Here is a 57671-nt window from a genome sequence, read left to right on the forward strand (position 1 = left end):
TTCAACACCAATTAAAGCCAATCGTTTCCCTTCTTTTTCGATGTAACGGTTTTCATTTAATAAGATATCAAAACCCATATCTTTTTGGATGGTAATCAATTCATCTAAATTATCCTTTTTTTCCTTAGCGGAATTCCACTCTACATAATCCCCATAATCATGGTTTCCTAAAACAGAGAACACACCGTCTTTAGCAGACAGTTTAGAAAAGGTATCTTTCCAATCATACATTTCTGAAGCTTTATTATTAACTAAATCTCCAGTAAACAAAATCACATCTCCTTTTTGCTCATTAACCAAATCAACCGCATAATTTATTTTCTCTTTATTATCAAAACTCCCCGCGTGGATATCACTAATATGTGTTAATCGATAACCATCAAAGGTATCTGGCAAATCTTCAAAGTAAAGCGTATAATTTAAAACCTTATAGTTGTAGCGTCCTTTATACATTCCGTAAAGCAAACTAGTAAACGGGATAGCTGCCAAACCTAAGGCCACTTGACTAATAAACTTACGTCTAGATGGTATAGCAAACGTCTCTCGTGTAATAAAAAACCGATCATACAGTCCAATAAAACCACGAATAATATCCTCTCCAATTAGAAGTGGTACAATCACTAAATTTAAAGACAAATAGGCTAACATAAATCCAATAGCATAACCGCGTCCTCCAGAGACTACACGACCGACTCCTGGTGTAGAAAATTGATACACCGTATTAGCTGCTACTAAAAAAGCAATAGTAAAAAACAGGTAATGTATCCAAGGTGATTTAAACACTGTTTTTATAGCTTGATAGCCGTAAACAGTAAATACAATATATATAATGGCAATAATAAGATAACGAATCATAGTCTAATTTAATCTTCAAAACTAACCCTTTCAAAACTTAAATATCTTATTATATTGTTAAACGTTAACTAGCTAAAAACAATCTATTTACTAAAGCTACCTGATAAATCGATTTTACTTTTTGTTATCCAAATAACATTTATAACTATATTTAGCCTAATTAAAACTAACTAAATGAATAACCAAAACAACAAATCTGCTTTAACTACTTTAGTAACGGTCTTCTTTTTCTGGGGATTTATAGCTGCTTCCAACGGAGTCTTTATTCCGTTTTGTAAAACATATTTTAATATTGATCAATTCCAGTCTCAACTAGTAGATTTTGCTTTTTTTGGAGCCTATTATATTGGTGCGCTATTGTTGTTTATAATATCCAATACTTTAAGAAAAGACATCCTTAATAATTGGGGATATAAAAACGGTATTATTTACGGTTTGCTATTATCAGCTATTGGCGCCTTTTTTATGTACCCATCAACATCTGGTGCAGAACAAGGTCAAACTAGTGTGTTTTACTTAATTTTAATAGCCTTATTTATTGTTGGCTTAGGATTTTCGTTACAACAAACTGCTGCAAACCCATTCGCTATTGCTTTAGGTGATCCAAAAACAGGATCGCACAGACTTAATTTAGCAGGAGGAATCAATTCTTTAGGGACTACAATAGGACCAATTGTAGTCAGTTTTATAATATTTGGATCTACACATTGGTCGACGCAAGAGTTAGCTCAAAAAATTAACGATAACGAGATTACATTAATAACCATCCAAATGCTGTATTTGGGCGTTGGACTGTTGTTTTTATTAGCTGCTGCCCTATTTCATTTTTCAAAAAAACTACCCGCTTTAAAATCAGACACTGCTTTTGAGCCTGCTAATAAAGCTAAAAACTTACTAATTGTATTAACCATAATAATCATGGGTTGTTTTGGATACATTTTTAGTACTTATACAGGAGGAGAAACCGCCTCAGAAAGCTTAGAACACACAAGACTAACGTTATTAATCATCGCATTAGCTGCTGTGGTAGGTGCTTTACTGTTTGCTTATTCAAGTTCTTCAAAAAAACCAGAAGGTTGGGGTGCCATGAAGTACCCACAATTAGTATTGGGGATGCTAGCTATATTTACTTACGTAGGTGTAGAAGTTACGGTTGGAAGTAATTTAGGAGAGCTTCTTAAACGTGCAGTGGGCGACACCAATTTAAACACACTAGGCTTACCAACATTAAACGATGCCCAAATTGCGCCTTTTATCTCATTATATTGGGGTGGATTAATGATTGGTCGTTGGGTAGGCGCCATTACAGTATTTAATCCAAGTAAAGGACTAAAAAAATGGCTACTAATTATCGTGCCTTATGTGGCTTTAGCGGTAGTCCTTTCTGCAAATAGACTTGCCGGAACTATATTTTCTACTAACGAGATATTGTTTTTCGCGATCTGTGTAGCGGTACAAATCGGAGGATTCTTTTTAGCAAAAGACAACGCTGTAAAAACACTTAAAATATTCAGTTTACTAGGTGTATTAGCCATGATTATAGGATTATCATCAACTGGTAATGTCGCTTTATTTGCCTTTTTATCTGGTGGTTTATTCTGTTCTATCATGTGGCCATGCATCTTTACATTAAGTATTGCAGGTTTAGGGAAGTATACCTCTCAAGGGTCTGCTTTTTTAATCATGATGATTTTAGGTGGTGCCATCATACCGCCATTACAAGGTAAATTAGCTGATGTTTTTGGCATACAACCGTCTTATATAGTCGCTGCTTTATGCTTTGGATATTTACTATTTTATGCCTTCCGCACAAAAAGTGTATTAGACAAACAAGGCGTGACGTATTAACAACTACAATACAACATATTAAAAAAACACACCTCTTTTTAAAAGGAACAAAAAGCACCGTCTTATTTGTTCCTTTTTTTTATGCTGAGATGTTAATAAATTTTAAAGCAAACCTGCGTTAAGTTTTGTAGTTTTGGTATTCTATCAAAATTCCAATTATGTCAGATAACAAACGTGTATTTCTAGTAGATGCTTTTGCCTTAATTTTTCGTGGCTATTATGCCTTTATAAAAAACCCAAGAATCAATTCTAAAGGCGTCGATACGTCTGCGGTTATGGGATTTATGAATTCACTTTTAGACGTCATTAAACGCGAAAGACCAGATCATTTAGCCGTTTGTTTTGATAAAGGAGGAAGTGCGGACAGAGTCGAAATGTTTGAAGCTTATAAAGCCAATCGTGACGAAACACCGGAAGCCATAAAAATTGCAGTCCCTATTATCCAAGAGATTTTAAAAGCCATGCATATTCCTATTATGGTAAAAGCAGGTTTTGAAGCCGATGATGTTATTGGTACGCTAGCAAAACAAGCCGAAAAAGAAGGTTACCAAACCTTTATGGTCACACCAGATAAAGATTTTGCACAATTAGTAAGCGAAAACATATTTATGTATCGCCCAATGTTTGGTGGCGGATATGAAACTTGGGGAATCCCAGAAGTACAGAAAAAATTTGAAGTTACAGATCCATTACAAGTCATTGACTTTTTAGGAATGATGGGAGATGCCAGTGATAATATTCCGGGTTTACCAGGGGTTGGAGAAAAAACAGCCAAAAAGTTTTTAGCTGCTTACGGTAGTATGGAAAATCTTTTAGATAATACACACGAGCTAAAAGGTAAAATGAAAGAAAAGATTGAAGCCAATAAAGAGCTAGGCTTACTATCTAAAAAACTAGCGACTATTATGCTAGATGTACCCGTGACTTTTAACGCTAAGGATTTTGAGTTAGACCAACCGGACATCCCAAAAGTAGTCGAGATTTTTCAAGAGTTAGAATTTAGAAGACTAATAGATAATTTTACAAAAACATTTACTTCCGGAGCAGAAGCAACAGCTATTGCAAACGGCGAACCTTCAGAGAAAAAGGCACCAAAAGTCACACCTAAAGAAGCAGAAAGTGCTGGAGCAGGTCAATTCAATTTGTTTGGAGGCGACCCAAGTTCCGCGACAGCGACAACAACAGACGATAGCTTTGCACGCAAAACAGCCGCAACCAACAGCCACTTTTACCAAAGCGTCGCACCAGGAATGGCAACCACATTATTTATTAAAAACTTAATGAGCCAAACGTCTGTGTGTTTTGATACCGAAACCACAGGTTTAAACCCATTAATAGCAGAATTGGTTGGGATTGCATTTTCATGGGAAACTGGTAAAGGCTTTTACCTACCGTTTCCTGAGGACCAAACGGAAGCGCAAGCCATAATCGAAACGTTACGACCATTTTTTGAAGACCAAACCATTCAGAAAATAGGACAGAATTTAAAATACGATATTAAAGTACTAGCCAAATATAACCTACAAGTTAGAGGACCATTATTTGACACCATGTTAGCGCATTATTTAATTAATCCGGACATGCGTCACAATATGGATATTTTGGCAGAAACGTACTTAAACTATACGCCAATTTCTATCACAGAATTGATTGGTAAAAAAGGAAAGAATCAATTATCCATGCGCGATGTTCCGTTGGAGAAACAAACAGAATATGCGGTTGAAGATTCTGATATTACCTTACAATTAAAAGAACATTTTGAAAAAGAATTAGGAGAAGCCAACACCAAAAAATTATTCACAGATATTGAAGTGCCATTACTACGCGTATTAGCTGCAATGGAACTGGAAGGTATCAATCTAGATGTAGACTTTTTAAACAGCTTGTCTGAAGATTTAAACACAGACATAGACACCTTAGTTGCTAAAATTTACGACGTTGCTGGCGAAGAATTTAATATTGCCTCTCCAAAACAATTAGGAATCATCCTTTTTGAAAAATTAAAACTGGTAGACAAGCCTAAAAAGACCAAAACAGGGCAATATAAAACGGGAGAAGATATCTTATCTGCTTTAGCAAAAGAGCACGAGATTATTAGAAACATCTTAGAATACCGTGGATTAGCAAAACTAAAAAGTACGTATGTGGATGCTTTACCACTTCAGGTGGAAGAAGCAACAGGTCGTGTACACACAGACTATATGCAAACCGTTGCTGCTACAGGACGTTTAAGTAGTAACAATCCTAACTTACAGAATATCCCGATACGTACAGAACGTGGACGTCAAGTGCGTAAAGCCTTTATACCACGTAATGACGACTACATTTTATTAGCTGCCGATTATAGCCAAATAGAACTGCGTATTATTGCTGCGTTAAGTGAAGAGGAAACCATGATTGAAGCCTTTAAAAACGGAGAAGATATTCACGCCTCTACCGCTTCTAAAGTCTTTAATGTGCCTTTAGAAGAAGTGACCAGAGACCAACGTAGTAATGCCAAAACCGTAAACTTCGGGATTGTATATGGTGTGTCTGCTTTTGGATTAAGTAACCAAACCGATTTATCGCGTGGTGAAGCCAAAGAGCTTATTGACACCTATTACGAAACCTACCCAAAGCTTAAAAAATACATGAGCGCTCAAGTCGAGTTTGCGCGTGATAATGGGTATGTAAAAACCGTTTTAGATCGTAGACGTTATCTCAAAGATATTAATAGTGCTAACGCTATTGTCCGTGGAGCTGCAGAGCGTAATGCGGTTAATGCACCAATACAAGGTAGTGCTGCAGATATTATTAAAATTGCCATGATTAACATCTATAACAAACTAGAAGCTGGTAATTATAAAACCAAAATGCTACTACAAGTACATGATGAATTGGTTTTTGATGTCTTTAAACCTGAATTAGAGGAAATGAAAACATTGATTAAAACCGAAATGGAACAGGCCTTTAAAATGGAAGTGCCTTTGGATGTGGAATTGGATACTGGTTTGAATTGGTTGGAGGCGCATTAGAAATTTAAGCTGATTACGGAAATCCGTAAAAAAAAACTATTTATTTTAAATATCTTTATTGCCTTTAACTAATTTTATGTTTAAACAATTATTTCATAAAATTAATAAATTAAATATTTAAACAACATGAATTGGATTGTACTGTATGAAAAATCTGGAAAAATTGTACTAACATCAAAAAAAAGCTCCAATTCTGGACTTTTACCAAAAGGTAGTTATCTTACTGTAGACATGAGTCTTAATGGAGATTTGGACGATGATAGAAAATTTGTTTTAAGAGTCGAAGAAAGTGAACAAACTGAAATTTATTCTCCTAGCCCTTTACTTGCCGATTTAGATTTAGGTCTACAAGAAGCAGACAGGGAATGTAAGAATAAAATAACTGCGCATAGAATTTATGATATAGTTGAAAGAGAGGATGGCCTTGTTGACTACATAAAACCACAAGCGATAGCAAGACTTTCAAACGAAGAAGAAATTTTAAAAGCTACCGATTCTGAAAATAATAATGGACCGTATATATTTCCAGCAACTATTCATAGCTCAAGATGTCAAAAAATTAATGACGTAGATAAAAAACCTGTAAAAATTAGAATTCCTGAAGATGTTTATTGGCATCAAATTCAAATTACGGGTAAAACAGGTTCCGGTAAAACTGTTGCTACAAAATACTTAGCGCAGCATTTTGTTGAGAACAAAATTACGTCAGATGATATTAACAGATATGGATGTGTACTTGCTATTAATGTAAAAGATGTTGATTTCCTAAAAATGAATCAAGCATCAAATATCAATAGTACTGAGGTAAAAAGAGAATGGGAGGCGTTAGGAAAACAAGCAGAAGGCATTAATAATTATGAAATCCTTTACAGTGCTCATGAAAATATAAAGCAGTTAACAAGCCAAGGAGTTACTGGAAACTGCAAAGCAATTACATTAAATGCAACCAAAATAGACCCTGAAGCCTTATTAGGGATTGTGGAAAACCTTACAGAATTAGCTTCACAGGCTTTACCTGATATATTTAGGTATTGGCAAAAATATTATCCAACAGGAAGATATTCAGGTTTCTTAGACTTATTAGAAACATCAAGAGAACAAGATAATAATTATAACACACTTGATATTGCTGGAAGAGAAGGAACAACAACTCTTAACCCTTCTACATATAATGCAATGATTGGAAGGCTAAAGAGCGCAAATAAATATTTCGAAAATGAAAATGGATCAGAGATTGATGCAAGTGATATTTTACAAGAAGGTAAAATGACCGTTATAGATGTTGCAAGAAGTATAGAATTTGGCTCCATAGTTCTTAGGTACTTATTAAATAGGATAGTAAAAGAAAAAACAGAAAATAATAATGATATTCCTATTCTAATTATCATAGATGAAGTTCATCAGTTTTATAAATCATCAGCATCAAAAAATGCACTAGGTGATTTAGATACAATTTGTAGAGTTGGTAGAAGCAAGAAAATTGGAGTTGTTTTTTCATCACAAAACATTAACGATATTCCAGGCGGCTTAACCTCTGTTATTAACACTAAATTGATGTTTAAAACAGATGAGTTTAATAAAAAAATCAATGGGATTAGCTCAGAAGATATTCAGTCTATGAAAGCTGGCTACTGTGTAACAAACATACATGGCTTACCTCAACTTAAACTTGCTAAATTTCCATTATCTAAATCAGGAGTATTATAATGAATAAAGACAACATTTACAATAAAGAAAACGAATATAAGAAAGAAATTTTCGAATTATTAAATGACGATTTTCATGAGACTACCGATGATAGTACTATTATAAATCTTTTAAAAGATTTATTTTTAGCTGATGTAGAGGACATAAACAATGAAGACATGATAAAAAGCTTACTAACTGATAATATTAGCACTGAGATTGTTGCAAAAAACACTCTAAAAGATGAATAATTTAAAGTATAATTTAGAGATTATAGGTGAAAAAACAAACTATACTCCTCATAAAGAAATTTTAGATCCTATAATAAATTCTGATAAGAAAATTTTTGAAATAACTGCTGACAATAGTTATGGCAAAACTTTTATTCTGAATCTTATTGCCTATGCACTAAATGCAGAAAAGCTTGATAGAGATAGAATATTACCATCAATTAAGGAGTCTATTTCAAGATATGATGATCAAGATGCTTATAATTTAGACTACACTATAGATTTAGATTTGCCTGATAATAAAAAACTAACATTAACTAAAGAGAAAGGTAGAGGAAAACTAGTTCAGATTGACAATGGCGCACCAATTAGCCACAACATGCTACATAAGGATTTGTCTATAATTTACGATGTGCCTACAAACCCAAGTGAAAGACTAAATGCTGTAATAAAAGATTTAGGAGTTTGGAATGAAAACCTAATGTTAAAATTCAATAAAATATCAAGAAATTTAAATGATATAATAAAGGAATTTGATAGTGTTCGAAATGAAGAAAAAATAATCTCTCTCAGAGAAAAATCTTTAAAATATAAAAATGAAATTGAACTTAAGGAGAATAAACTAAACTCTAAAATAATCATATTAAAAGAACTAAACAAGTTATCAAACCTAAGGCAGCTAAGTTCTTATTTGAAAATTAAATTTCTAAGCGACACTGAGGTTGTAAAAAGAACAAAAGCTTTTAAAGCTTTAAAAAAACCTATAAAAATAGAAAAGAAAGATGAACTTAAAATAAAACAGATTGCTTTAGGTTTAACTAATGTAGAAAGAGATTTTAGAATGTTAATATCAAAACTAATTAACTTTATAAACTCAGATAATGAAATAGTTGAACTAATTACAGAAAACAAAACAAATGCTAAACACTATGACTGTATAAAAGAAACAGAAATAAAAGAAATAATTTTATCTGATGATTATGTAGTTGTTCAAGATAAATACATTAAAAGTGTTGAACATATTAAGAATGAGGTATTAATGTTTATCAATGAGAAGAAAAGCGACAAATCATACGTTATTAATCATTCTTATACACAATTTATCACATTATTAGAAAATTTAATAGATAACGACATTGACTATCTTTTAAAAACAGCTACAACAGTTGATTCTTCTGTACTTAAAACCCAACTTGAAGTTATTATTAAAGAACACAAAATTAAAGACTATGATTCAATAAAAAAATTCTTTAGAGATGAATTAAAACCCTTAAAAGGTTTGTTTGCACAATACTACAGGAGTCATAACGCTTGGGTAAAAGAGAGCAAAAAAAAACTTGTTAATGATACTGACAGTGAATATTATGAATTAGAAGCAAAATTAAAAGAAGCAAAAGACAAGTTAAAAAGAGTAAATTCTAACGTTGAAATAACCCGAGGAGTTTGTGCTAAAGAATTGAACATTGATGATTTGAGTAAATTTGACTCTTTAGATAAGATTTCAAACTTAGAATATAATGTTAAGGAAAAAATTTCTAATAATGATTTATCGGATAATTTATCTTCATCAATATCTAACACTAAAAAAGAAATCGAGAAACTTGAAAAAACAAAAAAAGATTTAGAAATAGAAAAAAGAATCACTGATATAACTTATGATAAAGAAAACGCTAAAAATCCATCAAAATACAATGATGAACAAAAAAATAAAATTAAAACATTCTCGAGAATAGTTAGAACTATCATTACTAATACTTCAAATTTTAAAACATTGATTTCTAATATTGAAAATGGTGATTTATCTAAATTTAAAAAAACTGAAGATATTCGATTTATAGAAATAGCTGGAAAAATTATTGCATATTCTATGGATAATAAATTATTGAGGAAAGATGGGGAATTTGTAGAACTAAAATTTTATGATATGGTAAAGCAGGAATTCCATTGCAGTGATGATTTAATTATAAAAAAGGATGATGTTTCTACTGGTTTAGCTAGTGCTAATTACCTTAAACAAAGGATAGAAAATGTAGAAGGAAAATATGTTGTTGTGTTATTAGATGAAATTGGAAACATGGCTCAAAATGCATTAGACAAAGTAATTGAATCAATTAAAAAACTTGAAACTCAAAACAGATTAGTATTAGCTGTTTTTACTAGACCTAATTCTAATGGAATTAAAATTATTGATTATTAATGGAAGAATTACTAACTAAATTGCACGAAAAAACCTCTGAAGTTTTTCTGGAAAATTTAAAAGCTAAAGAATTATTTTATTTTGATGATGAAATATCATTAGATGTACTTAAAACCTTAATGAGTTTAAAAAGGAACAACAAATATTTAAATGAATTAATGCTAAAAAGCTCAATATCCATAGATGAACTAAAGTACCTAGATAATGAGGCTCTAAAGGAATGTTTTGATTATAAATATATAATAAAGGGAAACTCAATTAATAGTGATAAAGTCTTTATTGGCGTTAATGGGATTTTTGAATTCTACTCAATGAATAATTTGAATTTTAGAAATGGTTTGATTGCTTATGACGCTAATAATTTTATTCAAGAAAAAAAACTAAACCTTAAAAGTCAAGAGAAAGTTTGGTGTATTTTTCTTTTACTTTTTGGAGCAGATAATATTGGAAGTTGTTTTAATACAGAAGCACTGTCCCAAGAAAAATTAAAAGATTATCATAATTTTTTCATTTCTATTGAAAAAGAAATGAAGAAAAACGAAATTAACCTTGGTAAGGAAATTGGATGGAAAACTGGTAAAGATTCTGTTTTTAGAAAATTTATTACTAACAATGTGGATTTACCTAAAACATTATTACATTTTAAGAAAGGGAAATATCAATATTATTTAGATTTAACTAAGAGAAAAAATGCTAAATTTCTATTAGATTTAATCTTAGATAAATACGAAGGAGAACAAAGGATAATGATAAACGATTTATTTTACGATGCTTTGATGGAATTATCTTTTAGAATGCCGATTGAATTAGGTGAAATGAATGAAGATATAAATAAATATATAAGAGAGGAGCTAAAGGGTTAAAATCCTCGCTCTTCATTCATACTTTTAGTTAACCCCATTTTTTCAATTTCTTTATACAAATTGGTAGATTTTAAAATCTCTCTAGCATACATTTCTGAAACTTGAATGATTCTCGGTTGCATGTTATTTGAGCTACCGTTAGCCAGATATTGATAGTAAATCAAATCAAATACATCATCACCATACCAACCTTCTTCAAATGCTTTTAAAGGAAATTCAATTCTAACCGGACTTCTGTTTTCAAAAACTTTTATAAAGCACATTGCTTTACTTCGACCTTCCTTAGAGGTGTATGCAAAAACTGGAGATACATTACCTGGTTTTAAATTTACATAAGCCCAATGTAAATCAGAATTATATCCTTTTGCAAAATCAAATCGTTCTGTTATTATTGTGCTTTCACTATTTTTTACAAAAAAAACAGGTCGACAATCCTTAGAAAGCAAATAATCAATTAACACAAAATTCCCACTGGTTGAAGCTCCAGAAAACATAGAACCATCAATAAAAATCAATGAATTAGAAGGAGCAGCTTTAGATAAAAAGAATGCACGTTCTTTCACATATTCTTTTGCTAAATCGGACGCTATGTCATCAGACCTGATTATATCCGAAAACTCAGTTGCTTTTCCAGAGATAATATTAGATTTAGTGAAAAATTTTAATGTTACATAAGCAGCAGGTATATACTCTTCTTTATTTTGTATAACTGAATTATGAACAGTACATCGAACCTTCCCCTCTAAAGAATTAAGTTCTAAAATAGATTCATCATATGCACACAGAATATCAGATTGCTTTAAATTTTCTCTTAGAATTTCTGTGTTTTTTTCATAACCGCTAATAATTCTAATATCTGAATTATTTGTCAGATCAAGTGTTTCTTTATTAGATTTAATGATAGCTGCTCGACTGGTAACTGAATTGTTAATTAACTTTATAGAGTCAATAGTCGTTTTGTAATTGTCAGAAAAAATTACCCTTCCTTTAAAATCGTTTTCCATTTATACTTTTCTAATAACTGATTAATAAATTTTTTGTTTAGCCAAAAAGATTGCTTGGTTATTTCAACAGCACCATTTGTAAACTTTGAATATGGCAAATCATAATCAAAACTATTCTTAGCATGTGGTCTTAAATGTATAAAATTAGTCTCCGATTGTTTTAGCAAGTTATTAGTATTCCTAAATGATTTACCATATTCAACCTTTTTCAAAATTACACCTTTTTGTATTATTTCTTTAGCTTGACCCCATTCTTCACCAATCATATTTAATTCAACACTATTTGGCTCCCAGAAAGCAAAATCACCAATTTTCCAATCATCAAAATTATTATAAATTCCTCTTTTTTTTATTTTTACAATAGGGACAAAAAGATAACTGTAATTTAATTGATTTCTTAATGAAGCTCTTTCTAGCACCTCGGGACTATGCCAATTCTCAAAAAGAACATTATAAAGTGATGTAGAAGAAAACGACATAGGCTCAAAACAAGTATATTTTGAATCAACCGAAATAAATTTCACAACAATATTATAATCTTTCAGAACATCTAGATTGTAAGAAGAATTATTGTTAATATAATTTTTTATTATTAACGGAACTGCTGATTTATTATAAATATTATCTTTTTCAAGGTTAATTATCTCTTTAATATCTCTATTTCCTATTAGATTATTGATTTCATTAATTATAATTTGAACCGCTCTATTCATTCATTAATTTATTTTTGCTAATTATCATATAAGAGTCAATATCGCAAAATAATAATCAACTAACATCATATTTAATCATTATTAATTTACCCAGAACAAAACAATAATAATTAATATAAAAAGTAATAATTCAAAAATGTATTCATATATTTGGACGCTAATTGTCCAAAACTAATTTGTCTAATGAAAACTTTAGGAGAAACACTCAAAGAAGCAAGAGATAGAATTAATTTAATTCTACGAAAAGTATCAGCAGAAGTTGATATTGATCAATCGCTTATAAGCAAGTTTGAGAAAAACGAACGAAAACCTACAAAAGAGCAATTGATAAGACTTGCTGATTTTTACAATCTTTCTCATAAAGATTTAATTATAAGTTGGTATTCAGATAAAATAGCGGAAGATTTGAAATATACAGAATCAACTACAGAAATTTTAAAAGTGGCAGAAGAAAAAATTAACTATTACAAAACTCAAAATAATGGCAAATAAGAAAATAAGAGTAGCAGAATTATTTGCTGGGGTTGGTGGATTTAGACTTGGACTTGAGAAAAGTGATTTTGAAATTGTGTGGAGCAATCAATGGGAACCTTCAACTAAAAAGCAACATGCTTCAGAGGTTTATGAAGCACGTTTTGGAAAAGAAAACCATTCAAACGAAGATATAAACCAAGTTGTAACAAGAGATGTTGAAGAAATAGCAGATCATGATTTATTGGTTGGAGGATTCCCTTGTCAAGATTATTCTGTTGCAACAACGTTACATAATTCTAAAGGATTAAAAGGAAAAAAAGGAGTCCTTTGGTGGTCAATTCATAGCATTTTAGAGAATAAAAAGAATAAACCAAAATATCTGTTTTTAGAAAATGTTGATAGACTTTTAAAATCTCCCGCAAATCAAAGAGGACGTGATTTTGCTGTAATGCTTCAAAGTTTAAATGATTTAGGCTATGCAGTAGAATGGCGAGTTATTAATGCAGCTGAATACGGAATGCCACAAAGACGAAGAAGGGTATTCTTTATTGGTTATCATAAGTCGACAGATATATACAAAAGACTTATAAAGTCTAGTAAAACAGATTGGTTAACAGAGGAAGGAACTATAGCGAAAGCTTTTCCTGTAGCAAAAAACATTAAAATTCAAGAAGTTGAATTAAAAGGGAATTTAGTTGAAATAACTAATGAGTTTAATAAAGACGGTAAATTATCCCCTTTTCATAATACAGGAATGTTAGTTAAAGGAATAGTGTATACTGCCAAGACTACACCTAATTATGATGGACCAAAAATAGTACTTGGAAACGTACTACAGAATGGAGAAGTTACTCCTGACTTTTTTATAGATGAAAAGGATAAACCCAAATGGGAATATTTAAAAGGAGCAAAGAAAGAAAAACGTAAAACTAAAGAAGGTTTTGAATATAATTATAGTGAAGGTGGGATGATTTATCCTGATTCACTAGATAACGCATCTAGAACTATTATTACAGGAGAAGGAGGAAAATCTCCCTCAAGATTTAAACATGTAGTCTCAACAAGTAGAGGTTTAAGAAGATTAACACCTGTTGAGTTAGAAAGACTAAATATGTTTCCTAAAAATCACACGAAATTGGATGGGATTACAGATGCAAAAAGAGCATTTTTTATGGGTAATGCCTTAGTTGTAGGAGTTATTGAAAGAATTGGAAAACAACTTTTTAAAAAAATCACAAATGGATAAAAGAAAGAATAGAGTTCAACCAATTAGACTATCCCCAAAATTCTTTCCTTTGGATATACATAAGTCAATGTTCATCAATGATTTAATGATTTCTATTCCTCAATATTACGCCCAATCATGGGAAAAAACAGTTTTGGAGTCTCATAATTCAAATAATAAATCATGGCAAATTGATATAACTTATGAATCGCCAAGAGAATTAGGAAAAGTAAAAAATAAATTTACAGGAAATTTATCTTTGTTTTTTGCAACAGGCAGAAGCCAAACAAGTAGTTATAGATTGAAATGGGATAATGAATTTGCAATTCAATTAGCTAAAGATTATCCAAAAAGTTTTGTAAGAGCACTAGAGTTTCATATTGGTGATGAACATTATAAAAACTTAAAGTATACTGAATTTGACATTGGTGGATTCAAAGAACAATTACAAGTCAAAATTAAATGGAATGATGATAAGCCTGTTGTAACAATAAAAGAATTTTTTAGGGTTAAAGAAGAGTCACAAGGTTTTCCAAAAGTTTTTAATGAGTTGAGTTCTTATTTAATTGCAGATTACTTATTGAGTTCAGAAGATGAAATATTAAGAAGAATTCAAGTTAGTGATTGGAAATTAAGAGAAAATATTTCTAAAGAAGTAAATGAAAACAATATTTATATATTATTAAACAGAGAGTTAAAAGAAGTATATTTTGGTGAAACAAAAAAATCTTTATCACAACGCTATCCTCAGACACAAAAGCATCATTCTTTTGATGAATGGACCGAATATTGTATAATACAATTACCACCAGATACTTCTGAACACACAAGGTTATTAGTTGAACGTATATTAATTGCTGCGGGATCAAAACTTTTCCCCAACATTCTTTACATCGACAAACCTGTTCTGGACATACAAAACGGCTTAATTCTTAAAAACAGAAAAAAATAAAAATATTTTAAGTTAGATTATGATTTCCATATTTAAGATAATATTCTAGTTGAAAAGTTTGCAATTCATAAATCCATATAATTTCAGAAAATAAAAAACCTGCGATTATTGGTTCTCTAAAATTTGTCTACTCATAATTTCAATAGCTTCATTTCTACCTAAAATATTATCCATTTCACTTATAGAATCTTCATCTCTATAAATACCATTTCGATCATTCCAACATAACCAATCAATTAACTCCAATCGAGACCAAGTATTCAATTCGAGTTGTAGTTCTTTATTCTTTAATTCCATTATTTGGTAATATGGATGTCTTAGTTTTTCTGTTTCACTTATAGATGTATACATAACTTTATTTAAATGTAATTTGTCACATAAATATAACAAAATTAAACACAAAAACCTATTAATCAATTAGTTGTATTTCTTTTTTTGATTTTATTTCAATGAGAGAAAAAGCAAAAAATCAATTTGGCAATAGCCTAGGCTATGTATTTATTGGAGAAGGTGATATAAAAGATTATTATGGCTCCAAACCAATGAGTATCAATTGGAAGCTAAGCGAACCTATGCCTAATTATTTATGGAAAGATGCTGCCAAACTCTCTGTTGGTTAAATTTTATTATTTCTTACCCCTAAAATACTCCATACACTTAATTGCTGGATTTGTTTTTCGGTTTTTAAAACTATGCGCAAAACTGCTTACTATTAAAATAATAGCCGCAACTAGCGCTGTATAAGCAACAGTACTATTAGCATCGTTATTGGCAACATAAATAGCAATTAAAGCCCATGCACCAACAAGTGCAAACTCGCGCATGTTTCGTTTCCAGGTCACTGCTATATTTATTATGGTTGCTATTACTATTAATAAAACGGTCCAAAATGTAGGAGACAATCCAAAACCGTCCCAATTATATTTTACTAAAACTGCAGAGACGTTAGCAATACTAGCTACGGTAATCCAACCACTATAAATTACAAAAGGCCACCATAAAAACACAATTACAGAAATTGGAGCATCAAATAGTTCCATTTTATTTTTAAGCACTATTTGTAATAGAGAGAATAGTATAATAAAGATAAATATTGAGGATAGTAAGGTGTAACCGTAAATCCAAGTGACAATCCAAGCACAATTAGCAATACAGGAGACTAAAAACCACCAACCTGTTGTTAAAATAAAAGCGTCATCTCTAACCTTTACAAACAAACTACGTCCTTGATAGACTATAAACCCTGTTAAAAACAGGTAGATTAATCCCCAAATTGAAAACGCATAACCTGCTGGCGTAAATAATGTGTTATAGTCTTTAGAGATTTCGCCAATGGTTGTGTTATTTAATAAACCTGTATTAGATAAATAGTTCATTACAATTACACAAACAAATGCAACTCCGTTAATTATTTGTAGTCGTTTTTTCATGGTATATTAATCTATATTGATTTTTGTGTAAGCTTACTCTCTATAGGTTAAAGATATGAATTATTTAAGGATGGTTTTATAAACACCGCTAAAGTACCGGAAGGAATAACTATTACCTCAACAGTATTTGTACACATTTTATTGGCTCATAAAATAGGTCTGATGGGACTATTACTGGTTATGCTGTAGGATACTCTTTACGGACACCCCTAAAGTCCCCTCTAGGGGACAACCATTACATCAATAGTTATGGCACTAATTAAATTGGGAGACATAAAATGTATAACGACGTTTAGCACGCATCACTCCGGCAGAATGTCCCCTTGAAGGGACCGCAGGGGTGTTTTACTCAGGTATGTCAGGAACGCTATTTAAGGACACCCCTAAAGTCCCCTCTAGGGGACAACCATCACATCAACCGTTTTGACGCTACTTTAGTTTGATAAATATAAAGTTTATGAAGAAGCCTAACACGCAACACTCCGCAACAATATCCCCTTGAGGGGACCGCAGGGGTGTTCACCCAGCTTTAGTCAGGCTTGATTTTCTGTCACGCACTCAACTCCCTAACTTTTTCTTCAATAACCAACAACACACTAAACATGTTTTTCTTTACTTCTTCATTAGTAAACCTTAAAAAAGTAACACCATACGCTTCTAATTCGCCTTGTCTTTTAGCATCATACAATACTTTATGATCATGACTAGAGCCATCGATCTCGATAACTAAACCAATTTCGTGACAATAAAAATCTGTTATATAATTCAACATAGGCACCTGTCTATGAAACTGAACACCATAAGCGCGTTGTTTTATATTTTGCCAAATTAAGACTTCGGTTAATGTGCTATTTTTTCGTAATTGTCTTGCAAACAATTTTAAGTCTGAACGGTATGGGATGATCTTATTTCTCATTGTGTAGAATACTTAAAGTAATTATACGCTCCGGACACACTTTTGAAGCTTATTTAACTATGAACTAACGAGTTAAATATATAACATTATTTGGAGATGTGTTTTAAGAACACCCCTAAAGTCTCCTCTAAGGGACAACTATCGCATCAATAGTTTTGGTGCTAATATAATTGGGAGACATAAAATGTATAACGACGTTTAGCACGCATCACTCCGGCAGAATGTCCCCTAGAGGGGACCGCAGGGGTGTTCACACTCAACTACCTCAGACCCCTCTTTACGGACACCCCTAAAGTCCCCTCGAGGGGACAACCATCGCATCAACAGTTTTGACGCTAGTTAAATTGGTAAACATAAAATACAGGGTACTCTTAGCACGCAACACTCCGCAATAATGTCCCCTTGAGGGGACCGCAGGGGTGTTCACACTCAGCTATCTCAGACCCACTCAGAAGAACCACTCAGATATACAACAAAAAAAAACCACTAATATTAGTGGTTTTTTTATTTATAACTAGTCGATTTTTAACGACGTTTCTTTTTAGACTTAAATTGAGCCTTGTTTTTTCGTTGATTAAAAGGAACCGCATCATTAAACGTGTTTTTAGCATCACCTTTAGGTGCGTTTTTACGCCATTTTTCTGCTTTCTCTGGTAGTAACACTTTTAGTAAATCTTGACGCCCTAATTTGTTTAGGGTCTTTTTGATCCACGCTTTATTTTCATCTTTATACCAGAAGAAAAAACGATGTTGCTCGTCTTTCTCTTTACGTGTAATTGGTGTATTTACTTTTTTAAGTGTGTATGGATGGTAACCACTGTAATAAATTACGGTAGCAACAGTCATAGGCGTCGGTGTAAACCCTTGCACTTGCTCTAACTGAAATCCTAAATCCTTAGTTTCGGCAGCTAAGTTAGCCATATCTTCTACCTCACACGCTGGGTGATTAGATATAAAATACGGAATCAATTGTAGTTTTAAACCTTTAGCGATATTAATCTTATCAAAACGCTCTTTAAACTTATGAAAGTATTTAAACGATGGTTTACGCATCAGTTTTAATACAGGATCACTAGTATGCTCTGGTGCTACTTTAAGTCGACCAGAAACGTGCTTAGTCATCACCTCTTCCGTATAAGCATCAAGCTCTTTAGGATCGGCATTTTTATTAAATTCTGGTACCAACATATCGTGTCGAATTCCAGAACCTATAAATGATTTTTTTACTTTTGGATGCTTATCTACCGCTTGATACAAATCCGTTAACGGTTTATGTGACGTATCTAAATTACTACATATTACTGGCGAAATACAACTAGGCGCAACACACTTGTCACAAATAGACTGTACTTTACCCTTCATTTGATACATATTAGCACTTGGCCCTCCAATATCACTTAAATACCCTTTAAAATCAGGCATATTAGCAACGGTATCTACTTCTTTTAAAATAGACTCTTGACTACGGGATGCAATAAATTTTCCTTGGTGTGCTGATATGGTACAAAAGCTACAACCACCAAAACATCCTCTGTGAATGTTGATAGAAAACTTAATCATTTCGAACGCAGGAATTGGTCCACGCTTATTATATTTTGGATGTGGTAATCTTGTGTATGGTAAATCAAAAGACGCATCAATCTCCTTTTCCGTCATGGTTGGATAAGGTGGATTAATCATTAAGGTCTTCTCTCCTACTTTCTGAAAAATTCGTCTAGCAGCCAATTTATTAGACTCTTGCTCTATAACTTTAAAGTTAGAAGCATACTGTTTTTTATCACTTAAACATACTTCATGGGATGAGATCTCGATATCTTCCCAATTTGCATTTTTAGGAATACTGTCTCCTTTATCTAAAAGAACAGCAGTTTGTAACACTGTATTAATACTATTAAAAGGCACCCCTTTTTCAAGTAAACGCACCACTTCACGTAAGGGCTGTTCTCCCATTCCGTAAACCAACATGTCTGCTTTTGAAGTTTCTAAAATAGAAGGCATTAATTGATCACTCCAATAATCGTAATGCGTTACACGACGCAAAGACGCTTCAATACCACCTATTAAAACAGGTGTATCTGGCCACTTATCTTTTAAAATTTTAGAATATACTGATGTTGCGTAATCTGGTCTAAACCCAATATCTCCATTTGGAGTATACGCATCTTTATCACGTTTCTTTTTATTAGCATTATAATTACTAATCATTGGATCCATACAACCACCTGTAACACCAAAAAATAATTTAGGCTTCCCTAGTTTAACAAAATCCTGAAGATTATCGTTAACATTTGGTTGCGGAACAATGGCTACACGTAAGCCAAAACTTTCTAACATGCGCCCAATTACCGCTGGACCAAACGTTGGATGATCGACGTAAGCATCCCCACTAAAAAGGATAACATCTAGTGCTTCCCATCCGCGTATTTTCACCTCTTTGTTTGTGGTAGGTAACCAATCTGAAAGTTTTAATTCTTGCATAGTCTGCAAAAATAGTCAAAAAAAGACTCTTAAACACTATTGTAAAAGGGTTTAGCATATTTTTTAATATAAATAATGCCATTCTAATTTAATAGGTAACACTACTGACTCTCAACTAGTTTAAACAAACACCCTTTATTTAATCCATTAATTAAGGTCTATAAAACAGAAAAATTGGCATGACGTCCAACTTTTCTAACACACTACTAATTCTGTTAATTCTGCTTTACAAAGACTTTGTATTCATTAGCAGCCAATGGAATAGCCTCTCCTTTTAATACTACCATTTGATTGGTCATAAAATCAAGATATTGCCCTTTTTGTGGCAGATTTGCGTTTACACTTGCTTTAGACACATTAGCAATAAAAACAACCTCATCACCTCCATTTGTTCTTGAAAAAGACAAGACAGCTGTTCCGTTATCAATCGGTGTATATTTTGCTGATGCTTTTCCTCCGTACAATGCTTTATTACTTTGTTTTAGCGTTGCTAATTTTTCTAATAATGCCCACGTGTTTCCTTTGCTATGTGGGAAACTATCTTTTTCAAAGAATAATAACCTGTGATCTAAATCAAACTCTTGTCCCGAATAAATTAATGGCATTCCTGGCGTTAAAAAACTTAAGGTTGTCATCATTTCTGAAGCCTCTCCCATACGTTCTTTTACAGTGCCATTCCATGAGTTTTCATCATGATTGGTTACAAAATTCATTAAAATATCATTGGTTGCATAACGCTCAGCATCTGTTTTCATCGCAGTATACCATTCTGACACATCACTATCTCCTTTTGCAATATGGTTCATGGCATGATGTCTATCCCATCCATATCCCATATCAAATAAACCGTCTTCTAACAATTCTGGCTCCCAAGCTTCAGCTAGCATAAAAATGTCTTTTTTAGCGCGCAATTCAGGAATAGCTTGTTGCCAAAAATTGGTTGGCACAGAACCTGCCACATCACATCTAAAACCATCAACACCTTCTTCTGCCAACCAATAGCTCATATCCTTAATCATTGCCTTACGCATCTCTTGATTGTCGTAATTTAAATCTGCAACATCCGTCCAATCCGTATCCAAAGGATGTACTACTTCTCCTTTATCATTTTGTGTGTAAAATTCTGGATTAGTCTTTAACCAGGTGTGATCCCAACCTGTATGATTAGGCACCCAATCCAAAATTACATAAATCCCGTTATCATGAGCAGTCGTTAATAATGTTCTAAAATCTTCAATCGTTCCAAATTCCGGATTGATTTTAGTAAAATCAGATACTGCATAATAACTTCCTAAATATTTATCTTGTTCTGCTTCTGGAAACTCAGATGCAAACTTACTATCCGCACCTCCAGTTGCTTTACGTTTTGTTTCCGAAATAGGAAAAATTGGCATTAACCAAATCACTTTCACACCTATTTGTTTTAACTGCGGAATGTCCTTTGTGAATTGTTCAAAGGTCCCTTCTGGGGAGTATTGTCTGATATTAGCTTCGTAAATAACAGCAGTTTCTAAAACTGAATCCGATATGGATTTAAGTGCTACTTTTTCTTCTGAAACTGCTTTTGTTTCAGTTTGTTTTTGTTCTTCTTTACATGCAAACATGGTCAAGATTGCTAGGGATAATATTATTTTTTTCATTGTGTATTATTTTGCGAGCACTTCGACTGCGCTCAGTGTGACATTGGTTGTTGTTAATAGAGATGATGTTTTTGTCTGCTTCTTTTTTAATGTTATATTTTTCACTCTAACTCTTACTATAACTTAAAAGCACTTCGACTGCGCTCAGTGTGACATTGGTTGTTGTTAATAGAGATGATATTTTTGTCTGCTTCTTTTGAATTTTAGATTTCTTACTTTAACTCTTACTTATATCTTATGAGCACTTCGACTGTGCTCAGTGTGACATTGGTTGTTTTTAATAGAGATGATGTTTTTGTCTGCTTCTTTTGAATTTTAGATTTCTTACTTTAACTCTTACTTATATCTTATGAGCACTTCGACTGTGCTCAGTGTGACATTAGCTAAGTGTGACATTGGTTATTTGCGAGATTAGTTGTTTACTTTTTCTATTAAAATAATGGTTGAATCTGTTGCTATTGTAATACTTCCATTTTTAACTTCTAAAGTTTGTCCCGAATAAAAATCTTTAACTGTTGTTCCGTTTTCAAACACAGAAGACACCGTAATAGTTTGTTCTCCTTTAGGTAAGTCAAAACCAATAACAACGTCATCTTTATACTCTCCTTTACTATAACTTCTGCTAAAAATATAAGGCGTCTCGCTTATCATCTTATGTTGTCCTGCTCCTACTGCTGGATGATTACGTCTAAATTGCCCTAGTTTTTGCCAATGGATTAATAAGTCCTGTTTTTGAGATAATTCTTCCCAATTCATGTTACTTCTTAACGTTGCATCTCCTACTGTACCTTCCACAGTTAAATCTCTTGCAGACTCATCTCCATAATAGACTTGAGCAGTTCCTGGAGACAATAATAAACGGGTAGCAGTTTCGAATGCCTTTTCTCTATTGGCATCAAAAGGTTGCCCATCGTCATGAGAGGTTAAATAATTTAAAATACCATAGTTTTTTAAGTCATTATTTAAAATACTATCGTAGGTCTTAAACTGCTCTTCATACGTTTGTTGCGCCACATTCCATTTAAATTCAAAATTGATTAAGCTATTAAATGCTTTGTCAAAATAGTTGATTTTTTTATCTCCAAAATCAAAAGCAGTTCCTGTCGAAATTCCGTAATTATAAACTTCTCCCACCATATAAAAGTCAGTATCATCTAATACCTTATCTGGGTTGTTCTGCTTAAATTCCGCGAAAGCGTTATCACAAACCGACTTAAACTCCTGCCAAACATAAGCTTCGGTATGTTTTACGGTATCTACCCTGTAACCATCAATTCCAAAATCAGTGATATAATCGCTTAACCATTTCATGATATAAAAACGAGGTGCGCGAGGATAACCCGTTGCCTTAAAAAACGCATCTAACTCTGCGACCTCTTGCTCATAACGCCCTTCTGCTTTCCACTTCTTGACTAATTCAGGTGGTAAAGCGACAGCCTCATTGCTTTCTGTTTTTATATCTGGAAGATTCTCAACTAACGTACATGTTACTGTATTATCGTAATTTTTATAGTCACATTGTGGTCCCGTTCTTACCCAATCGCTGGGCCAAACAGGATCTTGCTCTGTAACTGGACCTGTGTGATTAATTACTGCATCTAGTAGAATACGAATACCTTTTTTATGCGCCGCATCCACTAAATTCTTAAGATCTGTTTTATTTCCTAGATTGGCATCAATAGTAGTCCAATCTTTAGTCCAATAGCCATGATATCCATACGTGTTTCCTGTCCCTTCATTGGTTGCACCGTGAATTTGCTCCACAATTGGAGACATCCAAATCGCATTAACCCCTAAATCGGTAAAATAACCCGCTTCAATCTTTTGCGTAATCCCCTTTAAATCGCCACCTTCAAAACCACGTAAAACGCCTGTTTCTTTTGTACGTCCGTAGCTAATATCGTTGGTTTTATCGCCATTATTAAAACGATCTGTTAACAGAAAATATAAGTTTGCTGCTTCCCAAACAAAAGGTATTTCCATAGTCTTTGGTTTTTGATTTTCGGCTAAGTCTTGTGCTTCTTTTTTCTCAGTTTTACAACTAAAAACAAGCATTGTAATTGCTAATAAAAGTATCCCTTTTCTCATATTATACTTAATATTTTATTTGTGTTTTGATGGCTGATGAAGGATTCCATTGCACATCAAAACTTAAAATCTTACTAATTTGGTTATAATTGAAATCTAATTTTTTATTGTCTGTTTTTATACGTTTCGGGTCCGATGGAAAATTATGAATCACCACCGTTATTTTTTTGCTTGTTGTTACGTAATTAGAACCAACCTCAGCGTCAAACTGAAGCTCTAGCGCTTTTTTAGTGGTTTTAGAATGAAACTCTAAAATCTCATATTTCCCTTTTTCAAAAGCATTTTTAGTAGCTCCGTCATCATTATAAAGTGTACGCTTACTTTCTGAAACCGATGCATCAAAATAGTAATGTACATCCAATGTGTTTCCGTTATACTCCGCTGTACTTTGCATTGGTTTTGCGGTCGGAATAAAAGCACCACCACGAACATATGTCGGAATGTTATTTTCTTCCGTTTTCACGGAACGTATTTGTCCTCCGTTTACTTTTTTGTCCGTGTAAAAATCAAACCAAAGACTGTTTTCAGGAAAGTAAACCTCTGCTTCTGTTTGATTAGGATTTACAATTGGTGTCACTAAAAAGTCATTCCCCCAAAGGTATGTTGAAGCCATAGTTTGCAGTTCTTTATTGTCTTCCTCTTCAAAAAATAAGGCTCGCATTAAAGGCGCTCCAGTTTGGTTGTTTTCAAACACCAAGTTATAATTATATGGTAATAATTTATAACGTAATTCGATAGCCTGTTTTGCTAAGGCTTTGGCTTTATCACTTCTAAACACAGGTTCTGCTGGTACATCTTCTTGCGCATGTGGTCTATAAATAGGTTGAAAAACACCATACTGTAACCAACGGGCATACAACTCGTCATCCAAATTAGCGCCTGCAAAACCTCCTAAATCACTATGCATATACGCCAATCCTTGCAACCCCATTTGTAATGCGATTTCTGGTTGCGATTGTAATCCGCCCCATGTACGATTAACATCTCCCGACCAAGGAATCATTCCAAAACGTTGCGACCCCGAACTTCCTGCACGCATCAAAATAAAGGGCCTTGTATTTGGTACATTTTTACTATACATTTCTTGCACTAATTCTGCCCAATTATGACCATAGATATTATGAACTTCGTCTGCTGTTCCTGTGGCGTGTTGTAATCCTTTAGGATGCACTTCTGGTTCTCCTAAATCGCCCCAAACCCCAGAAACACCTAAATCTGATAAGTCTTTATAGATGTTTTGAAACCATTGCTTGCCCTTTGGGTTATAAATATCTATCAGTCCTGTATTACCAAAGTAAAAATCGAATGTAAATGGGTTTCCAAGCGTATCTTTTGCTAAAACATCTTCTTTAACCGCTTCGTCCCAACGTTTAGATGTGGTTAACACAAACGGTTCTGTTACTAACACCGTTTTTACGTTATTGTCTTTCAGTCCTTTTATCATTTGTTTTGGATTAGGAAACGAATCGCGATCAAATGCTAAATTCCCCATTGTCCCTTGGACGGTTTTTCCAAACCAAAAAATGTCAATAATTATGGCATCTAACGGAATCTTCTCGTCTCTAAACTTTTGAACCGTTGCTTCGACTTCTTGTTGCGAATGATAGCCAAAGCGACTAGAAAAGTTACCTAAAGCCCATCGTGGTGGCATCGGTTGTCTTCCTGTTAATTGCGTGTAGGTTTTTGTTAGATCTAACCAAGAATCGCCAACCACAATTTGATAAGTTTTTCTACCTGAAATGGTTTCGTAAGTCAGTGTATTGTCTTGTTTAGAATCTAAATCTAAAAAGCCAATGGGCGCATTATCAAAATGAATTAAATACTTGTTTGAAGACACCACAATTGGCATCGTGTAGTTCATTAATTCACTACGGTCTTCATAACCATAATCTGCTTTGTTGTATAACTCTAAACGGTTTCCTCTGCGATTCATGCCTAAGGCTCTTGCGCCTCCACCGTATAAAACTTCGTCTGATTTTAAGTTGAAACTAATAGTTTCAAATTGGTCTGTTTTTTGGTAACCATTTTTAACCGACGTGATTTCTTTTCCGTCTTTCCAATAGGAAATATGAAAAGGTGCTTTGGTGATTTTTACTGTTATTTTTTTAGATTGAAAACTAATCTCTGAAGTTGTCTCATTAAATTTTACATCAGAAAGCGTTTTATCCAAAACAACAGCATGTGATTTTTTATCAAATGTTTCACCTGTTGGTAAAAATGTAGTTTCGATAATTTCAGGACTGTAAAAACAGATAGAATAGCTTCCATCGGAAACCTGAATATTTAATTGATTATTTTGAAATTTAACAGACTTAAACACTCTTTTTTCAATCGCGTCTTCAAACAACCAAGTAATGGCTTCAGAAAAATTATTACTCCAAAGCGCTTCGTTATGTTTTCCTTCTGGTACTACTTTAGATTGGATGTTTTTTTCAGGAAAACCGCTATTTTTTAAAATAGAAATAACACTATTCATGTCTGTAACGGTTTGGCTAATTTCGTCATAGCCTGCTTTTTCACCTTCCTTTCCTCCTGCTAAAAAATACATTTTAGTATCTTGAAGATTAGCATGAGACACAGTAAAAGGCTTTACTTCTGGAGCAAACCAAAATGCTGGTGAATACACACCAACTTTACCAAAAACAGTTGGGTGTTTTAAAGCTGCATAATGCGAAATTAAACCGCCCATGGAGCTTCCAAAAATGGCTGTATTGCTACTGTCTTTTTTAGTGTTATAATTAGTGTCTATATAAGGTTTTAATGTGTTTACAATAAAATTGACATAGGCTTCACCTTCGCCTCCACCATATGCACTGTTTACCCATGGAGAATATTCATCTAAGCGTTTAGAAGCACCATTATCTACACCAACCACAATAAGTTTTAAGTTGTCTTTAAATAATTTATCTAAAGTTTCGTCTACATTCCACTCACCATAACCAGAAGTAGTTGCGTCAAAAACATTTTGACCATCATGCATATAAACTACAGGATAATCTTGTTTTGATGTGTTATAATCTGGAGGTAAATAGATCCAAACACGACGTTTTCTATTAAGTTGTGGGATATTAAAAGTTTCTGAAATAATGGATACATTTTTTGAAGCTGTCGAGACTTCCGTAGTATCAAACAAATGACTCCAACCTGATATTTTAACGTGTAGTGTGTCGTTAGGTTTATTAAACTTATAGATACGATTATCAATTTTCTCACCTGTATTGCTACTCTCTGAACTATCCCAACTCCCTAAGGTAAACTTATATAAAATACGTTGTTCTGTTTTGGGAAGTGTGATTTGATACTGTCCATTTACTAATTGTAACTGGTAATCTTTATGTCCACCAGACCAACCTTCAAAATCACCTGAAATAAAAATTGTTGCTTCTTTTGGTGTATCTTTTGGAAGTTCTTCAATAATTATTGTGACTTGTGCTGATGCTATTTGAAAAAGCAAAAAAGATAATATGTATAATAAATTTTTCATTATTTGAGTTTATGAAACACTTCGACTGCGCTCAGTGTGACAGCGATTTATAATTTAGTGGTTAACAACAGACTTCCTCTTTCGTTTAAGATAATTTCATCTTGCCACTTGAAAGTTTCACCAGAAATTATATTTTTTAATGTCTTTCCATGTAATCCTATTTCTTCATAACGTTTTAAATCGATGGTCATTGGTGTTTTATTCTTATTAATAATATGTACGACGGTTTCACCTTCAATAACTCTAAATAAAAAATATGTTCCCATAAATGGTGCAAAGTGCATGGTTTTCCCATCGTGAATAGCAGCACTTGTTTTTCTGTAATTCAATACTTTTTTAAGGAATGACTGCATGTCCTTTTGAGCATCTGTCAACCCTTCTCCTGAAAATGCATTAACAGTATCACCTTCCCATCCTCCTGGGAAGTCAGTACGAATCAAACCATGGTCTCCAGGTTTTGCAAAGTCGTCCATTAAAATTTCTGTTCCGTAATATAATTGCGGAATTCTAGGTAAGGTTAATAGGTAACTTAAAGCCATTTTAGTGTTTGGCACATCCCCTTTTAATTGTGTAAAAATGCGACTCATATCATGATTATCCGGAAATATCATAATATCTTTTGGAGAGGCATATGCAAAATCGTTTGCTAAGCCTTCATATATTTTAACCAAACCTTTATCCCAAGATTCTTCTTGATTTAAAGCCTCCACAATATTGTTTTGCATTGCAAAATCCATGGTTGACCTTAAATTAGATTGGTAACCATCTTTATTCTCATGCCCTTTTTGCCAATAGGCAATTAGCAATGGGTTGTAACTCCATTCCTCTCCTACAATACTAAAATTAGGATACTCGTCCATAATAGCTCCAGCCCAATCCGACATAAACATTTTGTCTGGATAAGGATAAGTGTCTTGTCTGATTCCGCTTAATTGTAAAGTTTCAATCCACCAAATACTATTCTGAATTATATAGTTAGCCATAAACGGATTACGCTGATTTAAATCTGGCATTCTTGCGCTAAACCAACCTTCAGTCATTTCGGTCTTATCACGATTTGAAGCATACAAATCTTGATTACTTGTACGTCTGTGATTAGAATTAGCTAATGGTTGTTTAGTTTCAAAATTAGATTGCTGATTAACCCAATCTTTAAAAGGTAAATCTTGCATCCACCAATGTTGGCTTCCACAATGATTTGCGACTTGATCCATGATTAAACCAATACCTTTTTCTTTAGCTTTTGCAGCTAATTCTTGATACTCTTCTATAGTTCCAAAACGTGGATCTACTTGATAAAAATCCGTCATTGCGTAGCCATGATATGACGATTCGGGCATGTCATTGGTCAATAAAGGACACGACCAAATTTGGGTAAACCCCATCTCCTGAATATAATCTAGATGATTTATGATCCCTTTTATATCACCACCATGTCTACCATAATCGTCTGCTCTGTTTATGGTTTTCTCGTTTAAATTGACATCTATATCATTAGAAGTATCTCCATTTGCAAAACGATCAGGCGTTATTAGATAAATAGCATCACTACTATCAAATCCTTGTATATCCGCAGCTTCGCTTTCCCTATCTTTTAATTGGTAGGTTTGTACAAGTTGCGTTCCGTTTTTAAAATCGAAATAAATATTAAACTGTCCTGCTTTGACATGCTCTGCTATAGACAATCCTAAAAACAAATAATTAGGACTATCTGCCTTATGGGCTTTATCAATAGACACACCTGGATACTTTATGCTTGCTTTTGCTTCAGAAATATTAGGATGTTTGATTAATAACTGGAGTTGTTGATTTTTAAAACCAACCCACCAATTAGGAGGCTCAATCCGTTCTATGTCATTTTTAACTTCGGTTACAACCTCAGAAACTTTAGCGTTACCAACCTTTTCTTTACATGAAAAACTAACACTAATTAAAATGATTAATGCTATGTGAATTAATTTTGTCATCTTAATTAGTGTCTTTAGTTTATGCTTTCACCAAGTTATTTGGCGAAATAGTCAAGGGATTATTATTTACTATTATGTTCAAATCTGTGTTACCTTCTAACTCGAAAGTAGTTTCTGATTGTGACACATTTACTTTTAATATTTGGTCTCTAAAATTGACTTTAAATGAATACGCATCCCATTCTTTAGGAATACGAGGTTCAAAATTTAGCATATCATTTTTAATACGCATCCCGCCATAACCTTCGACAATACTCATCCAAGTACCTGCCATACTAGTAATATGCAAGCCTTCTTCTACCTCTTTATTATAATCGTCTAAATCTAAACGAGAGGTACGTAAATAGAACGTGTATGCTTGATCCATTTGATCTAACTTAGCAGCCTGAATACTATGCACACAAGGTGACAACGAGCTTTCGTGCACTGTAAATGGTTCGTAAAAATCAAAATGACGTTTCAATTCTTCAGTAGAAAATTGGTCTTCAAAAAAGTAAAACCCTTGTAACACATCAGCCTGTTTAATGTAAGGCGAACGTAAAATCCTATCCCAACTCCACTTCTGATTTATTGGTCGGTCTACTTTTGGTAAATCCGCTACAGTAATTAATTCTTTATCTAAAAAGCCATCTTGTTGTAAATACACTTGATGCTTTTCAGAATAAGGGAAATACATATTATCTGCAACTTTTTGCCAAGCATGTAACTCCTCGTGAGTAATTTTTGTTTTGCCCGTAATACGTAAATAATCGTCGTGATGTCCTTCTTTGACTTTCTCTATATTATCTAACGCATAATCAATACACCATTTAGCTAAATAGTTAGTGTAAAAATTATTATTAATGTTGTTTTCATATTCGTTAGGACCAGTAACACCTAAAATAACGTATTGGTTTTTATCTGTTGAAAACGTAGCACGTTGTTGCCAGAATCTTGCTATTCCGATAAGGACTTCTAATCCCATTTCTGGAATATAACTGTAATCGCCAGTGTAACGATAGTAGTTAAAAATAGCGAACGCGATGGCTCCGTTTCTATGGATTTCCTCAAAGGTAATTTCCCATTCGTTATGGCACTCTTCACCATTCATGGTTACCATTGGGTATAATGCTGCTCCGTTTTTAAAACCTAACTTTTCGGCATTTTCAATCGCTTTTTCTAAGTGATTATATCTGTATTTTAATAAGTTCCGCGCGACGTTTTGATCTTTGGTAGCCATATAAAACGGAATACAATACGCTTCCGTATCCCAATAAGTACTTCCACCATATTTTTCTCCTGTAAATCCTTTTGGACCAATATTTAGACTAGAATCTTTACCTAAATAGGTTTGATTTAATTGAAAAATATTAAAACGAATCCCTTGTTGTGCTTTTACATCTCCATCAATAGTGATATCTGACATTTTCCAAATAGCATCCCAAGCTTGCTTTTGCGCTTCTAAAAGCTGTGCAAACCCTTTTTCTGAAGCTGTAAGTAAAGCTGTTTTTGCTGCTGAAACTAATTCCGTTTTATCGTGATTACGATCTACAGTATAACCTCCAAACTTAACAACACTTGCTGTTTGTCCTTTTGCAACCGAAAGACTATAAGTAAATGTAATCGCATTTTCCTGTTGGTAAACTTCAGGATTTTGCTCTTGTTTTTTGTTTTCTAAATACACTGAAGCCTGCATAAACGTACAAGTATGAAAACCTGTTTTCATGGTTTTTGCTTCAATAAAAGCCTTATCATTTTCTGTAGTCACTTTTAAAGTATCCCAAAATTGGTCATCCCAATTGGTATCTTCATTAGTAATTCCTGAATCTAAATATGGTTGAAATTTAATAGTAGCGTCTCCATTTAAAGGTGTTACTTGGTAATTAATTGCACCAACCTCATCTAAATCTAAACTTAAAAAACGTGTTGTTTTAACCTCTACTTCTAATTTATTTTGAAGCGTTGCTGTAAACGTTCTAGACAACCAACCTTCTTTCATGTTAAGCTCTCTTCTAAAATTAGTGATGGCAACACAGGTATTTAAATCTAACTGTTCTCCATTAATTACTACATTAATACCAATCCAATTTGGTGCATTTAACACTTTTGCAAAATATTCTGGATAACCATTTTTCCACCAACCCACTCTGGTTTTGTCTGGATAATAAACCCCTGCAATGTAACTTCCTTGAAAGGTTGGACCGGTGTACTGTTCTTCAAAATTAGCACGTTGTCCCATGGCGCCATTTCCGATACTAAATAAACTTTCTGAAGATTTTACGCGATCTGCATCAAAACCTTCTTCAATTATAGACCAATTGTCTGGTTGTATATAATCTTGATTCATTTTCTTATATTTTTTTGATAACATACACTTCGACTACGCTCAGTGTGACAATCAATATTTTTATCTATTTATTAATTCTTGTATAAAGCTATTTTCTATTTCAGTAAAATCCGAAAAAATATAATCAGCCTCATGTAATACATTTCTTTCTCCAATACCAATAGATATCATGTTAGCAGTATTAGCTGCTTGAACACCTGCTACTGAATCTTCAAACACGATACAATCTTCTGGTTTCATGTTTAAATGCTGTGCTGCTATTAAAAACACCTCTGGATCTGGTTTTGCTTTGCTAACATCGTTACCATCCACAATAGCATCAAACTTAGAAAGCAAGTTGACTTTTTCTAAAATTGGGCGTGCATTTTTACTAGCAGAACCTAAAGAAATTGGTTGTTTTTGAGCAATTAAATACGCTAATATTTTAGGTACATCAGGTAAGACTTCTTCATCAGTCATTTTTTCAATGAAGCTTAAATACTCTTCATTTTTTTTACCCATTAATGAGGCGAACAGTTCTTCTGAAATGGTTTTATTTCCCCATTCCAATATTTTCTCTAATGACTTTACACGGCTAACACCTTTAAGTTGTTCGTTTTGTTCGTGTGTAAAATCAATACCTATACTTTTTGCAAGGTTTTGCCACGCCAAAAAGTGGTATTTTGCAGTATCTACGATGACACCGTCTAAATCGAATATGAATCCTTTTTTATTCATCTTTTAAATTTCTTCTGCTTGGTATGTAATTGCGTTTTTGTTGGTAATTAATAAGTTGCAAAGTCCTGCAATTATTAAGCTAATTCCTGCAACAGTCATTGCATTTATAGCATCATCACCTAATAGTCCTGAGATAAAATTAATACCTCCAAGTGCTGCGATAATTTGCGGAATAACAATAAACATATTGAAGATCCCCATAAACATTCCCATTTTTTTAGGGTCTACAGAACTTGATAACATAGCGTAAGGCATGGATAAAATACTACCCCAAGCAAACCCAATTAATGCAAAGCACCATTTTAAGTTTTCAGGAGATGTGTAGTTCATCAATACAAAACCAAGACCTCCTAAGATTAGAGATGCCATGTGGACATACTTTCGGTTAATATTTTTTCTAGAGGTATAAAACACTAATAATAAAGCAAACGCCATAGAAGATAATCCATAAACCCCCATTGCAGATCCTATTGCATTTGACGATTCTTGAAAGGCAGTATTTACAACATTAAAAGCTTCGGCTTGAGCCGGAATAGTCATGTCATAAGCAGTCTCTACAGGTGCTGGTGTTTTAAACACATGCTCTGTTAGTGCCGGGTTTGCCATGCTCCACATGGTGAAAAATGCAAACCATGAGAAAAACTGGATTAAGCCTAGTTTTTTCATTGTTAGTGGCATGTTTCCAATATTATTTAGAATGTCTGGAATGAATTGGTTTTTCTTAGCCTTTTCTTTTTTGAAAGCTTCCATATCCTCTGGTGGATATTCTGTAGTTGTAATCACCGTGTAAAGGATACTTCCTAGAAACACAAAAGCACCTATTGCAAATGATAATTTTACAGACATGGGTAAAACCCCTGAGTCCGCAGAATTACTTATTCCAAAATAGGATACTATTTCCGGTAAACTACTAGCAATCCATGTTCCTATTCCAATAATTAAAGCTTGCATTACAAATCCGTAAGAGCGCTGAGACTCTGGTAATTTATCCGCAACCAAAGCCCGAAAAGGCTCCATTGAAATATTAATAGAAGCATCTAAAATCCATAAAAGGCCTGCTGCCACCCACAATACAGGAGAGTAAGGCATAAAAAATAAAGCCATAGTACTAAGTACCGCTCCAATTAAAAAATAAGGTTTTCTTCGTCCCCATCTTTCACTCCAAGTACGATCACTCATATAACCAATAATAGGCTGAACAAGCAGACCTGTTAAAGGTGCAGCAATCCAAAGCATAGGGATCTCATCAGGAGCAGCTCCTAATGTTTGAAATATTCTTGTCATTGAAGTGCCTTGTAAGGCGAAACCAAATTGAATTCCTAAAAAACCAAAACTCATGTTCCAGATTTCTAAAAAACCAAGTGTGCGTTTTTTCATAATAGTATTTTATTAGTTGATACTATTTGATAAGCGAAAAAACCTATCAAAACTATATTACCTGAGAAGTAAAAATATAAGTTTTGAATGCTGTAAAGATATAAAAGTTTTTAAATGACCAAGGTTATTTTTTTATTTTGTTGAATTTCGTTCTATCAATTCTGTTTCAATAACTACGGTTTCGTAGATGTCTTCTTCATCTTCACGCTCTAGATTATTTATCAATAATTCGGCTGCTTTTTCACCTATTTTCTGACCGTGTTGACTTACGGTAGTTAAGGCTGGCACTGCATGTTTAGACAATACACCATCTGTAAAACCAATAATTTGAAGATCGTCTGGAATATTCATTTTTAACTTTCTGGCTACCTTCATTGCTGTAATTGCATACAACTCATTTACAGCAAAAATACCATCCAATTTTTTATTGTTTCTAAACAAATTTTCGATTTCTTTTTCAAGAGAATCTAAATGATCTTCCGATAATAACTCATCATCCACCTTTAAAATCAAGCTTGCTTTTGGGTTAATTTTATGTTCTTCTAAAGCTTCTAAATACCCTTGCGTTCTTAATTTTCCGACACTAACATAATCTTTAGTGGTTATAATGGCTATATTTTTACAATCATTACTTATTAGCTTACTAACCGCCTTTTTTGCACCTAAAACATCATCTACAATTATTTTATCACACTTTATAGCGTTGACGACGCGATCAAACATCACGATAGGCATTCCTTGATTAATCGTTTCGGTAAAATGATGGTAATCTTGTTGTTGTAACGTCTCTTTTGCAATAGACAATATAAATCCGTCAATACTTCCATTGGCTAACATTTCCATGTTGATTACCTCTTTTGCAAACGATTCATTTGACAGTCCAACAATAACATTATATCCTCTTTTATTGGCTACTGCTTCAATACCGCTAATAACCTTAGAAAAGAAGTGATGTACTATTTCTGGTATGATAATACCTATGGTTTTTGTCTTTCTGTTTTTTAAGCTAAGTGCTATATTATTAGGTCTGTAGTTATAAAATTTAGCAAAAGCTTGTACTTTTTGACGGGTGTCTTCGCTAATTTCAATACTATTTCTTAACGCTTTAGAAACCGTAGAAATAGACACATCTAATTCTCTCGCAATTTGTTTAAGTGTTATTCTTTTTTTCATAAATAAGGTGGTTGTTTGGCTGTGCGTTTGAGATTTAACACATTTATGACCCTAAACTTAATAGTTTATATCAAATATTCATTAAAAAATGACGATTATTCATTATTCAATGGTCATTTTTCTCAAATACTCAAAAAGTTGTCAACACGAAAACGTTTTCGTAGCACATTCTCAAAATTGAGATAAAAAGTTAACATAAAATTTACATAGCTTTATCCTCGAGAAGTAGAAATATACATTTAAAATTTAAACTAATTTAATATTATTGTATGAAAACAATTTTTAAAAGGCTTCTATTAGCTTTACTGTTTATACCAACTGTTTTACTTGCACAAAGTACAGTTACAGGGACAGTTACTGAAAAAGCTTCAGCCTTACCCATACCTACGGTTAATGTTATTATAAAAAACACAACTAAGGGTACAGCTACGGATTTTGATGGTAATTACTCACTTGATGTTAACAATGGAGACGTTTTAGTATACTCTTACATTGGTTATGTCTCTCAAGAAATAACCTATACAGGTCAATCTAAATTAAATGTTGCTCTAGTTGAAGATGCTGCACTTTTAGATGAAATTGTAGTTATTGGTTATGGTGGTGTAAAAAAAGAAGATTTAACAGGAACAACAGATTTACTAACCAGCGAAGACTTTAACAAAGGACCAATTGTATCTGCACAATCACTTATTAGTGGTAAAGTAGCAGGTGTAAATGTAACTTCTGGAAGTGGAGCGCCTGGAGAAGGACAAAGCATTACTATACGTGGAGCAGGATCTTTATCCTTAACTACAGAACCACTTTACGTTATTGACGGAATCCCGTTAGATAACGGTGGTGTTGGAGGAACTAGAAACCCTTTAAACTTTATTAATCCAAATGATATTGAAACTTTTGTAGTCTTAAAAGATGCCTCTTCCACAGCAATCTATGGATCTAGAGCTGCCAATGGTGTTATTTTAATTACTACTAAAAAAGGAAAAAACAAAGACTTTAAATTTAACGTAAGTTCTCAAACTACGGTTTACAGTCCAATTGATAATGTTGATGTATTATCCGCAGATCAATTTAGAACCTTAATTAATGATATAGGTACGCCTGCTCAAATTGCACAATTAGGAAATGCAAATACAGACTGGCAAGACGAAATATACAAAACAGCCTTTGGACAAGACCATAACTTTAGTGCTTTAGGTAATGCTTTTGGTGTACCAATGCGTGCGTCTTTAGGATATTCTGAACATGACGGAATATTAGATGGCGACAATTTAAAACGTACAACAGGATCAATAAGTCTTACTCCAAGTTTATTAGAAGACCATTTAACCGTACAATTAAATGCTAGAGCAATGTATACTGAAAATACATTTTCTGATAGAGGAGCTATTGGAAGTGCTGTAAGTTTTGACCCTACACAATCTATTTTAGATCCTAACTCACAATACGGTGGATATTTTGCATGGTTAGATGCAGGAACAGGAAACCAAAATAACTTAGCGCCAACTAACCCATTAGCTTTATTAAACCTAAAGGATGATACTGCAGAAGTTAGACGTTTTGTTGGTAGTGCTAAATTTGATTATAAAATACATGGTTTTGAAGATTTAACTGCAACAGTTAATCTTGGTTACGACACTTCTAACAGTCATGGTCGTACAGTAACTTCAGAATTTATTCCAACATCAGACCCAACCTTTAACGGTTCTAAAACTAGTTATTCTCAAAACTCTGACAACAAAGTTTTTGATGCGTATTTAACGTATAACAAAACATTTAAAGATGTGCATAATCTAACAGTTGCGGGAGGTTACGCATACCAGTCTTTTGAATATGATAACTTTAGTAATGATAGCGAAGCTCAAGAAGATGGAAACCAATTTGAGTTTATAGATAAATCTAAAAATGTTTTATTATCTTATTTTGGAAGAGCTAATTATAATTACGATAGTAAATATTATTTAACTGCTACCGTAAGAGCCGATGCTTCTTCAAAATTAAACCCAGATGACCGTTGGGGAATTTTCCCTTCTGTTGCTGCTGCATGGAGTGTACACAAAGAAGATTTTATGCAAGATTCTTTCTTTAACGAATTAAAATTACGTGTTGGTTATGGTGAAGTAGGAAACGTAAACGGATTAGGTGACTACCAGTTTTTAACACGATATAACGGAAGTACAGATACTGCTAATTACCAATTTGGTACTGGTTTCTTTCAAACCTACAGACCTGAACCTATTAACAAGGATTTACGTTGGGAAATTGGAAAAACATTTAATGTTGGTTTAGACTATGCCTTTTTAAACAGACGTATTTCAGGATCGGTTAACGCTTATGTAAAAGAAACTAACGACCTAATTGCTTCTGCACTTGTAGATCCTTTTACAAACTTTGGAAACAGAGTAAACAAAAACATTGGTAATATGGAAAACAAAGGTTTAGAATTTAACCTTAACGTTATTCCTGTAAAAACAGACGATTTTGAATGGTCCGTTAACTACAATGTTTCTTTTAATGATAATACAATTACAAAGCTTAATGTAGACCAAGCACAGGGTGGTATTTCTACAGGAACTGGTAACACGGTTCAAATTCATCGCGAAGGAGAATCTGCTAATAGTTTTTATGTTTTTGAACAAGTATATGATGCTAATGGAACACCATTAGAAGGTGTTTTTGTAGACAGAAACGGAGATAACGTTATAAACGACGAAGACAAATACATTAAAGAAGATCCATTTGGAGATATCTTAATGGGCTTTAATACAAATGCTAGTTATAAAAACTGGGACATCTCTTTACAATCAAGAGCTAGTGTAGGAAACTATATGTATAATGATGTAGAAGCTAATAGAGGTGTATTAATAAACGCAACTAACAATAACATTTTATCTAACATTCATTCAGATTATTACAACAGTGGATTTACAGTAATTAGTGATAGAACAGCTACTAGTGACCATTTTGTGCAAGAAGCATCTTTCTTTAAAATAGACAACATCACAATTGGTTATACTTTAGATAAAGTAAAAAACACAACGTTTAGGTTTTACGGATCATTACAAAACGTTTTAACAATAACAGATTACAGTGGATTAGATCCTGAAATTAATTTAGGTATCGATAATAACTTTTATCCAAGACCTAGATCTTTTGTAATGGGTGTAAACATTGATTTTTAATAAAAAAGCAGAAAAATGAAAAAAGAACTTAAACATTTAATTGTAATCATGTTACTATCCTTAGGATTTGTATCATGTCATGACGATTTAGATCAGTCTCCGATTGATCCAGATAGTTTTACCGAAGAAGATGTGTTTGCTAATGCAACAGAAGCAAAAGGGGCTTTAGCAAAACTATATGCTAGTTTAGCATTGACAGGACAACAAGGTCCTTCTGGACAAGCAGATATTGCAGATATAGATGAAGGATTTTCTCAATACTCGCGTATGCTTTTCAACTTAAACGAATTAACTACAGATCACGCAGTTGTTGGTTGGGGAGACGCAGGTTTGCCTGATTTACACGGGCAATATTGGTCTGGAAGTAATGACTTTAGTGAAGCTATGTATTACAGATTAGCACAAGAAGTTTCTTTTTGTAATTCTTTTATAGGCAATGCAGCTGCATTAACAGATGCTGAGGTTAGTAATTTTATTGCGGAAGCTCGTTTTTTAAGAGCCTTTGCATACTATAACTTAATGGACTTATTTGGTAGTGTGCCTTTAGTTACAGAAGTAACAACAGACTTACCATCTCAAGCTTCAAGAACCGAATTATTTAATTTTGTTGAATCAGAATTATTAGCAATTCAAGGCGAATTAAAGCCTGGTCGTTCTAACGAGTATGGACGTGTAGACGAAGTTGCTGCTTGGGCTTTACTATCTAAACTATACTTAAATGCAGAAGTTTGGACAGGAAGCGCACGTTATACTGACTGCGTAACGTATTCTAATAATGTTATTAACTCTGGATATAGCATTAACATGAATGATGCTAATGGTAACGGAACTGCTTATGACGAATTATTCTTAGCAGATAACGATACTAACGGAGCACAAGACGAATTTATCTTTGCTTTAAATTTTGATGGTCTTAGATCTCAAACTTATGGTGGTACTACATTTTTAGTACATGCTGCTATTGGTGGATCTATGGATGCAACAGAATTTGGTGTAAATGGTGGTTGGGCCGGAATTAGAACAACTAAAAATCTTGTCGAAAAATTCGCTGCCAATATAGACGATTTAAATGCTGCTTTAGGAACGCAATCAGATTGGGGACTTGTTGGAGATGGTACACCAAATGGATGGGACGGACCAGATACAGAAATGTTTCAAACTGGATCTAATCAATTTGGTCTTTATGTAGATTTAACTGATGGTTTCATGAAATTTAGATTTAATGAAGATTGGGGAAATAACTACGGAGACGATGATCCACAAGATGGTGCTTTAGAAAATGGAGGTGGAAACATTCCTGTAACTGCAGGAACATATTACATTACTTTAGATCTTAATGCATTAACCTACACAATAACACCTTTTACAGCAGATAAAAGAGGAATGTTTTATAGTGATGGACAAAACTTAGAAATCGAATCTATTCCGCCTTTCGAGAATGGTTATGCGGTGACTAAATTTAAAAACGTAGATAGTGACGGATTTCAAGGTAGTGATGCTGCTGGAGACTTTGTAGATTCTGATTTACCATTAATTCGTTTAGCCGAAATTTATTTAAACTACGCCGAAGCGACTGTTAGAGGTGGTGGCGGAGATTTAGGTTTAGCAACAATGAAGATTAACGAATTAAGAGAAAGAGCTACAGGTGGTGCTTTCGCTAATATTTCAAGTGGAGATATCACGTTAGACTTTATTCTTGATGAAAGATCTAAAGAATTATACTGGGAAGGTCAAAGACGTACTGATTTAATTAGATACGATTACTTTACTACAGATGCTTATTTATGGCCATTTAAAGGTAACGAACCAGCAGGAACTTCAGTGTCAAGCTTTAGAAACCTTTTCCCATTACCAACTAGTATTATTACAGTTAATCCTAACCTTTCTCAAAACGAAGGGTACTAAAACCGTATTAAAATGAAAAAATTAATTAATAATTCCATTACCTTATTAGCACTTTTATTTGTGCTAGTAAGTTGTGATGATAATGAGTTAACAACGTTAAATAGTGATGTAAATACTGAGTTAAGTGTTTCTGAACAAACGTTAGTGTTAACTGAAGAATTAGCAGAAACAGAAGTCTTAACCTTAAATTGGACAGATCCAGATTATGGTTTTAATGCTGCTGCTAATTATAAAATTCTAATAGATTTTACTGGTGGTGATTTTAGCGCACCTCAATCTATTTCAGCTGGATCAGATTTAGTAAAAATCTTATTAGGTCAAGAGATAAACAGTAAATTGCTATCTCTAGGAATTGTTCCTAATACAGCTACTGATATTGATTTTAAAATACAAACAACACTTAGTGAAGGGACGGTATTTACTTCTAACGTAAAAACGGTTAATATTACAGCATATTCATCTTTATTAGACCTATCTACAAACTTAGGTTTAGTGGGAGATGCGACTCCTGGAGGTTGGGATGCAGGAACAGACAGACCAATTTTAGATGTACCGTTTTACACAACAAGCACACCAAATCAATACGTTGCCTATGCAACACTTAGAGATGGCGAAATGAAGTTTAGAAAAGACAACCTTTGGACAGAAAATTATGGTGACGATGGTGCTGATGGATCAGTAGAGCCTAACGGTGCTAATATCCCTGTAACTGCTGGTACTTATAAAATTACTGTAATGACGGATGATGCTGCAGTACCTTTATCTTACACATTAGAACCTTTTTCTTGGGGAATTGTTGGTGATGGTACACCAAATGGATGGGATGGACCAGACACACAATTAACTTATAATTCTTTTCAAGACAATTTTAAATTAGCGGTGACATTAACCGATGGTGAAATGAAATTTAGATTTAATAATGACTGGGGTGTAAACCTTGGTGATGATGGTCTAGATGGTATTTTAGAAGTTGGAGGAGGAAATATACCTGTAACTGCTGGACATTACATTTTAACTTTAGATTTAAATGCACAAACGTACGAGTTAGAACCAATGGATGTTTGGGGACTTGTAGGTGATGCTGCTCCTAATGGATGGGATGGACCAAACGTTAAGTTTTTACCAGATTTTGGAATCAACGAAGGGTTTTATTACATCAATGGTGTTACATTAACTGATGGTGAGATTAAAATACGTCAAAACGATGCATGGGGTCTTAACTATGGTGACGATGGTAACGATGGAACAATGGAAGTTGGAGGTGCTAACATACCTGTAACTGCTGGAATCTATAATATTGTATTTGACTTTTCTGGGGCTGATCCTATGATTAGTTTAAACCAATGGTAAAAAACATCAAGTTTTAAGTATAACAAAAAAGGTCTGCATCAATTAGTTTTCTATAATGCAGGCCTTTTATTTTAAAAAAACAACATGAAAAAACAACTACTTTTCTTGCTTCTGCTTTTTCCTCTATTTGCAGTCGCACAAGTCACAATAAGCCCTAATCCTATACTAGTAGATCAACCAGTTACTATTACTGTAGATGCAACTGCAACCACATGTAATAGTATTGTTAATCCAACAAAAATATATGCCCATTTGGGACTTGGTGATGAAACCGATGAATATGGTATAAAAGTAATCGGAAACTGGGGACAAGATGATGGCATTGGAGAAATGACCAATAATGGTGATGGCACATGGAGTATTACATTAACCCCAAATACTTATTTTAATTTAACAGCTTCTGAAGAAGTTAATGTTACTAAAATGGGACTAGTTTTTAGAAACCCAAACGGTACTCAAGAGTTAAAACTAGATAATGGCGGATGTCAAAATTTTGTATTTAATGTTGGTGCTTTTCAAGTAGACATGATTAATCCAACTTCAAACGGAATAATTGCAGTAAATAATGGCGCTAGCACTCAAATATTAGCACAAAACACTAATGGTAATGCTACTTATGTTTTAAAAGCTAACGGAGCTGTTGTAAACACAACTACAACTAACTTTTACAACTACTCATTTTCTAATATAACCGAAAATAAATATTGTCAACTTGAAGTGTCACAAGGCACTGAGACAGTTACAAAAACATTTACCATTTTAGTAAATAATGCAGCTTCTGAAGCACTACCTGCAGGCATGGTAAATGGTATTAATTATACTAGCGCAACTTCTGCAACATTAGTGTTAGAAGCCCCTTTAAAAGATTTTGTTTACGTTGCCGGAAGTTTTAATAACTGGACACCTTCAGACGCTGATGCTATGAAAAAAGATCCTGCTACTGGTAAATTTTGGCTAGCGATTAACGGATTAGTTACGCAACAAATAGAAACGTATCAATATTGGGTTGGAGCGGAAAACACAGTAACAGACTCTCCTAAACTAGTTAAAATAGCAGATCCTTTTTCTACAGTAGTACTTTCTCCATTTGACGATCCATCTATCCCAACTTCATCTTATCCTAACTTACCAGTGTATCCTGCTGGTCAAGAAAGAGAAGTTACAGTTTTACAAACAGGACAAACCACTTATAATTGGCAAGTAACTGACTTTGAAAAACCTAAAAAAGAGGACTTAGTGATTTACGAAGTTTTAATTAGAGACTTTGATAAAAATGCGGACGGAGGACGAAACTTTCAGCAATTAATAGATAGAATTGATTATTTCAAAAACCTAAATGTTAATGCCATTCAATTAATGCCAATAATGGAATTTGAAGGTAACGAAAGTTGGGGTTATAACACCTCTTTTCATATGGCTTTAGATAAATACTACGGTACAGAAGCTAAATTTAAAGAGTTTGTAGATGTTTGTCATCAAAACGGAATTGCAGTTATTTTAGACATTGCTTTAAACCATGCATTTGGACGTAATCCAATGGTACGCATGTGGATGGACGACCCTGATAATGATGGATGGGGAGAACCAAGCAGCGAAAACCCTTACTTTAATCAAGTCGCAACTCATAGTTATAGCGTTGGTTCTGACTTTGACCATTCAAGCACGTTAACTAAAAACTACACCAAGCGTGTTGTGCAACATTGGGTGGAAGAGTTTAATATAGATGGATTCCGTTGGGATTTAACTAAAGGGTTTACCCAAAACTGTAGCCCATCAGACGAGAACTGTACAAACCAATATCAAGCAGACAGAGTCGCTGTTTTAAAAGAATACGCTGATTATTCTTGGAGTTTAGACGATGATCATTATGTGATTTTCGAACATTTAGGTGGTACTCAAGAAGAAAAAGAATGGGCTGATTACAGAATAAGCGAAGACAAAGGCATCATGCTTTGGGGAAAAATGACAGATCCATACAATCAATTAACAATGGGTTACGCTTCTAATAGTAACATTAATGGAATGGGACACAATAGCCGAAACTTTGATGCGCCTAGATTAATTGGTTACCCAGAAAGCCATGACGAAGAACGTTTAATGTACAGAAACTTACAATTTGGAAATACATCTAACACTAGTCATGATGTTACAAATTTAAACACTGCAATCTCTAGAATGTCCGCTTTAGGTGCAGTAAGTTTAACTATTCCTGGCCCAAAAATGATTTGGCACTTTGGAGCGTTAGGTATGGAAAATTCAATTTACACGTGTAATAACGGAAGTGTAAACGTCCCTGGAGGATCAGATGGCGACTGTAAACTAGATACAAAACCACAACCACAATGGGATAATAATTGGTTAACAAACGCTACTAGAAGCCAAGTTTATAATGATTGGTCAAGGCTTAACGATTTAAAAGTTAACCAACCCGTTTTTGAAGGCGATTATGTTATTAACAATCCAACCAACCCTGATGTTAACACATTAACACCAAGAATATACATTTTTGATAACACCATACCCTCAGACCAATTAAATAACGTTGTTATTTTAGCTAATTTTGATGTTGTTTCGCAAAATATAACGCCAGACTTTCCGTTTACGGGGACTTGGTATGACTTAATGGATGCAACAAACAGTACTTCAATAAATGTAACTAGTACAACAGCGCCTTTAAGTATTCCTGCTGGACAATTTAAAGTGTATGGTAATGCCGTACCACAAAATTTAAGCACAGATACGTTTGATCTATCTAGTGCCTTTAAACTGTATCCTAACCCATCTAACGTTTCTTTTTCAGTAAACGTTGAAGTAAAGAAGGTACAAGTAATTGATCTTTCAGGAAAACTAATACAAACCTATAATGGGACTTTTAAAGCAGGTCATAAATTTTATATTCACGATTTAGCAAAAGGACTTTATTTAGTAAAAACCGAAACTAATAACGGTCAAATACAAACTACTAAACTGATTAAATCGTAACTATTTAATCTTTTTAATACAAAAAGCTTCAGTAATTGTGCTGAAGCTTTTTCCTTTTTTCTAATTATAGCGCATAAAAAAAGCTTCTCTAACAAGAGAAGCTTTTTTACTTTGTACAGGCGGGGAGACTCGAACTCCCACACCTCGCGGCACTAGATCCTAAGTCTAGCGTGTCTACCAATTCCACCACGCCTGCGACTTATACCCGTAATTTCGGATTGCAAATATAAACAATAGTTTGAATATTCATAACAACCTTAAAAGAAATTATTATCCTTTTTGTATTTTTACATAAATTCAATCTATTTTCATGAAAAACATAAAGTCTTACGTCCAAGAAAACAAGCAACGTTTTCTTGACGAATTAATAGAATTACTTAAGATTCCGTCAATCAGTGCGGATTCTGCTTATAAAGAACATACCATTAACACCGCAGACGTTGTGGCAAAAAGCTTAAAAGACGCTGGTTGTGATGTTGTTGAAATTTGCGAAACAGAAGGGTATCCAATTATTTACGCACATAAAATAATTGATAAGGATTTACCAACGGTTTTAGTATATGGTCATTATGACGTACAACCGCCAGATCCGTTAAATTTATGGACCTCTCCTCCTTTTGAGCCTGTTATTAAAACAACAGATTTACATCCAGAAGGTGCTATTTTTGCACGTGGTGCTTGTGACGACAAAGGACAAATGTACATGCACGTCAAAGCAATGGAATTTATGACTAAAAACAACACTTTACCTTGTAACGTCAAGTTTATGATAGAAGGCGAAGAGGAAGTTGGAAGTGTTAATCTTGGTAAGTTTGTAAAGCAAAATCAAGATAAATTATCTAACGATGTCATTTTAATTAGCGATACTGGTATGATCGCACAAGACACACCATCCATTACAACAGGATTACGTGGTTTAAGTTATGTTGAGGTAGAAGTTACAGGACCAAATCGTGATTTACACTCAGGATTATATGGTGGTGCAGTAGCAAATCCAATAAACGTTTTGACTAAAATGATCGCATCATTACACGATGACAACAATCATATTACCATTCCAGGATTTTATGATAATGTTGAAGAATTATCTTTAGACGAGCGTGCTCAAATGGCAAAAGCTCCGTTTTCTTTAGACAAATACAAAGCAGCTTTAGACATTGATGCTGTTTACGGAGAAGAAGGTTATACAACCAACGAGCGTAACAGTATAAGACCAACCTTAGACGTTAACGGTATTTGGGGCGGATATACTGGAGAAGGTGCCAAAACAGTAATAGCAAGTCAGGCATTTGCAAAAATATCGATGCGTTTAGTCCCAAACCAAGATTGGGAAAACATCACAGACTTATTCAAAAACCATTTTGAAAGCATTGCACCAAAAGGCGTTAAAGTAAAAGTAACACCTCATCATGGTGGACAAGGTTACGTAACACCAATAGATAGTGTAGGTTATCAAGCAGCAAGTAAAGCCTATCAAGAAACCTTTGGAAAAACACCAATACCACAACGTAGTGGAGGAAGTATTCCAATTGTAGCTTTATTTGAGCAAGAATTAAAAAGTAAAACCATTTTAATGGGCTTTGGTTTAGATAGCGACGCAATCCACAGTCCAAACGAACATTTTGGAGTATGGAATTACTTAAAAGGAATCGAAACTATTCCGTATTTCTATAAGTACTTTACAGAAATGTATAAATAAAATTAGGGTGTCACCACCTTTTGCTTTTAGTAGGCAAAAGGTGGTCGCGTCATCCATTATATCTTTATTTTGCCATATATGGCAGCAAAATAAAGGATGCCATTACTACCGCTTACACAACCAATCAAAGTGAAAGACCAACATTTAAAGCACGTATTAGCACTAACCTTTGCCACACTACTAATTAGTACATCCGGTAGTTTAGGTCGCTATATAAGCATGCCTGCTCCTGTAACCATTTGGTGGCGTAGTTTTTTAGCTTTGTTTCTACTATTAGGATATTGTAAATACAAAAACATTACCCTAAAAATAAACTCTAAAAGAGACTTAGGTGCTTTTGTATTAAGTGCCTTATTTATGGCTTCGCATTGGATTACTTACTTTATAGCGCTACAACTATCAAGTGTTGCTATTGGTATGCTAGCCTTATTTACATTTCCTATAATGACAGCCTTTTTAGAACCCTTATTTTCTAAAACAAAATTTGATTATATGCACCTTTTATTAGGCGCAATGGTACTTTTAGGGATTTACATCCTCTCTCCAGAATTAGACTTTCAAAATGACTCCGTAAAAGGGATTCTGTTTGGACTATTTTCTGCCTTCTGTTATGCTATGCGTATTTTAATACTTAAACAATACGTAACCTCCTACCATGGTAGCAGTCTAATGTTTTTTCAATTATTAATAATAAGCATCATTTTATTACCTGCCTTATTTTTATACGACACTTCTAATATAAGCACACAGTTTCCGTATGTTATTATTCTAGCATTAGTAACCACAGCAATTGGTCATACATTATTTATTCAAAGTTTAAACCATTTTAAAGTCAGTACAGCCAGTATTATTGGTAGCACACAACCAATATTCGGAATTATAATTGCCTTTTTCTTTTTAAACGAAATTCCTACTTGGAACACTTTTTTTGGTGGAATGCTAATCCTATCTACAGTTGTTATTGAGAGTTTACGCTCTAGGAAGCAGTAAAGAATCTACTCTTTTCATAAAAAAATAGCTTAATAAAAAGTCTTTATTTAGGCGTACCTTTTTTGTGATAACGTAGTTATTTCCGTTTGGGAGGAGATCCTGAAACTAGTTCAGGATGACGTGGAGTGGATGATAGCAAATATGTTATTATTCTATCGTAACTGATTAGGAATAAAACAAAAACTCTACTTTCTTTTATAATTAAAAACAAAAAAAACACCTCTACATTTGTAGAATCATTTTTTTGTTCTACATTTGTAGAAGTTAATCTAAACTTGTAGACATGCAATTATCAAAAACGGAAGAAGAATTAATGAACCATCTATGGAAACTAGAAAAAGCTTTCATGAAAGATTTATTAGAAGCCTATCCAGAGCCAAAACCTGCTAACACAACCGTTGCAACCTTATTAAAACGTATGACGGATAAAGGTTTTGTGACATACACCAAGTTTGGCAACTCAAGACAATACCAACCAATGGTTAAGAAAAAAGACTATTTTTCTAAGCATGTTAATGGCTTAATTAAAAACTTTTTTAACGATAGCAGTTCTCAATTTGCCTCTTTTTTTACCAAAGAAACCGATTTAAGTAAAAATGAATTAGAGGAGTTAAGAGCAATAATTGACAACGAAATTAAAAACAAGTAATCATGGAACTATTACTATTAAAATCCAGTGTTTGCCTTTTAGCTTTGCTATTGTTTTACAAAATAGCGTTAGAACCATTAAGCATTCATAAATTTAAAAGAGTTTATTTATTGGTTGCTGTTGCAGTCGCAGGAATCATCCCTTTTATTACGTTTGTAAAATATGTCCAGCCTGCTTTTGACAAGTCATCATTTATTTTTGATACTTCCACAACAATACCATTAGACACAAATTTTAAAATAGTAGAAGAAACCAACTACTTATCCATCATTTTATGGAGTATTTATGCTTTAGGAGTAGGTTTATTCTTTATTAGATTTTGCGTTAATCTATATAAAATAGTTTCAAAAATCAGAAAACACACTAAAGTAAAAAGCAGCTCTTTTATCAATGTTTTAATGGAGCAATTAGAAATTCCGCATACGTTTTTTAATTATATCTTTTTAAATAAAAACAAGTTTGAAAACAAACAAATTCCTGCTGAAGTCTTACTACACGAACAAACGCACGCCAAACAAAAACACAGTTTAGACATCATAATTATAGAGTTACTTCAAGTCATGTTTTGGTTTAACCCATTAGTATATTGGCTTAAAAAAGAAGCCAAACTTAATCATGAATTTTTAGCCGATCAAGCTGTCTTAAACCATGGCATTGACACAAAAAACTACCAAAACATCTTGTTGCAATTCTCATCAAATCAACAAGAATTAGTATTAGCTAATGCAATCAATTATTCATCAATCAAAAAACGTTTTACACTTATGAACACACAAACACCCACAAAAACAAAATGGTTACGTAGCCTTTTGTTATTGCCTCTATTAGCGCTATTACTTTATAGTTTTAGCAGCACGAAAGAGGTTGAAAAAGAAGTAATTACCAAAGCAGAAACTAAAGCTGCTTCAGTAATTAAAGATTATAAAAATCAATCTATTGTTGACAAACAAAACTCTACTTTACTAGTTAACGGAATAGAATGTGATGGTTGTACACTTAACTTTTCAAAAAAAGGAATAGCAGAGTTAATTTTAAACACAACTAATCAAGAAGATATAACTAATTTTAAATTAAAAATCCCTGGGGTTAAAACATTATTTAACGAAGGTAACATGCCTAGTAATGAAACTAGACAATATATCTCAAGAATTAAAAAAGGAGACTTTATCATGCTTTTTGACATCGCTTCTAAGTCTAAGAAATATAAATCTATAAGAATACAATTAGTAGACATTGATGATGAAAACTATTCAGAATCACCTAAAGTAAAAAAAGGAGAAGCCTCTAGTATTCCGCCACCACCGCCACCGCCACCTGCAAATCCAAATGCAACTCCAGAGGAAAAAGCAAAACAAGAAAAGGTTATAGAAAAATACAATAAAGAGAATAAAATTGTAAACGGAAAGGTTTATAAAAACCCTCCTCCTCCACCGCCTGCACCATTAAACTCAGACAAAACCACTGGCTTTATAGATATAAATGGTAAACCTCATTTTTATGTGAAAATAAAAAATCAAACCAAATATTATAATCGTTGGGGAATTGAAGTAAATAGCACGGGTACCGAATTATCTTCTAACCAAACTGATGGCAGCAAAGTTATTCCAGGTCAAAAAATAACTAAAATTTATAAAGACGGTAAAATTATCTCTGAATTTAAAAAAACTTGGGAAGATGATGACTTTAATGTACCACCACCAACGCCTGCAAGCCCGTCAGTGCACATTGCAGAAATGGCTCAAAAAAACGCTACATTTTTTCATAATGGTAATCCTATTACCGCTGAAGAAGCTAAACAAGTTATAAAAAACAACAAAGAAGTAAATATATCATCGCACACTAATAATGGCGTTTCTACAGTTATTATTTCTAGTAAACCTATAGAAACGATAAATGGAAAACAAGTTAAGACCAATGCAAACGACTGTTTAAGTTTTAATAATACAATAAACTTTAAGCAGTCAAATACAACTTTAAAAATTAATTGTATTGAAAACTACCCAAACAACGAATTAAAAATATTTAACCGTTGGGGAAAAATGATATATAGTAAAAAAGGGTATAACAACAGTTGGAATGGTAAGGTAGACAAAGAATTTACAGATAATGAAGATAGCACTGTTACACAAGGCACTTATTATTATGTACTAAAAACAGGCACAAAAGAAGAACCAACAGCTGGACCTTTGTATATAATAAACTAAACCACTTTTAATCTTTAATTTTAAAACCAGAAAAATATTTTTCTGGTTTTTTTTTGCTCAAAACTGTAACAAAACCAGACATTTAGCGTTCTAATAGATAATCAGTCCTGAGCTTATCTAAGGATCATCAATCAAAATCAATCACATCATGTTTAAACACTTTTTTATAATCTGTTCTGGAGCAGATACCGATATTCTGAAAACATCCTCTAATGGCGAACAAAATAAATACGCAGGAATAGGCGCTACCGTCTTTTTTACAGCAGTAATGGCTTTTATAGCTTCTAGCTATGCCCTTTACACCGTTTTTGATAACGCATATATCTCTATTGGATTTGGTTTAGTTTGGGGGCTTTTAATTTTTAATTTAGACCGTTTTATTGTGTCAACCATCAAAAAAAGAGGTTCATTTTTTAATCAGTTGCTTCAAGCAACACCTAGACTAATTTTAGCCTTAATTATTGCTATAGTAATATCAAAACCTTTAGAACTTAAAATTTTTCAAAAAGAAATCAATCAAGTCTTATTAACAGAGAAAAATGCAATGACGCTTCAAAATCAAGACGATATTGCTTTACAGTTTTCACCAAAAGAAACCGAGTTAAAACAAAAAATCAAAACTTTACAGACTAATATTGACACAAAAGAAGCTGAAGTAAATACGCTTTACAACACCTATATTACAGAAGCGGAAGGTACTTCTGGAACTAATAAACTAGGAAAAGGACCTGTCTATAAAGAAAAACGAGACAAGCACGATACCGCGTTAGCAGACTTACAACTATTAAAAACAGAGACTAAGGATAAAATTACAGCTATTGAACTGGAACTGCTTGAGCTTAAAACAAATTACAACTTACAAGTAGCCAACACACAACCTATTATTGATGGCTTTGACGGTTTAATGGCCAGAATCAATGCCTTAAACACGCTACCCTGGTTGCCTTCTTTTTTTATATTCTTATTATTTTTAGCTATTGAAACCTCGCCTATAATAGCAAAACTATTATCACCCAAGGGAGAATATGATTTTAAACTAGAAGATCAAGAAACAGCTATCAAAACGGTTGTTGAGCAACGTGTTCAAGAAAGAAAACTATCTGTAAAAGCTGACTTTAAAATAAATGATAAAATTTATTCGGATTTATCAGAAGAAGATGAACTGTATCAATACAAACGTAAAAAAGCACGTGCATTAATGCAACTTCAAGCAGATGCATTTTACAAACAACAAGAAAAAGCATTGTAACAAAAAAGGCTTCAATTATTAATTGAAGCCTTTTTTATATGTTGTCATTAAGATTATAGTTTCTTAACGTATTCTGTAATAATAACGGTAAGTGTTGGTCCTACTTTACCTTCAATATAAGTTGCGTTTTCACGATCTAATCTAATATTTCTAACTGCAGTCCCTTGTTTAGCAACTTGGCTAGACCCTTTAATTTTAAGATCTTTAACTAAAACAACACTATCTCCTGTTTCTAAAATTACACCATTAACATCTCTATGGATAATTTTGTCAGCTTCGTCTTTATGCTCATCCGTTAATCTAGCTATTGCTAAATTATCTTCATCCAAGTACATCATGTCTAACAAATCTTTTGGCCAACCTTCGCCTCTTAATCGTTGTAACATTCTCCAAGCCATAATCTGAACAGCAACGTGCTCTGACCACATACTATCGTTTAAACATCTCCAATGATTAACATCCATTTCTGTGTTTTTTTCGATTTGATCATAACAGGTACCGCAAACTAATACGCAAGTATCTACAGTTTCTGTTAATGATGGCGGAATATTATATTGTCTAGTATCTGTTGGAGAAGTACACAACTCGCAAGTTGTATTACTTCTTTCTTCTAACATTTGAAGTACGCTCATGATAAGTTTTTTTTGATGCCAACAAATATAGTAAATGCTTTGTGTTTTGGCACTAAAATAAGGACTAAGATGCTTGTTGTAAGTTTTGTGTTGAGTCACTACTTACAAATACTTCTAATAATTTTGCGTTGTCTGAGTTAAATGCAACTTCTTTTGCATTTGCTGGGATTAAAATAGTTTCTCCCATTTTTACGGTTTCAGTATGTAAACCTGCTGTTATATCTACTTGACCTTCTACACACATAAAAATAATAAAAGAATCGATGCTTGAGTAGTCTTTAACTTGATGGTTTGTAATATCCAAAATGTTAGTTGTAAAATATTCGCAATTAACTAAACTTGCACTAGTGTTAGGTTGTAAAGCGTAATCTGCTTTACCATTAGAGTCAAATTGCTTTGTCGCTTGTTCTGCTAACTTTGTATGTAATTCTCTTTTTTGACCAGAATCATCTGTTCTATCCCAATCATAAACACGATAAGTAACATCTGAAGTCTGCTGTATCTCGGCTGCTAAAACACCCGCTCCAATAGCATGTATTTTTCCTGCTGGAATAAAAAAGCTATCGCCTTTTTTAACTTGTTCTCTGTTAAAAACAGCATCTACATTATCTGCATTAATATGATTTAATACTTCTGGATTTACCGTTTTATCTTTTAAACCTAAAACAATATCTGCATTTTCATCACTATCCATTATGTACCACATCTCCGTTTTACCAAAACTATTGTGATGTTTTTTAGCCATTTTATTATCTGGATGTACTTGTACAGACAAATCTGTTTTTGCATCTAAAAACTTAATTAATAATGGGAAGTTATATCCAAAATGAGCAAAATTATCTGATCCTAAAAGCGTTGCTTCGTGAGTTGCAATTAGCGCTTTTAAATTAGTACCTTTATAAACACCATTACTAACTACAGATACATTTCCGTTTACATCAGAGATCTCCCAGCTTTCGCCAACATTATCTTTGTCAGTATCTTTTCCTAAAAGGTTTCCTAGTTTGTTTCCTCCCCAGATTTTCTCTTTTAATATTGGATTGAATTTAATTGGATATACTTTCATAATTAGCGGTTTATAGTTTACTTAAATACTGACGGTTAACAAATTTATTCTTGACATTTAGCTTTTTCAAATACTCGACTACTGAAAATAGACTTTGAAATAGTGTTAATTTAATACCACGTTCTTTTAAATTTTCGACATTATAATCGACTATTACTTCATGGTTTTCGCTGATTGCTCTTACTAAACCATTTAATCCTTGGTATTTAATATTTAGCAAATTAGTTGAAATGTATCCTAAATGTTTTAGGTTAAATTGACTAAACATAAATCTTGCTCCTGCTCTTACTGCCGAAACGTCTGACTTAAATTTTCTTATATCTACTACAGATACATTTGGTAATCCAGCGTCTTTTATTTCTTGTAAAGCATGCATTGTATTGTCTTTACTTGCATTATTAACTAAGCAAAACTGGATGTTATTTGACTGACGAAGTTGTTTTACAAAAATGTCTGTGTCTATATGTTTTTCGTTATTATGAAAAATTATTATGATACCTGTTTTCATGATTTGGGGATTTAGAAAGTTGGTAATTAGGCTACTTTTAGGTCTTTTGAGGTTGCTTTTGTGTGTTTCTTTTTTGATCTGTACACCCAAGCAATTTGCCCAAGTTGTCCAACAATTTTTATTGAATCTTTCATTGATAACTTAGAACCATCTGCATGAATCCATCTTTTTAATGGCTGCTCACAAAGCATTGTTTTTGCTTCTTTTAATCCAAAATGGATACTCATTCTTTTAAAAATTTCTACATCAAAAATCCACTGTGTTACAAACTTTTTACCAAAAGCGATATCAATAACATCTTTATGGAAAATTTTAGCGCCACATTGCGTGTCTTTAAAGTCCATTTTTAAAATCTTTCTGATAATAAAGTTAATGGTTAAACTGATTATTTTTCTTGCAGATTCCTTTGTAATATTTGCTCCCATTCTAGAGATACGTGATCCACTTACAATTTTAAATTCTGTAGTTTCGATAGTTTTAACTAAATCATCAAAATCTGCTAAGTCTGTAGATAAATCTGCATCTAAAAACCCGATGTAATCTAAATCTTCTTTTTCAGCCATGTGTAACATTCCTAAACGTACAGCTTCTGCTTTTCCTCCGTTTTTCTCACAATCATAAACTGTAATAAAATCTTCTCTTCCCTTTTGTAATTCTTTTAAAACTTCTAATGTTTTATCCTTACTTCCATCATTTACAAAACACAAATGGTAACCAGAGTTTTTATCTATATAAGTAATAAATTCTTCACTTAATAAACGCTCTTCTTCATTATAACAAGGGATGACAACACCTACACAACGCTCTTGTATTATTACATTACTTTTAGTCACTGTGTTTTGTACTTCTGGAGCACCAATTAATCGTTTTACACGTGCACTGATTTCGTTTAAGCTTAATGGCTTTTTCATGTAATCGTTAATACCTAATTCAAAACCTTCTGTTATTGTTTCGTCTTTGGTATCTCCCGATAAAACCATGATTGGCGTTTGAGAGTTTTTTGTAATTCTAATATATTTTACAACTTCCAATCCAGATACGCCTGGCATGTTTATGTCCACAATTACTAGATCCGGACTAAAAGACTCAAATATCTCTAAACCTTTGTTGGCGTCTGTTTCTATTTTTACTTCGTATCCTAACTCTACTAATCTTTTTTGTAAAGGCAGTAATACTAATTGTTGGTCGTCTATTGCTAAAACTTTCATAATAAGTGTGTTTAAGTGTTGTTGATGGTACAAATGTACAGGAGAAAGCAGCCTTGAAATTGTTATTTAGTTTAACCTATAGTTAAGTGTCGACGAATGGTAGATTGCTGTAGATAATTAAAAATCAAACCGCTATTATATTTATTTATCTTTACCATATTATTACAGCTTAGGCTTTATATGAAGGAAACCTCAAACAAATTTTTAATCACCGCCATTCTTTTAGCATTGGCGTTTCATGGTAGTGCCATATTTTTTACTTTGGAAACTACTTATGACGCGTTAATACACCTATTTTTTGCAGATCATTATGCAAACAGTTGGTTTGAACCTTGGAACTACGAGTGGTACACTGGTTTTACGGTACAAAGTTATCCGCCTTTAGTGCATCAAACCATTGGACTACTGTCCATGATTGGTGGCTTAAAGTTTGGAATGTTTAGTGTTGCCTTAATTGCAATTGTACTATTTGTTACTGGTACGTATCGTTTCTCTTTAATGATGACGGCTAATAAAACCGTTGCAGGTTATGCGTGTGTGTTGGCTGTGTTTAGCTCGTCGTTTGTAGAAACGCTTCATATTTTTGGACAGCTACCTAGTATCGTTGGGGTTTCGATTTTAATGCACGCTTTACCAGAAATTTATTTATGGTTAAAAACCGGTAAGAAATGGTATTTAGCAACCTCCTTATCACTAATAGCAGTCACGGTAACCTCACACCATGTGACGCCCATTTTTGGAATGATCTTTTTTATCTTTCCTTTAATAGGAATGGTAATTATGGATGTTTCGCGCGAGCAAGTCGACACCATGAAAGAAGTGACTTTCAAGCTATTTCTAAACAGTTTTTTTAAACTGTTTAAGCGTATTGTAAGTTTCGGGATGCTTTCATTAGTCTTAATTGTAGGTTGTATTTTTCCATATTGGCTAAACTCCAAAGCCAATCCAATTACTCAGGTACCCATTCCGCATGGCTCTCGCGATAATTTCTTAGAAATCACATCCTCTGGCTTAGTCTTCTTTTTAATTCCTTGGGGAATTTTACTAATATTATTACCCTATATTTTTTATAGATATTACAGCAAACGTTACTTGTTTTTTGGATTATCAATAACCATTTGCACCATATTAGGTACAGGAGGAACTACTCCCGTGCCTTTAAAAATGTTAGGCGAAACTGCTTTTAATATTTTAACCTTAGATAGGTTTACACTTTGGGCGTCCATATTATCTATTCCTTTAATGGGCGAATTTGTGTATCGTTTTGTTGAAGGTGATTTAAAGGAACTTATTCAGTCTAAATTTGGCGCTATTTATCATCGTATTATTGGCGGAATATTAGCCGGACTTATGGTATTTATGATTGTATTTACCATGAGTTTAAATTATTTTAGACCGTCACAACCACAGAAAATAAAGATGTTACCTATCGTTAATTTCTTAAATCAAGACGATCATGATAAATGGCGTTTTTTAACACTAGGTTTTGGAGACCAAATGGCGTGGCTAAGTGCGCAAACTAATGCTATGACTGTTGATGGAAACTACCATTCTGCAAGACGATTACCAGAATTAACCACACGACCAATAGAGCGTTTAGAAAACTCAAAATTTAAAGGTGTTGCCGGAATTGGATCACTACAGCAATTTTTAACAACGCCAGAGAAATACAATCTTAAGTACATATTTTCTAACGATAAGTTTTACGACCCCATCCTTTACTTTTGTGGCTGGCAACGTTTACGACAATTAGAAAATGGAATTATGGTTTGGGAACGCCTTAACATTCCGCCAGTATCCTCTATTTTACCTAAAGAAGATGTTGCAAAATGGGTGAAATTAATGTGGGGAATCATTCCGTTTTTAACTGTTTTAATCGCCTTTATTTTAAACATACAAATGCTTTGGGTTAATGCTTTAAAAACACGTATTAAACCAGTTCCAGACTTTTTAAAGTTTCCGACTACCTATAATAAGTTTAATAGAAATGTTTTAAGAATCACCCACGTTTGGTCATTAATTCTTGCCCTAGCGGTGTTTTATGGCATCTACTTATTCTATCTAAAAAACGATTCGCAACGCAGTCCAGAAAATGCCATTATCGCATATTACGATGCTTTAGATTTTAAAGAATTTGAAAAAGCGCACAGCTTAATAGATCCTGAAAACAACTTGCCAATAGCACAATATATGCTAGAGATATCGGTAACGGATGGTTTACTAAGTAGCTATGCAAAAATGGATGCTATTGAAACCGAAATTACAAAACGTAACGACAGTACTGTCTCTGCAAAAGTGACTAGTCAATGGATTACGCCTTTAGAGAAAATTGAAAAAATTGACTATAAATCATTATCAAGGCGTAAAGGGAAATGGTATTTACAACCAGACGATTTAAATAACGATTTACCACCAGATCAACTATACTCTGATAATGCAACCAAGTATTTTAATCAAGGTAGACGCCGCATTACAACCGAAGCAACACACCATGAAGACATTTTAAAACAGCCTGTTTTAGAAGTTGTCTCAGCTAAATTAGTGCAGTATGATGGTAGTTACGCTATAATTGGAGAAGTCCAAAACGTAGATAATGTCCCTGCAGATGTTATTTTAAAAGGCACACTTTATAACGATAACAACAAGCAACTAGCAACATATAATGCAAAGTACCACGTTAAGCATAAATTAATGCCTAAAGAGTCTAGTAGTTTCCGTATTAACTTTGAAGGTATTGCTTGGTCCAGAACGCAAGATTCTATTCCGGACACGTTTAATCCAGACGAATTCACACCTATCGAATTTGAAGAACAACCAACAAAATTTAACTTACAAGTTGCAGGAAATGTTTCGGGATCTGACTTATACAAAAACGTAGTGCTAAGTGCCATTAGCATTAAAGACAGTATTATAAACGGAAACTTATTTAATAGCGGCATCCAAGAGATTACAATCCCTCAACTTTTAGTAACTTACTATGACGAAAATAAAGACATGGTTTGGGTAGATCACCTATTTGTAAAAGAAGGTGTAAGACAACAACGTAAACAAGATTTTGAATACCACATATTACAAGACGGTCAGGTGAAAATAATTAATACAGACATGAAAAACATTTTTGTAAATGGTTTACCAAACGATGCCATTGCTGGAAAAGTCGTCCCTAACAGAATTGAAAACCATAGCGATGCTCAATTACAAAAAATTGACCATCCTGATTTTAGTTATATTAAAATAGAAATTAACACATACATAGGAAGCCCAAATTAATGCTACTTAAACGCACATACATCTTTGTTTTAGGTTTGATTTTACTATCATCGTTTGCTATTGTGCAACACAATGACGCTACTAACCCTATTCAATTAGTAACGACGCAAACAGATTATAATG

40 protein-coding genes and 1 tRNA gene (2 of these 41 cut by a window edge) are annotated in these 57671 nt (G+C 33.3%); 21 read left to right on the forward strand and 20 right to left on the reverse strand.

The features are described 5' to 3' along the window. Window positions 1-855, reverse strand: the 5' portion of a protein-coding gene (locus tag BMZ09_RS00230) for a metallophosphoesterase (RefSeq protein WP_090836422.1). It extends 375 nt beyond the left edge of the window; only the first 855 of its 1230 coding nucleotides appear in the window; it begins with the start codon at window positions 853-855; its stop codon lies beyond the left edge, outside the window. A 174-nt stretch (window positions 856-1029) separates the two neighbouring features. Here BMZ09_RS00230 and BMZ09_RS00235 point away from each other — a divergent pair, with 174 nt between their 5' ends. The 6 genes from BMZ09_RS00235 (at window position 1030) to BMZ09_RS00260 (ending at window position 10693) form a co-directional block, all read left to right on the forward strand. Then, a complete protein-coding gene (locus BMZ09_RS00235) occupies window positions 1030-2703 on the forward strand; it encodes an MFS transporter (protein WP_090836425.1) in 1674 nt (557 codons plus the stop codon). Window positions 2704-2861: 158 nt separating this feature from the next. Beyond that, window positions 2862-5717 carry a DNA polymerase I gene (polA, locus tag BMZ09_RS00240; RefSeq protein ID WP_090836427.1) on the forward strand — a complete coding sequence of 952 codons (2856 nt, stop codon included), beginning with the start codon at window positions 2862-2864 and terminating at the stop codon, window positions 5715-5717. A 126-nt stretch (window positions 5718-5843) separates the two neighbouring features. After that, complete coding sequence (locus tag BMZ09_RS00245) at window positions 5844-7424, forward strand: ATP-binding protein (protein WP_090836429.1); 1581 nt, start codon at window positions 5844-5846, stop codon at window positions 7422-7424. Then, complete coding sequence (locus BMZ09_RS00250) at window positions 7424-7654, forward strand: hypothetical protein (protein ID WP_090836431.1); 231 nt, start codon at window positions 7424-7426, stop codon at window positions 7652-7654. The genes BMZ09_RS00245 and BMZ09_RS00250 overlap by 1 nt, the downstream gene beginning before the upstream one ends. Next, window positions 7647-9830 (forward strand): AAA family ATPase, encoded by a 2184-nt coding sequence (locus tag BMZ09_RS00255; protein ID WP_090836433.1) that lies wholly within the window; start codon window positions 7647-7649, stop codon window positions 9828-9830. The genes BMZ09_RS00250 and BMZ09_RS00255 overlap by 8 nt, the downstream gene beginning before the upstream one ends. Then, window positions 9830-10693 (forward strand): hypothetical protein, encoded by an 864-nt coding sequence (locus tag BMZ09_RS00260; RefSeq protein WP_090836435.1) that lies wholly within the window; start codon window positions 9830-9832, stop codon window positions 10691-10693. Before BMZ09_RS00255 ends, BMZ09_RS00260 begins: the two co-directional genes overlap by 1 nt. Here the strand turns inward: BMZ09_RS00260 and BMZ09_RS00265 are convergent. Together BMZ09_RS00265 and BMZ09_RS00270 are read right to left on the reverse strand one after the other, a co-directional pair. Then, window positions 10690-11697 carry a DNA double-strand break repair nuclease NurA gene (locus BMZ09_RS00265; protein ID WP_090836437.1) on the reverse strand — a complete coding sequence of 336 codons (1008 nt, stop codon included), beginning with the start codon at window positions 11695-11697 and terminating at the stop codon, window positions 10690-10692. The two genes, BMZ09_RS00260 and BMZ09_RS00265, sit on opposite strands and share 4 nt — an antisense overlap. Next, complete coding sequence (locus BMZ09_RS00270; protein ID WP_090836439.1) at window positions 11670-12410, reverse strand: PDDEXK family nuclease; 741 nt, start codon at window positions 12408-12410, stop codon at window positions 11670-11672. Before BMZ09_RS00270 ends, BMZ09_RS00265 begins: the two co-directional genes overlap by 28 nt. Window positions 12411-12593: 183 nt before the next feature. Between BMZ09_RS00270 and BMZ09_RS00275 the strand changes: the two genes are divergently transcribed. Genes BMZ09_RS00275 through BMZ09_RS00285 form a run of 3 tightly spaced genes read left to right on the forward strand, consistent with a single transcriptional unit; the run spans window position 12594 to window position 15061 of the window. Continuing rightward, complete coding sequence (locus BMZ09_RS00275; RefSeq protein WP_090836441.1) at window positions 12594-12902, forward strand: helix-turn-helix domain-containing protein; 309 nt, start codon at window positions 12594-12596, stop codon at window positions 12900-12902. Then, window positions 12892-14130 carry a DNA (cytosine-5-)-methyltransferase gene (gene dcm, locus BMZ09_RS00280; protein ID WP_090836443.1) on the forward strand — a complete coding sequence of 413 codons (1239 nt, stop codon included), beginning with the start codon at window positions 12892-12894 and terminating at the stop codon, window positions 14128-14130. The genes BMZ09_RS00275 and dcm overlap by 11 nt, the downstream gene beginning before the upstream one ends. Further along, window positions 14123-15061: an alpha-protein kinase family protein gene (locus tag BMZ09_RS00285; protein ID WP_143067765.1), complete on the forward strand. Its 939-nt coding sequence runs from the start codon at window positions 14123-14125 to the stop codon at window positions 15059-15061. Before dcm ends, BMZ09_RS00285 begins: the two co-directional genes overlap by 8 nt. A 105-nt stretch (window positions 15062-15166) precedes the next feature. On the opposite strand, the gene BMZ09_RS16095 is transcribed toward BMZ09_RS00285, so the two are convergent. After that, on the reverse strand, window positions 15167-15325 hold the full coding sequence (locus tag BMZ09_RS16095; RefSeq protein ID WP_177183489.1) for a hypothetical protein: 159 nt from the start codon (window positions 15323-15325) through the stop codon (window positions 15167-15169). Between the two features lie 185 nt (window positions 15326-15510). Between BMZ09_RS16095 and BMZ09_RS16100 the strand changes: the two genes are divergently transcribed. After that, complete coding sequence (locus tag BMZ09_RS16100) at window positions 15511-15681, forward strand: hypothetical protein (RefSeq protein WP_177183490.1); 171 nt, start codon at window positions 15511-15513, stop codon at window positions 15679-15681. Window positions 15682-15687: 6 nt separating this feature from the next. On the opposite strand, the gene BMZ09_RS00295 is transcribed toward BMZ09_RS16100, so the two are convergent. From BMZ09_RS00295 to BMZ09_RS00345, 11 genes are all read right to left on the reverse strand, one after another. Continuing rightward, window positions 15688-16491, reverse strand: coding sequence for a hypothetical protein (locus BMZ09_RS00295; RefSeq protein ID WP_090836451.1), 804 nt, complete (start codon window positions 16489-16491; stop codon window positions 15688-15690). Window positions 16492-17041: 550 nt separating this feature from the next. Beyond that, entirely contained in the window at window positions 17042-17407 is a 366-nt protein-coding gene (locus BMZ09_RS00300) for an endonuclease domain-containing protein (protein ID WP_090836454.1), read from the reverse strand. Window positions 17408-17932: 525 nt separating this feature from the next. Beyond that, the gene (locus BMZ09_RS00305) at window positions 17933-19885 is read right to left on the reverse strand and encodes a YgiQ family radical SAM protein (protein ID WP_090836456.1); all 1953 of its coding nucleotides are present in this window, start codon (window positions 19883-19885) and stop codon (window positions 17933-17935) included. A 215-nt stretch (window positions 19886-20100) separates the two neighbouring features. Further along, window positions 20101-21525 carry an alpha-amylase family glycosyl hydrolase gene (locus tag BMZ09_RS00310; RefSeq protein ID WP_090836458.1) on the reverse strand — a complete coding sequence of 475 codons (1425 nt, stop codon included), beginning with the start codon at window positions 21523-21525 and terminating at the stop codon, window positions 20101-20103. Between the two features lie 411 nt (window positions 21526-21936). Next, window positions 21937-23613, reverse strand: a complete 1677-nt coding sequence (locus tag BMZ09_RS00315; RefSeq protein ID WP_090836460.1) for an alpha-amylase family glycosyl hydrolase — start codon at window positions 23611-23613, stop codon at window positions 21937-21939. 7 nt (window positions 23614-23620) lie between these two features. Further along, window positions 23621-27097 (reverse strand): TIM-barrel domain-containing protein, encoded by a 3477-nt coding sequence (locus BMZ09_RS00320; protein WP_177183491.1) that lies wholly within the window; start codon window positions 27095-27097, stop codon window positions 23621-23623. Window positions 27098-27144: 47 nt separating this feature from the next. Then, window positions 27145-29064, reverse strand: a complete 1920-nt coding sequence (locus BMZ09_RS00325; RefSeq protein ID WP_090836462.1) for a glycoside hydrolase family 13 protein — start codon at window positions 29062-29064, stop codon at window positions 27145-27147. Window positions 29065-29083: 19 nt separating this feature from the next. Next, complete coding sequence (locus BMZ09_RS00330; protein WP_090836464.1) at window positions 29084-31390, reverse strand: glycoside hydrolase family 65 protein; 2307 nt, start codon at window positions 31388-31390, stop codon at window positions 29084-29086. Window positions 31391-31450: 60 nt separating this feature from the next. Beyond that, window positions 31451-32107, reverse strand: coding sequence for a beta-phosphoglucomutase (pgmB, locus tag BMZ09_RS00335; protein WP_090836466.1), 657 nt, complete (start codon window positions 32105-32107; stop codon window positions 31451-31453). A gap of 3 nt (window positions 32108-32110) precedes the next feature. Next, window positions 32111-33484, reverse strand: a complete 1374-nt coding sequence (locus tag BMZ09_RS00340; protein ID WP_090836467.1) for an MFS transporter — start codon at window positions 33482-33484, stop codon at window positions 32111-32113. Window positions 33485-33616: 132 nt separating this feature from the next. Continuing rightward, window positions 33617-34657 (reverse strand): LacI family DNA-binding transcriptional regulator, encoded by a 1041-nt coding sequence (locus BMZ09_RS00345; protein WP_090836469.1) that lies wholly within the window; start codon window positions 34655-34657, stop codon window positions 33617-33619. Between the two features lie 269 nt (window positions 34658-34926). Between BMZ09_RS00345 and BMZ09_RS00350 the strand changes: the two genes are divergently transcribed. From BMZ09_RS00350 to BMZ09_RS00365, 4 genes are all read left to right on the forward strand, one after another. Beyond that, window positions 34927-37836, forward strand: a complete 2910-nt coding sequence (locus BMZ09_RS00350; RefSeq protein WP_090836472.1) for a SusC/RagA family TonB-linked outer membrane protein — start codon at window positions 34927-34929, stop codon at window positions 37834-37836. 15 nt (window positions 37837-37851) lie between these two features. Then, the gene (locus BMZ09_RS00355) at window positions 37852-39741 is read left to right on the forward strand and encodes a RagB/SusD family nutrient uptake outer membrane protein (protein ID WP_090836474.1); all 1890 of its coding nucleotides are present in this window, start codon (window positions 37852-37854) and stop codon (window positions 39739-39741) included. 12 nt (window positions 39742-39753) lie between these two features. Next, the gene (locus BMZ09_RS00360; RefSeq protein WP_090836477.1) at window positions 39754-41091 is read left to right on the forward strand and encodes a SusE domain-containing protein; all 1338 of its coding nucleotides are present in this window, start codon (window positions 39754-39756) and stop codon (window positions 41089-41091) included. 84 nt (window positions 41092-41175) lie between these two features. Continuing rightward, entirely contained in the window at window positions 41176-44073 is a 2898-nt protein-coding gene (locus tag BMZ09_RS00365) for an alpha-amylase family glycosyl hydrolase (RefSeq protein WP_090836479.1), read from the forward strand. Between the two features lie 114 nt (window positions 44074-44187). On the opposite strand, the gene BMZ09_RS00370 is transcribed toward BMZ09_RS00365, so the two are convergent. Then, window positions 44188-44269, reverse strand: a tRNA-Leu gene (locus BMZ09_RS00370). Between the two features lie 114 nt (window positions 44270-44383). On the opposite strand from BMZ09_RS00370, the gene BMZ09_RS00375 reads away from it, so the two are divergent. The 5 genes from BMZ09_RS00375 (at window position 44384) to BMZ09_RS00395 (ending at window position 50864) form a co-directional block, all read left to right on the forward strand. Continuing rightward, window positions 44384-45772 (forward strand): dipeptidase, encoded by a 1389-nt coding sequence (locus BMZ09_RS00375; protein ID WP_090836480.1) that lies wholly within the window; start codon window positions 44384-44386, stop codon window positions 45770-45772. A gap of 129 nt (window positions 45773-45901) precedes the next feature. Further along, window positions 45902-46762, forward strand: coding sequence for a DMT family transporter (locus BMZ09_RS00380; protein WP_245741060.1), 861 nt, complete (start codon window positions 45902-45904; stop codon window positions 46760-46762). A 283-nt stretch (window positions 46763-47045) separates the two neighbouring features. Then, window positions 47046-47411: a BlaI/MecI/CopY family transcriptional regulator gene (locus BMZ09_RS00385; protein WP_090836483.1), complete on the forward strand. Its 366-nt coding sequence runs from the start codon at window positions 47046-47048 to the stop codon at window positions 47409-47411. 2 nt (window positions 47412-47413) lie between these two features. Next, window positions 47414-49615, forward strand: coding sequence for a T9SS type B sorting domain-containing protein (locus BMZ09_RS00390; RefSeq protein ID WP_090836485.1), 2202 nt, complete (start codon window positions 47414-47416; stop codon window positions 49613-49615). Between the two features lie 148 nt (window positions 49616-49763). Continuing rightward, window positions 49764-50864: a DUF4407 domain-containing protein gene (locus tag BMZ09_RS00395; RefSeq protein WP_090836487.1), complete on the forward strand. Its 1101-nt coding sequence runs from the start codon at window positions 49764-49766 to the stop codon at window positions 50862-50864. 53 nt (window positions 50865-50917) lie between these two features. On the opposite strand, the gene BMZ09_RS00400 is transcribed toward BMZ09_RS00395, so the two are convergent. The 4 genes from BMZ09_RS00400 to BMZ09_RS00415 form a co-directional block, all read right to left on the reverse strand. Next, entirely contained in the window at window positions 50918-51496 is a 579-nt protein-coding gene (locus BMZ09_RS00400; RefSeq protein WP_090836489.1) for a PhnA domain-containing protein, read from the reverse strand. 64 nt (window positions 51497-51560) lie between these two features. Then, window positions 51561-52562, reverse strand: coding sequence for a type I phosphomannose isomerase catalytic subunit (locus BMZ09_RS00405; RefSeq protein ID WP_090836491.1), 1002 nt, complete (start codon window positions 52560-52562; stop codon window positions 51561-51563). Window positions 52563-52572: 10 nt separating this feature from the next. Then, a complete protein-coding gene (locus BMZ09_RS00410) occupies window positions 52573-53070 on the reverse strand; it encodes a glycosyltransferase family protein (protein WP_090836493.1) in 498 nt (165 codons plus the stop codon). Window positions 53071-53096: 26 nt separating this feature from the next. Further along, window positions 53097-54278, reverse strand: coding sequence for a response regulator (locus tag BMZ09_RS00415; protein ID WP_090836495.1), 1182 nt, complete (start codon window positions 54276-54278; stop codon window positions 53097-53099). Window positions 54279-54458: 180 nt separating this feature from the next. Between BMZ09_RS00415 and BMZ09_RS00420 the strand changes: the two genes are divergently transcribed. Together BMZ09_RS00420 and BMZ09_RS00425 are read left to right on the forward strand one after the other, a co-directional pair. Further along, window positions 54459-57548: a hypothetical protein gene (locus tag BMZ09_RS00420; protein WP_090836496.1), complete on the forward strand. Its 3090-nt coding sequence runs from the start codon at window positions 54459-54461 to the stop codon at window positions 57546-57548. Then, window positions 57548-57671 carry the 5' end (the start) of a hypothetical protein gene (locus tag BMZ09_RS00425; RefSeq protein WP_090836498.1) on the forward strand. It continues 1094 nt past the right edge of the window, so 124 of the gene's 1218 nt are visible here — the first part of the coding sequence; its start codon is at window positions 57548-57550; the stop codon falls past the right edge of the window. Before BMZ09_RS00420 ends, BMZ09_RS00425 begins: the two co-directional genes overlap by 1 nt.

The sequence above is a fragment of the Olleya namhaensis genome (assembly GCF_900114005.1).
GTDB classification, from domain to species: Bacteria; Bacteroidota; Bacteroidia; order Flavobacteriales; family Flavobacteriaceae; genus Olleya; species Olleya namhaensis.

What these genes read in the sequence shown, in the direction of transcription:
- BMZ09_RS00235 (WP_090836425.1), top strand. Translation starts at nt 1,030, where the DNA reads ATGAATAACCAAAACAACAAATCTGCTTTAACTACTTTAGTAACGGTC.
- polA (WP_090836427.1), top strand. Translation starts at nt 2,862, where the DNA reads ATGTCAGATAACAAACGTGTATTTCTAGTAGATGCTTTTGCCTTAATT.
- BMZ09_RS00245 (WP_090836429.1), top strand. Translation starts at nt 5,844, where the DNA reads ATGAATTGGATTGTACTGTATGAAAAATCTGGAAAAATTGTACTAACA.
- BMZ09_RS00250 (WP_090836431.1), top strand. Translation starts at nt 7,424, where the DNA reads ATGAATAAAGACAACATTTACAATAAAGAAAACGAATATAAGAAAGAA.
- BMZ09_RS00255 (WP_090836433.1), top strand. Translation starts at nt 7,647, where the DNA reads ATGAATAATTTAAAGTATAATTTAGAGATTATAGGTGAAAAAACAAAC.
- BMZ09_RS00260 (WP_090836435.1), top strand. Translation starts at nt 9,830, where the DNA reads ATGGAAGAATTACTAACTAAATTGCACGAAAAAACCTCTGAAGTTTTT.
- BMZ09_RS00265 (WP_090836437.1), bottom strand. Translation starts at nt 11,697, where the DNA reads ATGGAAAACGATTTTAAAGGAAGGGTAATTTTTTCTGACAATTACAAA.
- BMZ09_RS00270 (WP_090836439.1), bottom strand. Translation starts at nt 12,410, where the DNA reads ATGAATAGAGCGGTTCAAATTATAATTAATGAAATCAATAATCTAATA.
- BMZ09_RS00275 (WP_090836441.1), top strand. Translation starts at nt 12,594, where the DNA reads ATGAAAACTTTAGGAGAAACACTCAAAGAAGCAAGAGATAGAATTAAT.
- dcm (WP_090836443.1), top strand. Translation starts at nt 12,892, where the DNA reads ATGGCAAATAAGAAAATAAGAGTAGCAGAATTATTTGCTGGGGTTGGT.
- BMZ09_RS00285 (WP_143067765.1), top strand. Translation starts at nt 14,123, where the DNA reads ATGGATAAAAGAAAGAATAGAGTTCAACCAATTAGACTATCCCCAAAA.
- BMZ09_RS16100 (WP_177183490.1), top strand. Translation starts at nt 15,511, where the DNA reads ATGAGAGAAAAAGCAAAAAATCAATTTGGCAATAGCCTAGGCTATGTA.
- BMZ09_RS00295 (WP_090836451.1), bottom strand. Translation starts at nt 16,491, where the DNA reads ATGAAAAAACGACTACAAATAATTAACGGAGTTGCATTTGTTTGTGTA.
- BMZ09_RS00300 (WP_090836454.1), bottom strand. Translation starts at nt 17,407, where the DNA reads ATGAGAAATAAGATCATCCCATACCGTTCAGACTTAAAATTGTTTGCA.
- BMZ09_RS00305 (WP_090836456.1), bottom strand. Translation starts at nt 19,885, where the DNA reads ATGCAAGAATTAAAACTTTCAGATTGGTTACCTACCACAAACAAAGAG.
- BMZ09_RS00310 (WP_090836458.1), bottom strand. Translation starts at nt 21,525, where the DNA reads ATGAAAAAAATAATATTATCCCTAGCAATCTTGACCATGTTTGCATGT.
- BMZ09_RS00315 (WP_090836460.1), bottom strand. Translation starts at nt 23,613, where the DNA reads ATGAGAAAAGGGATACTTTTATTAGCAATTACAATGCTTGTTTTTAGT.
- BMZ09_RS00320 (WP_177183491.1), bottom strand. Translation starts at nt 27,097, where the DNA reads ATGAAAAATTTATTATACATATTATCTTTTTTGCTTTTTCAAATAGCA.
- BMZ09_RS00325 (WP_090836462.1), bottom strand. Translation starts at nt 29,064, where the DNA reads ATGACAAAATTAATTCACATAGCATTAATCATTTTAATTAGTGTTAGT.
- BMZ09_RS00330 (WP_090836464.1), bottom strand. Translation starts at nt 31,390, where the DNA reads ATGAATCAAGATTATATACAACCAGACAATTGGTCTATAATTGAAGAA.
- pgmB (WP_090836466.1), bottom strand. Translation starts at nt 32,107, where the DNA reads ATGAATAAAAAAGGATTCATATTCGATTTAGACGGTGTCATCGTAGAT.
- BMZ09_RS00340 (WP_090836467.1), bottom strand. Translation starts at nt 33,484, where the DNA reads ATGAAAAAACGCACACTTGGTTTTTTAGAAATCTGGAACATGAGTTTT.
- BMZ09_RS00345 (WP_090836469.1), bottom strand. Translation starts at nt 34,657, where the DNA reads ATGAAAAAAAGAATAACACTTAAACAAATTGCGAGAGAATTAGATGTG.
- BMZ09_RS00350 (WP_090836472.1), top strand. Translation starts at nt 34,927, where the DNA reads ATGAAAACAATTTTTAAAAGGCTTCTATTAGCTTTACTGTTTATACCA.
- BMZ09_RS00355 (WP_090836474.1), top strand. Translation starts at nt 37,852, where the DNA reads ATGAAAAAAGAACTTAAACATTTAATTGTAATCATGTTACTATCCTTA.
- BMZ09_RS00360 (WP_090836477.1), top strand. Translation starts at nt 39,754, where the DNA reads ATGAAAAAATTAATTAATAATTCCATTACCTTATTAGCACTTTTATTT.
- BMZ09_RS00365 (WP_090836479.1), top strand. Translation starts at nt 41,176, where the DNA reads ATGAAAAAACAACTACTTTTCTTGCTTCTGCTTTTTCCTCTATTTGCA.
- BMZ09_RS00375 (WP_090836480.1), top strand. Translation starts at nt 44,384, where the DNA reads ATGAAAAACATAAAGTCTTACGTCCAAGAAAACAAGCAACGTTTTCTT.
- BMZ09_RS00385 (WP_090836483.1), top strand. Translation starts at nt 47,046, where the DNA reads ATGCAATTATCAAAAACGGAAGAAGAATTAATGAACCATCTATGGAAA.
- BMZ09_RS00390 (WP_090836485.1), top strand. Translation starts at nt 47,414, where the DNA reads ATGGAACTATTACTATTAAAATCCAGTGTTTGCCTTTTAGCTTTGCTA.
- BMZ09_RS00395 (WP_090836487.1), top strand. Translation starts at nt 49,764, where the DNA reads ATGTTTAAACACTTTTTTATAATCTGTTCTGGAGCAGATACCGATATT.
- BMZ09_RS00400 (WP_090836489.1), bottom strand. Translation starts at nt 51,496, where the DNA reads ATGAGCGTACTTCAAATGTTAGAAGAAAGAAGTAATACAACTTGCGAG.
- BMZ09_RS00405 (WP_090836491.1), bottom strand. Translation starts at nt 52,562, where the DNA reads ATGAAAGTATATCCAATTAAATTCAATCCAATATTAAAAGAGAAAATC.
- BMZ09_RS00410 (WP_090836493.1), bottom strand. Translation starts at nt 53,070, where the DNA reads ATGAAAACAGGTATCATAATAATTTTTCATAATAACGAAAAACATATA.
- BMZ09_RS00415 (WP_090836495.1), bottom strand. Translation starts at nt 54,278, where the DNA reads ATGAAAGTTTTAGCAATAGACGACCAACAATTAGTATTACTGCCTTTA.
- BMZ09_RS00420 (WP_090836496.1), top strand. Translation starts at nt 54,459, where the DNA reads ATGAAGGAAACCTCAAACAAATTTTTAATCACCGCCATTCTTTTAGCA.